52 protein-coding genes (2 of these 52 only partly in view) are annotated in these 57,671 nt (G+C 35.8%); 43 read left to right on the top strand and 9 right to left on the bottom strand.

Going from position 1 to position 57,671, the window contains the following annotated elements; genetic code table 11:
- The 42 genes from BLR54_RS02350 to BLR54_RS02145 form a co-directional block, all read left to right on the top strand.
- Positions 1-548, top strand: partial view of a DegV family protein gene (locus BLR54_RS02350; RefSeq protein WP_090416607.1) — the 3' portion only. 325 nt of this gene lie to the left of the window's left edge; only the last 548 of its 873 coding nucleotides appear in the window; its start codon lies off the left edge, out of view; its stop codon occupies positions 546-548.
- Positions 549-572: 24 nt separating this feature from the next.
- Positions 573-1,847, top strand: a complete 1,275-nt coding sequence (locus tag BLR54_RS02345; protein WP_090416606.1) for an adenylosuccinate synthase — start codon at positions 573-575, stop codon at positions 1,845-1,847.
- 67 nt (positions 1,848-1,914) lie between these two features.
- Positions 1,915-2,508, top strand: coding sequence for a DUF4340 domain-containing protein (locus tag BLR54_RS02340; protein ID WP_090416605.1), 594 nt, complete (start codon positions 1,915-1,917; stop codon positions 2,506-2,508).
- Positions 2,509-2,647: 139 nt separating this feature from the next.
- Positions 2,648-2,914, top strand: coding sequence for a 30S ribosomal protein S15 (gene rpsO, locus BLR54_RS02335; RefSeq protein ID WP_090149654.1), 267 nt, complete (start codon positions 2,648-2,650; stop codon positions 2,912-2,914).
- A gap of 180 nt (positions 2,915-3,094) precedes the next feature.
- Positions 3,095-5,176 (top strand): polyribonucleotide nucleotidyltransferase, encoded by a 2,082-nt coding sequence (locus tag BLR54_RS02330; RefSeq protein WP_090416604.1) that lies wholly within the window; start codon positions 3,095-3,097, stop codon positions 5,174-5,176.
- Positions 5,177-5,248: 72 nt separating this feature from the next.
- Positions 5,249-7,162 carry an ABC-F family ATP-binding cassette domain-containing protein gene (locus BLR54_RS02325; protein ID WP_090416603.1) on the top strand — a complete coding sequence of 638 codons (1,914 nt, stop codon included), beginning with the start codon at positions 5,249-5,251 and terminating at the stop codon, positions 7,160-7,162.
- A gap of 136 nt (positions 7,163-7,298) precedes the next feature.
- Positions 7,299-7,931 (top strand): redox-sensing transcriptional repressor Rex, encoded by a 633-nt coding sequence (locus tag BLR54_RS02320; protein WP_090416602.1) that lies wholly within the window; start codon positions 7,299-7,301, stop codon positions 7,929-7,931.
- A gap of 10 nt (positions 7,932-7,941) precedes the next feature.
- Positions 7,942-8,685, top strand: coding sequence for a hypothetical protein (locus tag BLR54_RS02315; RefSeq protein ID WP_090416601.1), 744 nt, complete (start codon positions 7,942-7,944; stop codon positions 8,683-8,685).
- A gap of 85 nt (positions 8,686-8,770) precedes the next feature.
- Positions 8,771-9,655 carry a hemolysin family protein gene (locus BLR54_RS02310; RefSeq protein ID WP_090416600.1) on the top strand — a complete coding sequence of 295 codons (885 nt, stop codon included), beginning with the start codon at positions 8,771-8,773 and terminating at the stop codon, positions 9,653-9,655.
- A 61-nt stretch (positions 9,656-9,716) separates the two neighbouring features.
- A complete protein-coding gene (locus BLR54_RS02305; RefSeq protein ID WP_090416599.1) occupies positions 9,717-10,445 on the top strand; it encodes a YebC/PmpR family DNA-binding transcriptional regulator in 729 nt (242 codons plus the stop codon).
- Between the two features lie 57 nt (positions 10,446-10,502).
- Complete coding sequence (locus tag BLR54_RS02300; RefSeq protein ID WP_090416598.1) at positions 10,503-11,951, top strand: glycogen synthase; 1,449 nt, start codon at positions 10,503-10,505, stop codon at positions 11,949-11,951.
- Between the two features lie 78 nt (positions 11,952-12,029).
- On the top strand, positions 12,030-14,780 hold the full coding sequence (locus tag BLR54_RS02295; protein WP_242871185.1) for a DNA translocase FtsK: 2,751 nt from the start codon (positions 12,030-12,032) through the stop codon (positions 14,778-14,780).
- Between the two features lie 17 nt (positions 14,781-14,797).
- A complete protein-coding gene (locus tag BLR54_RS02290; RefSeq protein ID WP_090416597.1) occupies positions 14,798-16,468 on the top strand; it encodes a formate--tetrahydrofolate ligase in 1,671 nt (556 codons plus the stop codon).
- 1 nt (position 16,469) lies between these two features.
- A complete protein-coding gene (locus tag BLR54_RS02285) occupies positions 16,470-17,639 on the top strand; it encodes a chitobiase/beta-hexosaminidase C-terminal domain-containing protein (protein WP_090416596.1) in 1,170 nt (389 codons plus the stop codon).
- Positions 17,640-17,897: 258 nt separating this feature from the next.
- A complete protein-coding gene (rlmH, locus tag BLR54_RS02280) occupies positions 17,898-18,377 on the top strand; it encodes a 23S rRNA (pseudouridine(1915)-N(3))-methyltransferase RlmH (RefSeq protein ID WP_090416595.1) in 480 nt (159 codons plus the stop codon).
- A gap of 29 nt (positions 18,378-18,406) precedes the next feature.
- Positions 18,407-19,711: a pyrimidine-nucleoside phosphorylase gene (locus BLR54_RS02275; protein ID WP_176761832.1), complete on the top strand. Its 1,305-nt coding sequence runs from the start codon at positions 18,407-18,409 to the stop codon at positions 19,709-19,711.
- A 1-nt stretch (position 19,712) separates the two neighbouring features.
- Positions 19,713-20,696 carry a PhoH family protein gene (locus BLR54_RS02270; RefSeq protein WP_090416594.1) on the top strand — a complete coding sequence of 328 codons (984 nt, stop codon included), beginning with the start codon at positions 19,713-19,715 and terminating at the stop codon, positions 20,694-20,696.
- A gap of 3 nt (positions 20,697-20,699) precedes the next feature.
- Positions 20,700-21,893, top strand: coding sequence for a hypothetical protein (locus BLR54_RS02265; protein ID WP_143008389.1), 1,194 nt, complete (start codon positions 20,700-20,702; stop codon positions 21,891-21,893).
- Entirely contained in the window at positions 21,890-22,387 is a 498-nt protein-coding gene (ybeY, locus tag BLR54_RS02260; RefSeq protein ID WP_090416592.1) for an rRNA maturation RNase YbeY, read from the top strand. The genes BLR54_RS02265 and ybeY overlap by 4 nt, the downstream gene beginning before the upstream one ends.
- Positions 22,388-22,407: 20 nt before the next feature.
- Positions 22,408-23,544, top strand: a complete 1,137-nt coding sequence (locus tag BLR54_RS02255) for a DUF3048 domain-containing protein (RefSeq protein ID WP_090416591.1) — start codon at positions 22,408-22,410, stop codon at positions 23,542-23,544.
- 45 nt (positions 23,545-23,589) lie between these two features.
- A complete protein-coding gene (locus tag BLR54_RS02250) occupies positions 23,590-25,233 on the top strand; it encodes a putative polysaccharide biosynthesis protein (protein ID WP_242871184.1) in 1,644 nt (547 codons plus the stop codon).
- Positions 25,234-25,238: 5 nt separating this feature from the next.
- Complete coding sequence (locus BLR54_RS02245; RefSeq protein WP_090416589.1) at positions 25,239-26,450, top strand: aminoacetone oxidase family FAD-binding enzyme; 1,212 nt, start codon at positions 25,239-25,241, stop codon at positions 26,448-26,450.
- The gene (locus tag BLR54_RS02240) at positions 26,451-28,034 is read left to right on the top strand and encodes an NAD(P)/FAD-dependent oxidoreductase (RefSeq protein WP_090416588.1); all 1,584 of its coding nucleotides are present in this window, start codon (positions 26,451-26,453) and stop codon (positions 28,032-28,034) included.
- Positions 28,035-28,061: 27 nt separating this feature from the next.
- Complete coding sequence (gene mutS / locus BLR54_RS02235; protein ID WP_090416587.1) at positions 28,062-30,671, top strand: DNA mismatch repair protein MutS; 2,610 nt, start codon at positions 28,062-28,064, stop codon at positions 30,669-30,671.
- The gene (gene mutL / locus BLR54_RS02230) at positions 30,671-32,596 is read left to right on the top strand and encodes a DNA mismatch repair endonuclease MutL (protein WP_090416586.1); all 1,926 of its coding nucleotides are present in this window, start codon (positions 30,671-30,673) and stop codon (positions 32,594-32,596) included. Before mutS ends, mutL begins: the two co-directional genes overlap by 1 nt.
- Positions 32,596-33,534: a tRNA (adenosine(37)-N6)-dimethylallyltransferase MiaA gene (miaA, locus tag BLR54_RS02225; protein WP_090416585.1), complete on the top strand. Its 939-nt coding sequence runs from the start codon at positions 32,596-32,598 to the stop codon at positions 33,532-33,534. Before mutL ends, miaA begins: the two co-directional genes overlap by 1 nt.
- Positions 33,535-33,595: 61 nt before the next feature.
- Positions 33,596-34,822 (top strand): methionine gamma-lyase family protein, encoded by a 1,227-nt coding sequence (locus BLR54_RS02220; protein WP_090417279.1) that lies wholly within the window; start codon positions 33,596-33,598, stop codon positions 34,820-34,822.
- 87 nt (positions 34,823-34,909) lie between these two features.
- Positions 34,910-35,923, top strand: a complete 1,014-nt coding sequence (gene mreB / locus BLR54_RS02215) for a rod shape-determining protein (RefSeq protein ID WP_090416584.1) — start codon at positions 34,910-34,912, stop codon at positions 35,921-35,923.
- Positions 35,924-35,937: 14 nt separating this feature from the next.
- Positions 35,938-36,801 carry a rod shape-determining protein MreC gene (gene mreC / locus BLR54_RS02210; RefSeq protein WP_242871182.1) on the top strand — a complete coding sequence of 288 codons (864 nt, stop codon included), beginning with the start codon at positions 35,938-35,940 and terminating at the stop codon, positions 36,799-36,801.
- Positions 36,794-37,339 carry a rod shape-determining protein MreD gene (gene mreD, locus BLR54_RS02205; protein ID WP_090416583.1) on the top strand — a complete coding sequence of 182 codons (546 nt, stop codon included), beginning with the start codon at positions 36,794-36,796 and terminating at the stop codon, positions 37,337-37,339. Before mreC ends, mreD begins: the two co-directional genes overlap by 8 nt.
- Entirely contained in the window at positions 37,326-40,175 is a 2,850-nt protein-coding gene (locus tag BLR54_RS02200) for a penicillin-binding transpeptidase domain-containing protein (protein WP_242871181.1), read from the top strand. The genes mreD and BLR54_RS02200 overlap by 14 nt, the downstream gene beginning before the upstream one ends.
- Before the next feature lie 22 nt (positions 40,176-40,197).
- The gene (locus BLR54_RS02195; protein ID WP_090416582.1) at positions 40,198-40,881 is read left to right on the top strand and encodes a septum site-determining protein MinC; all 684 of its coding nucleotides are present in this window, start codon (positions 40,198-40,200) and stop codon (positions 40,879-40,881) included.
- Positions 40,881-41,996, top strand: coding sequence for an FtsW/RodA/SpoVE family cell cycle protein (locus BLR54_RS02190; protein ID WP_090416581.1), 1,116 nt, complete (start codon positions 40,881-40,883; stop codon positions 41,994-41,996). Before BLR54_RS02195 ends, BLR54_RS02190 begins: the two co-directional genes overlap by 1 nt.
- Positions 41,997-42,392 carry a methylglyoxal synthase gene (locus tag BLR54_RS02185; protein ID WP_090149724.1) on the top strand — a complete coding sequence of 132 codons (396 nt, stop codon included), beginning with the start codon at positions 41,997-41,999 and terminating at the stop codon, positions 42,390-42,392.
- Entirely contained in the window at positions 42,376-43,356 is a 981-nt protein-coding gene (locus BLR54_RS02180) for a D-alanyl-D-alanine carboxypeptidase family protein (RefSeq protein ID WP_090416580.1), read from the top strand. The genes BLR54_RS02185 and BLR54_RS02180 overlap by 17 nt, the downstream gene beginning before the upstream one ends.
- A gap of 193 nt (positions 43,357-43,549) precedes the next feature.
- Positions 43,550-43,972: a twitching motility protein PilT gene (locus BLR54_RS02175; protein ID WP_090416579.1), complete on the top strand. Its 423-nt coding sequence runs from the start codon at positions 43,550-43,552 to the stop codon at positions 43,970-43,972.
- Between the two features lie 78 nt (positions 43,973-44,050).
- On the top strand, positions 44,051-45,442 hold the full coding sequence (locus BLR54_RS02170) for a biotin/lipoyl attachment domain-containing protein (protein ID WP_090416578.1): 1,392 nt from the start codon (positions 44,051-44,053) through the stop codon (positions 45,440-45,442).
- 18 nt (positions 45,443-45,460) lie between these two features.
- Positions 45,461-46,165, top strand: a complete 705-nt coding sequence (locus tag BLR54_RS02165; protein WP_090416577.1) for a YggS family pyridoxal phosphate-dependent enzyme — start codon at positions 45,461-45,463, stop codon at positions 46,163-46,165.
- Between the two features lie 15 nt (positions 46,166-46,180).
- Entirely contained in the window at positions 46,181-46,699 is a 519-nt protein-coding gene (locus BLR54_RS02160) for a cell division protein SepF (protein ID WP_090416576.1), read from the top strand.
- 70 nt (positions 46,700-46,769) lie between these two features.
- Positions 46,770-47,861, top strand: a complete 1,092-nt coding sequence (gene aroB, locus BLR54_RS02155; protein WP_090416575.1) for a 3-dehydroquinate synthase — start codon at positions 46,770-46,772, stop codon at positions 47,859-47,861.
- Positions 47,861-48,382, top strand: a complete 522-nt coding sequence (gene lspA, locus BLR54_RS02150) for a signal peptidase II (protein ID WP_090416574.1) — start codon at positions 47,861-47,863, stop codon at positions 48,380-48,382. Before aroB ends, lspA begins: the two co-directional genes overlap by 1 nt.
- Before the next feature lies 1 nt (position 48,383).
- Positions 48,384-49,304 (top strand): RluA family pseudouridine synthase, encoded by a 921-nt coding sequence (locus BLR54_RS02145; RefSeq protein WP_090416573.1) that lies wholly within the window; start codon positions 48,384-48,386, stop codon positions 49,302-49,304.
- A 116-nt stretch (positions 49,305-49,420) separates the two neighbouring features.
- Here the strand turns inward: BLR54_RS02145 and BLR54_RS02140 are convergent, their stop codons facing one another.
- From BLR54_RS02140 to BLR54_RS02120, 5 genes are all read right to left on the bottom strand, one after another.
- Positions 49,421-50,929, bottom strand: a complete 1,509-nt coding sequence (locus BLR54_RS02140; RefSeq protein ID WP_090416572.1) for a hypothetical protein — start codon at positions 50,927-50,929, stop codon at positions 49,421-49,423.
- Between the two features lie 123 nt (positions 50,930-51,052).
- Positions 51,053-52,117 (bottom strand): tyrosine-type recombinase/integrase, encoded by a 1,065-nt coding sequence (locus BLR54_RS02135; protein ID WP_090416571.1) that lies wholly within the window; start codon positions 52,115-52,117, stop codon positions 51,053-51,055.
- Between the two features lie 107 nt (positions 52,118-52,224).
- Complete coding sequence (locus BLR54_RS02130; protein ID WP_090416570.1) at positions 52,225-52,674, bottom strand: hypothetical protein; 450 nt, start codon at positions 52,672-52,674, stop codon at positions 52,225-52,227.
- Between the two features lie 126 nt (positions 52,675-52,800).
- Entirely contained in the window at positions 52,801-53,550 is a 750-nt protein-coding gene (locus tag BLR54_RS02125; protein ID WP_090416569.1) for a lysophospholipid acyltransferase family protein, read from the bottom strand.
- A 108-nt stretch (positions 53,551-53,658) separates the two neighbouring features.
- Positions 53,659-53,976, bottom strand: a complete 318-nt coding sequence (locus BLR54_RS02120) for a LysM peptidoglycan-binding domain-containing protein (protein WP_176761831.1) — start codon at positions 53,974-53,976, stop codon at positions 53,659-53,661.
- Positions 53,977-54,145: 169 nt separating this feature from the next.
- Between BLR54_RS02120 and lexA the strand changes: the two genes are divergently transcribed.
- Positions 54,146-54,760 (top strand): transcriptional repressor LexA, encoded by a 615-nt coding sequence (gene lexA, locus BLR54_RS02115; RefSeq protein WP_090416567.1) that lies wholly within the window; start codon positions 54,146-54,148, stop codon positions 54,758-54,760.
- 32 nt (positions 54,761-54,792) lie between these two features.
- On the opposite strand, the gene rsfS is transcribed toward lexA, so the two are convergent.
- The 4 genes in view from rsfS to obgE are tightly spaced (at most 9 nt apart) and all read right to left on the bottom strand, a layout consistent with a single transcriptional unit that may run on beyond the window.
- Positions 54,793-55,140 (bottom strand): ribosome silencing factor, encoded by a 348-nt coding sequence (rsfS, locus tag BLR54_RS02110; RefSeq protein ID WP_090416566.1) that lies wholly within the window; start codon positions 55,138-55,140, stop codon positions 54,793-54,795.
- Positions 55,141-55,143: 3 nt separating this feature from the next.
- Positions 55,144-56,337, bottom strand: coding sequence for a nicotinate-nucleotide adenylyltransferase (nadD, locus tag BLR54_RS02105; RefSeq protein WP_090416565.1), 1,194 nt, complete (start codon positions 56,335-56,337; stop codon positions 55,144-55,146).
- 9 nt (positions 56,338-56,346) lie between these two features.
- Positions 56,347-56,634 (bottom strand): ribosome assembly RNA-binding protein YhbY, encoded by a 288-nt coding sequence (gene yhbY / locus BLR54_RS02100; RefSeq protein ID WP_090416564.1) that lies wholly within the window; start codon positions 56,632-56,634, stop codon positions 56,347-56,349.
- Between the two features lie 9 nt (positions 56,635-56,643).
- Positions 56,644-57,671, bottom strand: partial view of a GTPase ObgE gene (gene obgE / locus BLR54_RS02095; RefSeq protein ID WP_090416563.1) — the 3' portion only. 259 nt of this gene lie beyond the right edge of the window; only the last 1,028 of its 1,287 coding nucleotides appear in the window; its start codon lies off the right edge, out of view; it ends in the stop codon at positions 56,644-56,646.

Raw genomic sequence — 57,671 nt, 5'->3', positions numbered from 1 at the left:
GAGTCATAGTAGTAGATAATCAGCGCATTTCAGTTACTCAGAAGCTTTCTGCTTTAGAAGCTAAAAAGCTTGCTGATGAAGGTAAGAGCGGTCAAGAAATTTGCGATGCTCTTATGTCAATTAAGTCTGCATCTACAATCTACATCACTGTAGATACACTTGAATATCTTAAGAAGGGTGGTAGACTTACACCTGCTGTTGCAGCTATAGGCTCCCTTTTAAAGATTAAACCAGTTCTTTCTATCTATGGCCAGAAGCTTGATAAATATAGCATGGCTCGTACCATGAAGGCAGCAAAGGTTACAATGATTGAAGCCTTAAAGAAGGATATGAAAGAAGTTCTCAAAACTGAAAATTTAGACGAAGTTGTAATTTCTATTGCTCACACTCAGAACCAGGAGGCAGCTGAGAAGTTTAAAGAAGAGCTGCTTCAAGAATTCCCTGGTAAAGAGATTTGGATAGATCCGTTATCATTATCAGTTTCATGCCATATTGGCCCTGGTGCTTTAGCTTGCACCGTCACAAAGAAGCTGATTGATATAGATTAATCTTAAACATTTAGGAGGATTGTTATGGTAAAAGCAGTTGTAGGCGCCAATTGGGGCGACGAAGGCAAAGGAAAAATTACTGACATGATGGCTGCAGACGCAGACATTATAGTTCGTTTCCAAGGTGGAGCAAACGCAGGTCATACAATAGTTAACAACTATGGTAAGTTCGCACTTCACACTTTACCTTCAGGTGTATTCTATAATCACACTACAAGTATTATTGGCAATGGTGTTGCTCTTAATATTCCTATTCTTATTAAAGAGATTAACTCCATCGTTGAGAAGGGAGTTCCAAAGCCAAACATTTTAGTGTCTGATCGTGCACAAATTGTTATGCCATACCATATCCTTTTTGATCAGTACGAAGAAGAGCGTTTAGGAAAAGCATCCTTTGGTTCCACAAAGAGTGGTATCGCTCCTTTCTACTCAGATAAATATGCAAAGATTGGTTATCAGGTTCAGGAACTTTTCGATGAAGAGCTTCTTAAGGAAAAGGTAGTTCGTACCTGTGACCAGAAAAATGTTCTTTTAGAGCATTTGTATCATAAGCCACTTCTTACACCAGAAGAGCTTCTTGATACATTACACGAATACAGAGATATGATTGCTCCATATGTATGCGATACTTCAGCATATCTTTGGAATGCAATTAAGGAAAATAAAACAATCCTTCTTGAAGGACAGCTTGGAACACTTAAAGATCCGGATCACGGTATCTACCCTATGGTTACATCATCTTCAACACTTGCTCCTTACGGTTGTATTGGTGCTGGTATTCCAGCTCAGGAGCTTAAGCAGGTTGTTACTGTATGTAAGGCATATTCTTCTGCAGTAGGTGCCGGCGCATTTGTTTCAGAAATCTTTGGTGATGAAGCAGATGAGCTTAGACGTCGTGGTGGAGACGGTGGCGAATTTGGTGCTACAACAGGTCGTCCACGTCGAATGGGATGGTTTGACTGCGTTGCATCAAAGTATGGCTGCAGAATGCAGGGTACAACAGATGTAGCTTTCACAGTAGTGGATGTCCTTGGATATCTTGATGAAATCCCTGTTTGTGTAGGTTATGAAATTGATGGAGAGGTTACAACAGACTTCCCAGTTACATCAAAGCTTGAGAAGGCAAAGCCTGTTCTTAAGACACTTCCAGGTTGGAAATGCGATATTCGTGGCATTAAGAAGTATGAAGACTTACCTGAGAATTGTCGCAAGTATATCGAGTTTATTGAAAAGGAAATTGGATTTCCAATTACTATGGTTTCAAACGGACCAGGTAGAGATGATATAATCTATAGATAATATTTTAAAATTGCTTTACAATATATTTGTAAAGCAATTTTTTTATTTAAAATAAAGGAGTTGAGTTATGGGGGAGACATTTAAATCAAAGGGGTTTAAGATTGCTGTATTTATTATAATTCTGGTTGTTGCCTTTGGTTTTATTATTCTTGGAACCTTGTTCGGTGACATTGGAAGCAATCTTTTTGGAGACTCAGAAGATCCGGCAAAAGTATTAGATGAAAAAAGCTTAGAAGACGACTCGGGAAATAACATAATTCTTATGCCTAAAGAGGAAATTTACACTTTTTCTATGACGGATGAAGATGATGTAGTTTTAAATTTCTCAAAAAAGGGCGAGGGTTGGGAATATACAGATAATCCTAATATTAAGATAGATGAAAAAAGAATCGATTATGTACTTAATTATCTTTCAGATGTTAAATATATTGACGTAATAGAAGGGGAAGACCCTGAGAAATATGGTCTTGTCAAAGAGTCGCCAGTTGCAATAATTACAGACTCTTCGGATTCCTCGATTTTTATTTCTTTTGGGAATGTGGATGAGAAGACAGGAGAGTTGTATTACGCGGTAAATTATGATTATTCCACAATCTATGTCAATGGTGGCAAACTTGGTAATGTTTTACATTATAAACTTGAGGATTTAATTAAACGATAGACATTTTATTTAATTATTTACAGATTTAAATCCCTGTGATATTATACTAAGGTATGATTTTACTGTAACTCAGGTTTAGGACACTCCGACCTTTTCCTTAGTTATGGCATATTAATAGTTTTTATAGGAGGTAATTAAAATGATTACAAAAGAGAAGAAGCAGCAGATTATCAATGAGTACGCTAGAACAGCTGGTGACACAGGTTCTCCAGAGGTTCAGATTGCAGTTCTTACAGCTCGTATTTCAGAGCTTACAGAGCATCTTAAGGCTAACCCAGGTGATCATCATTCACGTCGTGGTATGATGAAGATGGTTGGTAAGAGAAGAAACCTTCTTGCATACCTTAAGAACACTGATATTGAGAGATATCGTTCAATTATTGAGCGTCTTGGCTTAAGAAAGTAATCTATAAGAGCGGAGTGTATTCTCCGCTCATTTTTCTATGATTTAGTTTTCGAGCCCAATCCGAAGCCACTGAATTTGTTAGCGAAGGACTCATAATGAGTCGAGGTTTTAGAAGTTCGCTTCATTTTCAGTAGTTTCGGGTTAGAGCTTAATATAATTTAAGTTTATAAGGAGAAAACCATGAAGACATTTACAATGGATTTAGCTGGTAGAACACTTCGTGTAGATATCGGCAGAGTTGCAGCACAGGCTAATGGTGCAGCATTTATTCAGTATGGTGATACAACAGTTCTTTCAACTGCTACAGCATCTGATAAGCCACGTGATGGAATCGATTTCTTCCCACTTTCAGTAGAGTTCGAAGAGAAGACATATGCAGTAGGTAAGATTCCTGGTGGTTTCAATAAGAGAGAGGGAAAGGCATCTGAGAACGCAGTTCTTACATCGCGTGTAATTGATAGACCAATGCGTCCACTTTTCCCAAAGGATTATCGTAACGACGTTACACTCAACAATATGGTTATGGCTGTTGATCCACAGTGCCGTCCAGAGCTTGTTGCTATGCTTGGTGCTGCAATTTCAACATGTATTTCTGATATTCCATTTGATGGCCCATGTGCTATGACACAGATGGGTATGGTTAATGGTGAGTTAATCGTTAACCCTTCACAGGAGCAGTGGGATAAGGGAGACCTTAAGCTTACTGTTGCATCAACTCGTGAAAAGGTTATCATGATTGAGGCCGGCGCAAACATCATCCCTGAGGATAAGATGATTGAGGCTATTTACAAGTGCCACGATGTTAACCAGACAATTATCGCTTTCATTGACGAGATGGTTAAGGAATGCGGTAAACCAAAGCATGAGTACACATCTTGTGCTATTCCAGAAGAGCTTTTTGCAAAGATGAAGGAAATCGTTCCTCCAGCAGAGATGGAAGAAGCTGTATTTACAGATGAGAAGCAGGTTCGCGAGGAGAACATCCGCAACATCACTGCACGTCTTGAGGAAGCATTTGCAGAGAATGAAGAATGGCTTGCAGTTCTTGGCGAAGCTATTTATCAGTATGAGAAGAAGACAGTTCGTAAGATGATTCTTAAGGATCACAAGCGTCCAGATGGTCGTCAGCTCGACCAGATCAGACCACTTGCAGCTGAGGTTGATATTATTCCTCGTGTACACGGTTCTTCAATGTTTACACGTGGTCAAACACAGATTTGTGATGTTGTAACACTTGCACCTCTTTCAGAGGCTCAGAAGATTGATGGTCTTGATGCATTTGTTACAGAGAAGAGATATATGCACCACTACAACTTCCCTGCATATTCAGTAGGTGAGACAAAGCCATCTCGTGGGCCAGGACGTCGTGAGATTGGTCATGGTGCACTTGCAGAGAGAGCACTTCTTCCTGTACTTCCAACACCTGAAGAGTTCCCATATGCAATCCGTGCCGTTTCTGAGACATTTGAGTCAAACGGATCTACATCAATGGCTTCAACATGTGCATCTTGTATGTCACTTATGGCTGCTGGTGTTCCGCTTAAGGCTATGGTTGCTGGTATTTCTTGTGGTCTTGTTACAGGCGATACAGATGACGATTTCGTACTTCTTACAGATATTCAGGGTCTTGAAGATTTCTTTGGTGACATGGACTTCAAGGTTACTGGTACTAAGGAAGGAATCACAGCTATCCAGATGGATATTAAGATTCACGGTCTTACACGTCCAATCGTTGAGGGTGCTATCGCTCGTTGTCGTGAAGCTAGATTCTTCATCATGGACAACTGCATGAGCAAGGCAATTGCTGAGCCACGTCCACAGGTTGGTGAGTTTGCTCCAAAGATTATCCAGCTTTCTATTGATCCAGAAAAGATTGGTGATGTTGTAGGACAGCGTGGTAAGACAATCAACGAAATCATTGCTAGATGCGATGTTAAGATTGATATTACTGATGAGGGTAATGTTTCTATCTGTGGCACAGACGCTGCTAAGATGGATGAGGCAAAGAGAATGATTGAAATCATTACTACTGATTTTGAGAAGGATCAGATCCTCACAGGTAAGGTCGTAAGCATCAAGGAATTCGGTGCATTTATCGAGTTCGCTCCTGGTAAGGAAGGAATGGTTCACATTTCTAAGATTGCTAAGGAAAGAATCGACAGAGTCGAGGATGTTCTTACACTTGGAGATACTGTTAAGGTTGTTTGCCTTGGCAAGGACAAGATGGGACGCATTAGCTTCTCAATCAAGGATGTTCAGTAGAACAAACTGAAATATTAACTAGATTTTTAATGCGCCTGGCGTTTTGTCAGGCGCATTTTTTAAGGAAAGACTATGTTATTAAACGTTTCTCATATTTATAAATCCTTTGGCGAGGATAGTATAATTAAAGATGCTACATTTACAGTAGATGAAGGCTCTAAGGTTGCTATTGTTGGCAATAACGGAACTGGCAAGTCTACACTTCTTAAGATAATAATTGGTGAATTACCTGCTGATGATGGAGAAGTCACCTTAAAGAAGGATGCTACAATGGGATATTTGGCTCAGTATCAAGAAGATGCATTTGGTAGTAATATCCTTGATACAGTTCTTGGTGCCAGAGAAGATTTGCTTTCCATGGAAAAGAAGCTTTCTGAAATGGAAATGCAAATGAGCTCCCTTGATCCTTCTGAAATGACAAGTTTTATGGATAATTACCATAAGCTTCAGCATCAATTTGATTTGCAGGGCGGCTATACATTTCGTTCAGAAGCTGTAGGTATTCTTAAAGGATTGGGTTTTGAGCAGGAAGATTTCGAAAAAAGCATGAAGGAGCTTTCTGGAGGTCAAAAAACAAGAGTTAGTCTTGGTAGACTTTTGGCTTCAACTCCTGATTTACTTCTTTTGGATGAGCCTATTAACCACTTGGATTTAAAGTCAATCATGTGGCTTGAAGGATATCTTTCTTCTTATAAGGGGGCGGTTGTAATTGTTGCTCATGATAGATATTTCCTTGATAAAATAGCAGATCATGTTGTGGATTTATCCTATGGAAGAACTAGCGTGTATACTGGTAATTATTCTGCATTTGTAACGCAGAAGGAAATTGCACAGATTTCCTATACCAATGCTTATGAAAAGCAGCAGAAGGAAATCGAGCATCAGAAAGCAGTAATTGAAAAACTACAATCATATAATAGAGAAAAATCTATAAAGAGAGCCGAAAGCCGAAAAAAGCTTCTTGATAAGATGGAAGTTATGGATGCTCCTGACAAGGAGGCTCCAAAAATGCGTCTTACTCTTGAAATAGAAAAGGAAAGCGGTAAGGATGTACTGGATTTCTCCCATGTAACCAAATCGTATGAAGATAAAAATATTTTCACGGATTTATCCTTTAAGGTTCATAAGGGGGATAGAATAGCCATTCTAGGTGATAATGGTACAGGTAAAACAACCATCCTTAAATGCATCAATGGTCTTACTGACTTCGAAACTGGTGAAATTAAATTCGGTGCAAATGTAACTGTTGGTTATTATGATCAGGAACAGCAGGGACTCACCGAAACCAACACTGTTTTTAGTGAGCTGCATGATGCCTATCCATTTCTTACAGAAACAAAGGTAAGAAATACATTAGCAGCTTTTATGTTTACTGAGGATGATGTTTTTAAACGTATTAGCGATTTATCCGGTGGCGAAAGAGGAAGAGTTTCTTTGGCTAAGCTTATGCTTTCAAAATCTAATTTGCTTATTTTGGATGAGCCTACAAACCACTTAGATATGGATTCAAAGCAGATGCTTGAAGAGGCTTTGAATGAGTATGATGGAACCTTACTTTATGTAAGTCATGACAGATATTTTGTTAATAAAACTGCTAACACTATCCTTGAATTATCAGATGGTGGGCTTACGAAGTATCTTGGAAATTACGATGATTACATTGCTAAAAAAGAGCAGCTTTATGGGCTAGGTGATATTTCAAATTCATCTACAAATACATCAGCCGAAACAGCTGCAAAGCTTGATTTTAAAGAACAGAAGCGAATCGAAGCAGAAAAAAGAAAGCTTCAAAATCGCATAGATAAAATCGAAGCTGAAATTGAAAAACTTGAAGCAAAAAAGGCTGCTATTGATGAGGAGTTTGTAAAGCCAGAAAACATGACAAACTCAGCTAAGTTAAACGAGCTTACGGCTGAACAAAACAAAATAAATGATAGACTAGAAGAGCTATATCAGGAATGGGAAGAGGTTAGTAGCTCTCTTTAGTTTAAGACTTCTAATTAGGCTATAACGAAATTGTTAATTTGTTGACAAAGTTATAGCCTAAATCTATAATTATTTTAGTTGGATTTTTTGTGGGCTTTTTAACAGCTTATAAGAACCGTAAATTTAGGAGGCGTACATTTTGGACAAACAAATTTCGCAGGCAGTAATTAGAAGACTTCCTAGATATTATAGATACTTAGGAGAGCTTCTTGATGATGGAGTTGAACGCATTTCTTCTAATGATTTAAGCAAAAGAATGCATGTTACTGCATCCCAAATTAGACAGGATTTAAATAATTTTGGTGGCTTTGGTCAGCAGGGTTATGGATATAATGTGGCATATCTTCACGATGAAATTGGCAATATCCTTGGAGTAAATGAAACTCACAATGTTATTGTTATTGGCGCTGGTAACTTAGGTCAAGCTATTGCTGGATACGTTAAATTTGAACGAGTTGGTTTCAAGATCATTGGTTTGTTTGATACCAATCCTGAGCTTAAAGGCAAGATGGTTAGAGATCTTCCGATTCAAATGCTTGACGAACTGCCAGATTTCGTTAAAAATAATGATGTAGAGATTGCAGCACTTACCTTGCCAAAGGCTAACGCAAAATCTACAGCCTTAAAGCTTGTTTCTTTAGGGGTTCATGCTATTTGGAATTTTGCTCATGTTGATTTGGATGATATTCCAGATGTAGTTATCGAAAATGTACATCTTTCAGATAGTTTGATGCAGTTGTCATATAATATTACTCAGCATAAAAAGTAGGTGGTATTTTATGTCAGATCATGATTTTCAAAGTGCTATTTCTAAAATAAAAATACCTATGCTTATTTTAGATCAAAAATGGCACCGACTTTTTGCTTTAGGTGGAAAGCCTGATGATGTTAAAGAGCTTGAAGCAAAGGAAAATGAGCTCCTCAAAAGAGAAGCTGAGCTAAAAAAAGAGCTCAAAGATCTTAAAAAAGTTAAAGAAAATCTTATGGCCTCTGTTATGTCCAATATGGAGGGCACATCTGATCTTGTGTCAAAAAAGCTTGATGATGACAAACGTTTGTTGGAAGAATGTAAGGAGCGTATTGCGGCAGCAGAGGACGAGCAAAAGGATTTACCTGCTCAAACAAGCGAAGTTAATAAAGAGCTTATGATGGCCACCATGGACTATTGTTATGATAAGCTTCGTACAAACTCCAATGAAGCTGAGGAAATTACTAATTGGATTAAAGATGTTAGAATCCAGTTAAAAAAGAATGTTATTAGAAAGCATAATAGAGAAATTAACAATAAAGAGATTTATTCTTATATGCACGATGTTTTTGGCATGGAAGTATTAAATCTTTTTGATATGCAAAATGGTGATTTTTATATTGGAATTGCTGATGATAGAGCTGAAGCTCCAGAAGGTTCCAATGGTGAAAATGGTGCTGATTTGTCTAACATAGAATTAGAAGATGTTGATTTGGATGCAGTTTCCAAGGAATCTAAAGGATCCGACGACAATAATGACTCTAATGAGGACTAAGTATTTTATAATACTTAGTCTTTTTTTGTTACATATGGTAAAATAATGTTGTTAATAATAATTTTCATTTGGAAAGGAGCTATTAATGGACGACGGGTCGAATCCCTATATTTTAATTATTCTTCTTTGCTGTATTGCTATCGTTGAGCTTATTGCAATCATTATTCTTTACAGAAAGTCTAAACAGGAGAATGTTACCGAGGAAGACGTAATTTCTCTTGTAAATGAAGGTCATGAAGATGGTAATATATTGGCGTCTGAGGCTGCAATGATTCAAAATATTTTTGAATTTTCAGATACAGATGTTAAAGATATTATGACTCACAGGAAGAATATCGTTGCAATTGATGGCAATATGACTCTTAGAGAGGCTATATCCTTTATTAATGAGAACAATATGAGTCGTTATCCTGTTTATCTAGAGGATTTGGATAATATTATCGGTATCATACACATTAAGGATATTCTTACTTACTATGATAAGGATATTGATAATTTAAGGATTTTAGACTTACAGGATCTTATGTCTGTGGCTGAGTTTGTTCCCGAAACCCATGGGATAAATACTCTTTTTGCCAAAATGCAATCAAAGAAGCGCCATATGGTAATCGTAATGGATGAGTATGGACAGGTTTCTGGTATATTATCTCTAGAGGATATTTTAGAGGAGATTGTAGGAAATATAGAGGATGAACATGATGAAGAGGAAGCCTCAATAGAGGTTAGAACGGAAGATACCTTCATTATGGATGGAAGCACCACTTTGGAAGAGGTGGAGGAAATCCTTAATATGAAGCTGTCTGAGGATTATGAAACCTTAAACGGCTATTTAATATCCTTACTTGGAAAAATTCCTGAGGATGGGTCTGCTTTCAAACTGGAAGACGACAATTTTATATTTTATGTAAAAAATGTCTCAGAAAAGGTTATTGGTGAAGTATTTGTTCGTAGGAAAAGCCACGTTGAATAAGAACTTCGTTTTTGATATAATTTTTTGAGATTTAGATTGAAGAAAAGAGGTAAATAATTATATGTCAGGACATTCAAAATTTGCTAATATTAAGCACAAAAAAGAGAAGAATGATGCTGCAAAGGGAAAGATTTTTACAATAATTGGTCGAGAGATTGCTGTAGCAGTTAAGGAAGGCGGTCCAGACCCTAATAATAATTCAAAGCTTCGTGATGTAATTGCAAAGGCAAAGGCAAACAACGTGCCTAACGCTACAATCGAAAGTGGTATTAAGAAGGCTGCTGGTAATGCTGACGCTGTTAACTACGAGTCAGTTACATACGAAGGATATGGTCCTAACGGTACTGCAATTATCGTAGATTGTCTTACAGATAATCGTAACCGTACAGCTGCCAATGTTCGTAACGCATTTACAAAGGGTGGCGGAAGCATCGGTACACCTGGTTGTGTATCATTTATGTTTGATAACCGTGGACAGATTATTGTATCTAAAGAAGAGTGCTCTATGGATGCAGATGATTTGATGATGGTTGCTCTTGATGCAGGTGCTGAAGATTTCTCTGAGGAAGAGGATTGCTTCGAAATCTACACAACACCAGAGGATTTCTCTGCAGTAAGAGAAGCTCTTGAGGCTGAGAACATTCCTATGGCAGATGCTGAGGTTACAATGATTCCTCAGACTTATGTAGAGCTTTCAGATGAGCAGGATCTCTACAAGATCAACAAGATTCTTGATCTTCTTGATGAAGATGATGACGTTCAAAACGTTTACCATAACTGGGACGAGTAATTGATTTGTCCCGTTCAGCGGAAGGGTTATAAAAAATTTTAAGGGGAAGATAATACAATGAACAAAATTTTATTCGCTTCAAGCGAGTGTGTACCATTTGTAAAAACTGGAGGTTTGGCTGACGTAGTTGGTGCATTACCAAAGGAATTTTGTAAGGACTATTTTGATGTTAGAGTGGTTTTGCCATATTACACATTCATTCCTGAAAAGTATAAAAAGGATTTCAAATACCTTACTAGCTTTCAGATGAATATGGGGCCACTTGTGGGCACAAAATATGTTGGTGTTTTTGAGTATGAATTAGATGGTGTTACTTTTTACTTTATAGACAATCATGACTATTTTGATTGTTTTTATCCTTATTCAGAGGATAGATGGGACTTAGAAAAGTTTATTTTCTTTGACAAGGCTGTTCTTTCAATGTTACCACTTATTGGTTTTCAGCCAAATCTTATTCACTGCCATGATTGGCAGACAGGTTTCATTCCTGTATATCTTAAGACTGATTTTCAGGGAGACCAGTTCTTCTGGGGCATGAAGTCTGTTATGACTATCCATAACCTTAAGTTCCAGGGTATGTGGGACACAAAGACAGTTTCAGGTATTTCTGGTTTGCCAGTAGATTTATTCACTCCTGACAAGCTTGAATACAAGAAATGTGGAAATATGCTTAAGGGCGGCTTAGTTTATGCTGACTACATTACAACAGTTTCATCTAACTACTGTGATGAGATTCAGACTCCATATTACGGTGAGGGCTTAGACGGTTTACTTCGAGCTCGTCATTATGATATGCAGGGTATTGTTAACGGTATAGATAATGCTGTATACAATCCAGCTACCGATTCGAAAATCTATAAGAATTTCGACATTTCTAACTTTAGAAAGAACAAAAAGATTAACAAGACTAAATTACAGCAGGAGCTTGGTTTAGAAGTTGATCCTAAGAAGTATATGATTGGTCTTATATCAAGACTTACTGATCAAAAAGGTCTTGATTTGATTAATTATTGTATTGAAGGTATCGTAGACGATTTTACACAGCTTGTAGTTATTGGTACTGGTGAATCTAAATACGAAAACATGTTTAGACATTATGCATGGAAGTATCCTGAGAAGATTTCTGCAAACATTAGTTATGATGATGCCATGGCTCACAGACTTTATGCGGCAGCAGATGCCTTCTTAATGCCTTCAAGATTCGAACCATGTGGTTTAACACAGCTTATTTCATTTAGATATGGTACTGTGCCTATCGTTCGTGAAACAGGTGGTCTTAAGGACACTGTAGAGGCTTATAATGAGTATATTAAGACTGGAGATGGTTTCTCTTTTGCAAACTACAATGGAGATGAGCTTCTCAATACAGTCAATTACAGTAAGTATATCTATTTTGAGAAAAAAGCTCAGTGGAATAAGATGATTGAGCGTGGCATGAACAAGAACTATTCTTGGGCTGTACAAAAAGAAAAATACGAAAATATTTATAACTATTTGATAGGTTAATAAATATAATGCTAGAAAAGAGAATAGTTAATTCTATTCTCTTTTTGATGATAATTATTGTGTAATGAGGTTTTAAATTTGGCAACAAAAGGGAAGAATAATTCTAGAAAAAACTCAAATAGCAGGTCAAATACCCGCAGTAAAAGTACCAAAACTTCCACTAAAGCTAAATCAACTAGAAGTAAAAAACAAGAGGTAGAATTTGAAGATCCATTTTTTGAGGATTCTTCTAAGGAAATTGTGCTTTGGGCATCAATTGCTGCATGTATTCTTTTATGCATAAGCAATTTTGGTATTGGTGGAATGGCTGGTAATGCTGTGGCAGATTTTCTTTTTGGCGTATTTGGTATAATCCAATATATTCTGCCATTTATGGTTGCTTTTTCAGCGTTTTTTATAATTTCAAATTATGGAAATAAGGTTGCAGTTGCAAAAATTGTGGCCGGTTTTGTTTTGCTTATTTTCCTTACAACTTTTGTAGAGTTGTTTATTAATGGTCAAAATATATTGCTTCCAATAGATGCATTTTCATATGCAAAGGAACATCACATTGGTGGTGGCTTAGTTGGAGGCGCAATAGTATTTGGTATATATGATAGCTTTGGTTTATTTGGTGCGTATCTAATCGATGTTATAGTTATGATTGTTTGTACCATTATTATTATCGAAAGATTTGCTTTTGATAGAGTACAACAATCCTCAAGACGTCATGCTGACAGAGCAAACGCTAGAAGAAGAATGCGTAGAGAACGTCAGTTAATGGAACGTGAAGCCAATAAGGTTAGATATAATCCTGAGAGACAGGCTATTATTGATAAAATTCAACAGGATAAAGAATTAGAGTATCATCAGCTTCAGCAAACTGATGGTAATCGCCGAGACAGAAAGCATTCTGGTGTTACTTCAAACACAACACTGGTTCCAGATTATGCAGAATCTATGGAACCAAGTGATGATATTAATGAGATTAGATTTAATTTATCTGGTGAAGAGAAATCTATGGAAGTTACAAAAACTAGTCGCCATAGACTTAGATCATCAGATAAAAAGTCTCGTAGTTCACATAGCTTTGAAACTCCTTCTGAGGAACTTCCAAAGATTGACATTTCGGAAGTTATAGAAGAGCAGGCTGATCATCAGATGGTATTTAAGACACCTGTTATTAACACTCCATCTGCACCAGCAGCTATGGAACCAGAGGTGGCAGCTCCTGTTACAAGCGCACCTATTCCTGAAGAACCTAGCCCATCGGCTTCGCCTAAGAAGGCTAGAGCATCTGTTTCTACTGCTGATGAAATAGAGGCGTCTTCAGCATCTATGCAGGCTTCTATTGATGCAGATAGTAAAAAGCCAAAGAAACCATATAAGTATCCACCACTTAATTTATTAAAGGATGCTAAAAATACTGGTGCTGATTCTAAAGAATATCTAACGGAAAAGGCAAATACTCTCCAGCGTACGCTTGGAAATTTTGGTGTAAAGGCAAATGTTACAGAGGTTACACTTGGTCCTTCTGTTACTCGTTTTGAGATAGCAATTGCTGAAGGCACAAGAGTAAATAAGGTTGTAAATCTTCAAAATGATTTACAGCTTAATATGGCTGTTACTGATCTTCGTATAGAGGCTCCAATCCCTGGTAAATCTGCCATAGGAATTGAAATTCCTAATAAGGTTAAATCTATGGTAAGCTTCAAGGAACTTGTTTCCTCTAAGGAGTTTAAGGGCGCAAAGTCAAAAATTTCCTTCTGCGTAGGTAAGGATATCTCTGGAACCGTAATGGTTGGAAATATAGAAAAGATGCCTCACTTGCTTATTGCAGGTGCTACTGGTTCAGGAAAGTCCGTATGCGTTAATACAATGATCATGAGTATCCTTTATCACGCTTCACCAGACGATGTGAAAATGATAATGGTTGATCCTAAGATTGTAGAGCTTTCCGTTTACAATGGTATTCCGCATCTTCTTCTTCCTGTTGTAACAGATCCAAAGAAGGCAGCAGGAGCCTTACATTGGGCTGTTAAGGAAATGGATGATAGATATGCTCTTATGCAGCAAGCTAATGTTCGAAACCTAGAAGGCTTCAATGAAAAAGTTGAAAATAACTTATTGCCTGAGGATTTCCCTGAAGGTAAGCGTGAAAAGATGCCTCAGATTGTAATTATCCTTGATGAGGTTGCTGACCTTATGATGGTTGCAAAGCAGGATGTGGAGGATTCCATTGTTCGTCTTGCACAGAAAGCTAGAGCAGCGGGAATTCATCTTGTAATTGCAACACAGAAACCAACTGTTGATGTTATTACAAGTCTTATTAAGGCAAATGTTCCTTCACGTATTGCCTTTAAGGTTTCAAATGGTACAGATTCTCGTGTAATTATTGATGAGAACGGTGCTGAAAACCTACTTGGAAATGGAGACATGCTTTATGCTCCACAATATTTGTCTAACCCTGTTCGAGTCCAGGGCGCATTTGTTAGCGATGACGAAGTAAGCGCTGTTGTTGAGTTCCTTAAGAACAACAATGACGCGGTTGATTATAATTCGGAAATTGAAACACATATTGAAAACTCTGAGAACGTCTCTGGGTCTATAAGCTCAGGGGAGCCTGATAATTCAAGGGATCCGCTGTTTGAGGATGCAGGACGTCTTGTCATAGAAAATCAAAAGGGGTCTATTGGTTATCTGCAAAGAAATTTCAGAATCGGCTTTAATAGAGCCGCCCGTATTATGGATCAGCTGGCAGAAGCTGGTGTTGTAGGTCCAGAAATGGGAACAAAGCCAAGAGAAATTCGCATGGCAATTTCAGAGTTTGAAGAACTAATTAATGCATAAGTAAGGGAGTTAGTCAAATGAAGTCAGACATTCAAATCGCACAAGAAGCAAAGATGGTACATATTAAGGAGGTAGCTAGTTCCTTAAACATTACCGAAGATGATTTAGAGCTTTATGGTAAGTACAAGGCAAAGCTTTCTGATGAGCTTTTAAGTAAAATCGAAAGCAATAAGAATGGCAAGCTTGTTCTTGTTACTGCTATTAATCCAACTCCAGCGGGAGAAGGAAAGACTACCACCTCTGTTGGATTAGGACAGGCTATGGGTGTTTTAGGAAAGAAGGCTTGTCTTGCTCTTAGAGAGCCATCTTTAGGTCCTTGTTTTGGTATCAAAGGTGGTGCCGCAGGTGGCGGATACGCACAGGTTGTTCCAATGGAAGATTTAAATCTTCATTTCACTGGTGATTTTCATGCCATTACTTCAGCTAATAATCTTTTAGCTGCAATGCTTGATAATCATATTCAACAGGGTAATTCACTTGGAATTGACCCACGTCAGGTTGTGTGGAAGAGATGTCTTGATATGAATGACAGAGCTCTTAGAAATATTGTAGTAGGTCTTGGTTCAAAGATGGATGGAATGGTTAGAGAAGATCATTTCGTTATTACCGTGGCCTCAGAAATTATGGCTATTCTTTGTCTTGCAGACGATATGCATGATTTAAAGAAGCGTTTAGGAAGAATTATTGTTGCATATTCTTTCGATGGAAAGCCTGTTACAGCAGATGATTTACAGGCAACTGGTGCTATGGCAGCACTTCTGAAGGATGCTTTAAAGCCAAATCTTATTCAGACTTTAGAACACACACCTGCTATTGTACATGGTGGTCCATTTGCTAATATTGCACACGGATGTAACTCAGTTCGTGCAACAAAGGCTTCTATGAAGCTGGCAGATATCACTATTACAGAGGCTGGTTTCGGCGCAGATCTTGGAGCCGAGAAGTTCTTTGATATTAAGTGTAGAATGGCTGGATTATCACCAGATGCAGTAGTGCTTGTTGCTACTGTTCGTGCTCTTAAATATAATGGTGGTGTTCCTAAAGCAGAACTTACAAATGAGAATTTAGATGCTTTAAAGAAGGGTATTGTTAACCTTGAAAAGCATATTGAAAATCTTCAGAAGTACGGCGTACCTGTTGTTGTAACTCTTAATTCTTTTGTTACTGATACAGAAGCTGAAACTGAGTTTGTTAGAAATTTCTGTGAGGAAAGAGGTTGTGAGTTCGCTCTTTCTGAAGTATGGGAAAAAGGTGGAGAAGGTGGCGTAGCCCTTGCTGAGAAGGTACTTTCTGTTCTCGAAAATAAGGAGAGTAACTTTAAACCACTTTATGAGGATAGCCTTTCTCTTAAAGATAAGATTAAAACTGTTGCCACTGAAATATATGGTGCAGCTGATGTTTCTTATTCTGCAGCTGCAGAAAAGGAATTAAAGAGAATAGAAGAGCTTGGAATGGGCAACTTCCCTGTTTGTATGGCTAAAACCCAGTATTCTCTTTCTGATGATGCTGCAAAGCTTGGTAGACCAGAAGGATTTACCTTAAATGTTCGTGAAGTATACGCATCTGCTGGTGCGGGATTTGTTGTTGCTGTTACAGGAAGTATCATGACTATGCCTGGTCTTCCAAAACAGCCAGCAGCTAACAATATTGATGTTACTGATGATGGAGTAATAACAGGATTATTCTAGGATGATTTGTAAAAAATGTGGAGCTGAAATTGAATCTGGACTTATTTACTGCCCATCCTGTGGGGAGTCTATTCAGCTTGTGCCAAATTATGATGTTTTAGAAGAAGAGCTGTTATCTCGAGTTGTAGAAGATAAAGATAAATCAAAGGATGATCGTTTTGCTACTGGAGTTTATAAACCGGTAGCAAAACCTCCTGTTGTTAAACCTAAAACTGATAACAAAACCACAAGTGGTTCCACTAATGCAATTATTCGAAATAAGGATTTCCTTAAGAAGATTATAGCTTTTTTAGTTATTGTTTTCTTTGGAGTTATCGTTATTATTCCGTTCCTTGGAAGTCATTCCTACGATAGCTTAATGAACAAAGCCATCGAGGCGGAATCAAATAAACAGTACGCAAAAGCTCTTGGTTATTTTGAGGAGGCTTACAATTCTGATAAAGATTCCTTTGAAGCGATTTACGGCGTAGGCCGCATGTATTACAAAGTAAAGGAATATGACAAGGCTATTGAATACTTGTCATTAGCTTTAGACTACGAGTCAGATAATAAAGCTATTTATACATATCTGGTTGATGCCTATTCTGAGTTAGGAGATATGGAAGGTATTTATGAGCTAATGCAAATGGCTCCTAATGATGATATTTCTTCGATTTTCTCTGAGTATATTACTAGCCCTCCTGAGTTTAGTCTTAAGGGTGGAGAGTACGAAGGTGAAGTAGAATTAGAATTAACTGTCTCAGATAATAAGAAATATCAGATTTTCTATACTTTAGATGGTAAAAATCCTACCACCTCTGGTAAGCTTTATTCTAAATCTATTAAGCTTGCTGAAGGTGAGACTGTGGTAAAGGCTGTAACCTTAAATGATAAGGGCGAGTACTCAGAAGTAGTTTCAGAAACCTATAATATAAAGGCGGCTAAGGTGGCTGAGCCTGTTGTGAGTCCAGCTCCTGGAACATATACAGAGCAGGTTCAGATTTCTATAGAAGTGCCAGAGGGATGTAAAGCATATTATACATGGGATGGAACAAATCCTAAGAATTTTGGTACAGAATATACTGGTCCATTTTCAATAATCAAGGGATCAAGCGTTTTATCTATTGTGATTGTAGACGACAAGGGAAATTCAAGTTCAATATTCCATGGTGATTATATTTATAATCCATAATATTGTTCACAGAAATTTCACAGATATCACTCTTTTTGAACATAATTTATTAGTAAGATAAATGCATCTCATTAAGAGATACATTTTTCATAACATTATTCTCCCTTTGAAAGACACGTCACCGCAGGCGTGTCTTTTTATTTTTTGAAAAAATCCTTTATTTTAGGCTCTTGTTAATGATAAATAATATCTTGTGCTTTATGATTCTTTAGACTATATATGTTGTGTAATCATATGAAATAGTCTAAAATAAATACCATGAATATTAATCTACTTTGCGTAGGAAAAATAAAAGAAAAATTCTATAGAGAAGCAATAGATGAGTATACAAAAAGACTATCAAAATATTGCAGTGTAAAGATAATTGAGGTGGCTGATGAAAAGACTTCTGAGAATGCTTCAGACACTGAAATCCAGATAGTTAAAGATAAAGAGGGAGAGCGTATTCTAAAAGCTATTGGCGAAAGAGATTTTGTTATTGCTCTTGCTATTCTTGGCAAACAAATGGATTCCGTTGCTTTTTCAAACTACATAGAAGATTTAGGAATTAGAGGCAAAAGTACAATTAGTTTTGTAATTGGAGGTTCCTTAGGGCTTTCTGATATGGTTCTGAAAAGAGCCGATTATCAGATTTCTTTTTCTAAGATGACCTTTCCTCACCAGCTTATGAGAGTTGTTCTTTTAGAGCAAATCTATAGGGCTATGCGAATAATGAAAAACGAACCTTATCACAAGTAAGGCAATTATATGAAAAGGGGTTTTTTACCATGAGAATGTACGATTTAATTGAAAAGAAAAAACTTGGAGAAGAGCTTTCTACAGAAGAAATTTATCATATAATCAATGGTTATACTAATGGCGATATTCCTGATTATCAGATTTCAGCTCTTTTAATGGCAATTTACTTTAACGGCATGAACGTTAGAGAACGCTATGATCTTACTATGGCTATGAGAGATTCAGGTGATATCCTTGATTTATCATCTATAGATGGCGTTAAAATTGATAAGCATTCTACTGGCGGTGTTGGAGATAAAGTAACACTTGTTTTGGGACCTATTATTGCATCTATCGGTGTACCTGTTGCTAAAATGAGTGGTAGAGGCCTTGGTCACACTGGTGGAACAATTGATAAGCTTGAGGCTTTTCCTGGTTTTAATGTTTCTCTTTCAGAAGAGCAGTTTATTAACCAGGTTAACTCTATCAAAATCGCCGTTACAGGTCAGTCTAAGAATTTAGCACCTGCAGATAAGAAGTTATATGCGCTTCGTGATGTAACTGCTACTGTAGATGAAATCTCTCTTATTACTGGCTCTATTATGTCTAAAAAGCTTGCTGCCGGCACTGACGCCATTGTACTTGATGTTACTGTTGGCGATGGTGCTTTTATGAAGAATAAAGAATCAGCTTTAGAGCTTGCTAAATCTATGGTTGATATCGGTAAGCGCGCTGATAAAAAAATCGCTGCAGTCCTTACAGATATGGATGAACCTTTAGGATATGCAATTGGTAATGATTTAGAGGTCATTGAGGCGATTAATGCATTGAACGGTCAGGGTCCAGAGGATTTAATGACTGTTGTCTATGAGCTTGGCTCACAGATGATTGTTTTCTCTGGCATTGAGACTGATAAGGCTAAGGCAAAGGCATTAATGAAAGAAGCTGTTGCAAGTGGTAAAGCCTTTGATAAGTTTGTAGAATTTATCGAAGCTCAAGGTGGAGACGCTTCTTATGCAAAGGATTTATCAAAGTTTGTTCCAGCAAAGCATGTTGTACCTGTTGTTGCCGAAGCAGATGGCTATGTTCATGCTATCAAGGCAGAAGCTATTGGTCTTGCATCTATGTCTTTAGGCGGAGGTAGAGAAACCTTCGAAGATGTTATAGATATGGCTGTTGGCATTATTTTAAATAAGAAAGTGGGAGATGAAATCAAAAAGGGTGAACCTATTTGCTATATTCACGCAAATGATGAGTCTAAGATTCCTCATGCTATGGATATGATTAAGAATGCTACTATCATTAGTCCAGATAAGTGTGAGCATCCAGAATTGATTATCGATATTGTTGAGTAGTATGAGTGATTTTTCTTTAAATATCAGTATTCCATCAGACCACATAGATAATATATTTGGACAGTTTGATAAGAATATTAAGACCATCGAACAGGGGATGTCTGTATCATTTATTTTAAGAAATGATGAGATAAAACTTGTAGGTGAAAAAAGTCATGCTGAGCATGCAAAGGTGGTTGTGGATGAGCTTTTAGCTTTATCAAAAAAAGGGAATACAATTACAACACAGGATGTAAATTATGTTATGTCAATAGAAAAAGAAAAAATTGAAAGTCATGATGTATCAGAAGCCAGAGGCGAGATAATCTGTCATACAACTACTGGTAAGCCTGTTGCACCTAAGACTTTAGGTCAAAAGAAATATGTAGATGCCATCACTAACAACATGATAGTGTTTGGTGTAGGTCCAGCTGGTACTGGAAAAACATATCTTGCCATGGCAAAGGCTATAACAGCTTTTAAAAACGAAGAGGTTTCAAGAATCATTCTTACTCGTCCAGCTATTGAAGCAGGAGAGAAGCTTGGATTTTTGCCAGGTGATTTACAGAGTAAGGTGGATCCTTATCTTAGACCTTTATACGATGCACTTTATCAAATAATGGGTGCTGAAGCTTTTCAAAGGAATATGGAAAAGGGGCTTATAGAAGTAGCTCCTCTTGCTTACATGAGAGGTCGTACTTTAGATAATTCCTTTATTATTCTTGATGAAGCCCAAAACACAACTCCAGCTCAAATGAAGATGTTTCTTACAAGAATAGGTTTTGGTTCTAAGGCTGTTATCACTGGAGATCAAACTCAAAAGGATTTACCAAATGGCGTTAAATCAGGTTTAGACGATGCCATGAAGGTCCTTAAAAACATTGATGATATTAAAATCTGTACCCTTGATTCTAAGGATGTTGTTAGACACCCATTAGTTCAAAAGATTGTTAATGCATACGAAACACATGAGAAAAAGCTAGAAAATAAAAAAAGGTCAAAATAACTCATGAAGCATACTAATAGATTTTCATCCATAAGAATAGGTTATACTATCGGGATGGCATTTATTTTTATAATTGCTAACACTTTATTGTGCTTGTTGAATTCGGTTTTAGTAGATAAGTTTATATGTGTGGCGGCAATTAATGCCTGTTTCTTTTGCCTGTTTATATTGCTATTGATTCGTAAACGGTTGGAGGGGGCACTTCCCGAATACAATTTTATTACCTATGGCAAAATAACATTTATAATTTTGATAGCATGGGCATTTACAATTATCTGCGCAATGGTGGCGCCAGATTTTTTCGCACCATTTATAGTGTTGCCGATTTTGGCTAGCACAGTGTTTGATGATACTATTTCTAATGTTATCAGCTTATACATGGTTATAATCACAGCCATATGTATGGACTACAACACATATATTGTTATTTGTTATGCGTTGATGGTTGCCTTTGGAAATGTGTTATCACATTTTATTGAAAAGAAAGAAGGGGTTGAAAGGTTATATACCTTAGTATTGATATTTTCAGTAACAACCCTGTTATCCATTATTTTTTATTATTTCAACTATTTAGAGCTGTCCTTATCTATTTTTGTTTTCGCTTTAGCAGAAGGTTTTATAGCAAGCTTATTATCTGTGATTGTTATACCTTTATTTACAAAATATGTGGAGGAAGCGCAGCTAAATATTTACGATGAATTTTTAGTTCCTGATTACAGCTTGGTACAGGAAATCAGAAAGTTTTCCTATATTGAATATCAGCACGCCAGCAGGGTATCTGTTTTTTCTAGAAAGTGTGCAGAGGCTATAAATGCCAATGCTCCCTTGGCAGCTTGCGGTGGCTTTTATTACAGACTTGGTAAAATCGAAGGGGAACCAATGATTGACAATGCTCTTAAAATTGCCAATGATAATTGTTTTCCATCTGATGTTACCCAAATCCTTGCAGAGTACGGTGGAATAATCTATCTACCTAGTACTAAAGAATCAGCTATCGTCCACATGGTAGATTCAGTAGTAACCAAGGTTGAACTATTTGATAAAGACCAAATGAGTAGTTCTTGGAATCAAAATATGGTTATTTATCAAACTATTAATGAGCTATCTCAGAAAGGCTTTTATGATAATTCTGGTCTTACTATGAACCAGTTTTTAGCCATTAGAGAAATATTAGCCAACGAGGATATATTAGCATGACAGTTTTTATAGAAAGCGAATGCGAATTTAGTTTTGATTTTGATTATGAGAAAGTAGCTAATGATGTTATTAACACTGCTATGGATTTATTAAAATTTCCTTTTGAAGCAGAGGTTAGCATCACTATTACTGATAATGATGGGATTCAAAGCATCAATAAAGAGTTTAGAAATATTGATGCACCTACGGATGTATTATCATTTCCAATGATTGAATACGAGGCTCCTGGTGTTTTTGATGCTATTGAATCAAATGATGATTTATTTAATCCTGAGACAGGAGAAGTAATTCTTGGAGACATTGTTTTATCTGTTCCTCGCATTATCTCACAGGCTGAGGAATATGGACATTCTGTACTTCGAGAGTATGCTTTTCTTATAGCCCATAGTATGTTACATTTATTTGGGTTTGATCACATGACAGAAGCTGAGGCATCTATCATGGAAGAAAAACAAAGGGAAATATTAGGTCTTCTAAATATTTCTCGAGATTAAGGAAAAGGAGACACTGGTTTATGAAAAAAAGAGTAGTATCACTTATGCTTATTCTTTCAATGGCCCTTTCGCTTGGTGCTTGTGGTAAGAAGGACCAGGCGGATATTGGAGACGCTGCTTCTGAGATTGCTGATAATCAGGAAGATATTTCAGCTGAGGCAGTAGACAACACAAAAGCATTCTTTGATCAGGTATCAGAGGATGGAAAAGTTAGAAGTTATTTATCAGGTGAATGGGTTGATCCTACCTATGGAAGACAGCGTCCAGTTGCTGTAATGATCGAAAATACAAAGGCATGTTTACCACAGTATGGTATTGGTAATGCAGGTGTAATTTATGAGTGTGTTGTTGAAGGTGGTATCACACGTATGATGGCTATCTTTGATGACTATACAGGTCTTGATCAGATTGGTAATGTACGTAGTGCTCGTCCTTACTATGTATACTTTGCTAGTGAGTACGATGCAGTTTATATGCATGCAGGTGGTAACCCAGCAGCTTTCGAGCTTATTGATGGTGGTCTTGTACAGAACCTTAATGCACTTCAGCTTGAAGGAAAGAAGGGCAGTGCAGGTACTTACAGAACAGGAAAATCTGAGCATACTCTTTATACAAACTCAACAGGTATTGATATTGCCCTTGAGAAGACAAAGTATGATATGACACTACCTGAAAACTATGAGCCACACTTTAAGTTTGCAGCAAACGGTAATAACCTTGAGAATGGTACAGATTGCCAGGCAATTCAGATGTACTATTACACTAACAAGCCTTATTGGGTATACAATGAGGATGATGGATTATACTACAGATATGAGTTTAATCAGAAGCAGGTTGATGCTCTTTCAGGACAGCAGCTTACAGCTAAGAACATCATTATCGAGGATGTAGAGTGGTGGACATATGAAGGTTCTCAGTATCTTGGATACCTTCTTTCATACAACACTGGTACTGGTAAGTACATTTCAAATGGTAAGATGATTGATATTAAGTGGTCTAAGGACTCAGATTCATCTATTACACATTACTATGATGCAGCAACAGGCGAAGAAATTCAGCTCAATGTTGGTACAACATGGATTCAGGCTTGTCAGCGTGAATACACTGGTGAGAACGTATATTACGCTAATAAATCAGACTTTAGTAAGGCAAAATAATCATCTATGACTAGAAGGAACAAACATAGCGATACTAAATTTCTAATGCAGGGTTCGATTCTTGCATTGGCCTCAATCATAAGTCGTATTGTGGGACTCATTTATAGAGTCCCACTGACGGCTACTATAGGAAAAACAGGAAATGATTACTATGGTACCGCTTATGAGATTTACAACATAATATTGCTTATTTCTTCATACAGTATTCCTCTTGCAGTTTCAAAGCTTGTATCTGCAAGAATGGCTAAAGGGCACGTCAAGGACGCAAACAAGGTTTTGCACGGCGCCCTTCTTTTTGCGTTTATAACAGGAGGTGCTGCTTCTTTAGTTGTTTTCTTTGGTGCTGAGTTTTTTACAGGCACCCTTCTTAAGACACCACTTTCAGCAATTGCGCTTAAGGTCTTAGCTCCAACTCTTTTAGTGGTAGCTATACTTGGAGTATTTAGAGGCTTTTTCCAGGGTCTTGGTACAATGATTCCTAGTGCAATCTCTCAAATTGGAGAACAGATTGTTAATGCAATTGTTTCTGTTGTGGCAGCGCATATTCTTTTTAGCTATGGAAAAAAGGTTGGCGGAGTATTAGGAAATGTAAAGGGCTATAGTGCAGCATATGGTGCTGCTGGTGGAACTCTTGGTACATCCACAGGTGCCGCTTTTGCATTAATTTTTGTTTTGTTTATCTATTTTGCATTCAGAAAAGTCTTCGTTAAGATGATGAAGAAGGATAAGCATAAACATTTTGAAGGATATAATCAGATTTTATCTGCTTTAGTTTTGACAATTGTACCGGTGCTTCTCAGCACAACGGTTTATAATATTAGTTCTATTATTGATCAGGGAATTTTCAAAAATATAGCTTTGTTACAGGGCCATAAGGCTTCTGAAATAAGTGAATTTTGGGGAGTATTTACTGGTCAGTATAAGGTTTTGATTAACGTACCTTTGGCTATTGCATCTGCTATGGCGGCATCAACTGTTCCTAGCCTAACAGCTGCTTTTAATTCAGGGGATAAAGAGCTTGTAAAAAAACAAATAAATATGGCTAACAGATTTGTTATGGTTATAGCTTTCCCTTGTTGTGTAGGCCTAATGGTACTAGCGTCACCTGTTATGCAGCTTTTGTTTAATGACGATGAAAAGTCGTCAGCATTAATGCTTATGATTGGTGGCTGCTCTATTATTTTCTATTCTCTTTCAACTTTATCAAATGGTATTTTACAGGGAATAGATAAAATGACTATTCCAGTAAAAAATGCTTGTGTAGCCTTGGTTGCTCATGTGGCATTATTGTTTGTGTTAATGGAGCTTTTCGATTTACACATTTATGCGGTTATTATTGCTAATGCATTTTACGCTTTGCTTATGTGCTTCTTAAATCAATCTGCAGTTTTAAAGTTTTCTGGCGCACGGATTGACATTAAAAAAGTATTCTTAGCTCCTTTAGAAGCAAGTGCATTAATGGGTGTTATGGTTTATTTGGTTTACCATATGCTATACGGCTTGTTTGCGATTAATTGTTCAAAAGGATTTGCCAATTTCATTGGTTGTATCGTAGCTATTATTTGTGGAGTTATTGTTTACTTTGTTGCAATGTTCTTATTCAAAGGAATAGATGAAGAAACATTAATGAAGTTCCCTGGAGGAACAAAACTTTGTGATATCGCATATTCGTTACATTTATTGAGGTAATTCTTATGGAACAGGATAGTAAGATATATGATGTTTGCATAGTAGGCGCTGGCTTTTCTGGACTTGTTCTTGCAATTAAACTTGCAAGGGCAGGTCTTTTGGTCTGTTTAACAGACCTTAATCGTGTGGTAGGAAGACGCATACTTTCAACAGGAAATGGAAGATGCAATTATACCAACAGACGTATGGGTGCAGAATACTACTATAGCAACAATGCATTAGATTTCATTCCAGATAAACATGATGATTTACGAGTTTTTCTAAGAGAGCTTGGAGTTTTGGAAAGAGAGCTTGATGGTTATTATTATCCAATTACTAATCAGGCAAAAACTGTTAGGGATGCTTTAGAAAATGAAATTACTGCTCTGAATATAGATGTATTTTTAGACTGTCGAGTTACTGACATTACACAAAACGACATCTTTACGGTTACCACTCATAGAGGTACTATTCAGGCTAAGAAGGTGTGTATAGCATCAGGTGGTTTATCAGCAGCAACTCTTGGTTCTTCAAAAATCGGCTATAAAATGGCCTCTAAGTTTAAATTAAAGGTGACAAAGCTAGCACCTGCTCTTGTTGGAACCACCAGTAAAGACATTTGTCTTAAAGAGCTAGCAGGAGTTAGAGCCCTTGGAACTGTAACCTATAAAAATCATACTTGTGAGGGTGAAATACAGTTTAATAAAGATGGTGTATCTGGTTATCCAGTTATGTGCATCAGTCGTTTTATCGGTTTAGATGAGCTTGATAAAAATCTAGGAGCTTTGTCTATGGATTTTGTTTCCTTTATGTCTGAGACACAGCTAAAGGATGAACTTAAGGCACGATTTGAACGAAATGATAAAGCAGATATTACAACCTCTCTCAATGGTATAGCCAATGAAAAGGTTGTTCAATTAGTAATTTCTTATTCTCGTATTTATCCAGACACTTTAGTTAGCAAATTGGATGATGAGGATATTGAAAACCTTGTATACAACTTTAAGCATTTTTCTATAAATATTACTGGAACTAAAGGCTTTGATAATTCTCAGGTAACTGCCGGAGGAGTTGATTTAGAAGGGATTGATCTTCAAAACATGGAAGCAAAGTCTACAAAAGGATTATATTTTATAGGTGAAGTTTTAGATGTGGATGGTATTTGCGGCGGATACAATTTAACTTGGGCTTACACATCAGCTGATATTGCCGCTAATGCAATAATTAAAGAGGTTTAAATGATAAAAGTTGACCAAATTAAATTAGAAATTGAATCAGAGGAAAGCTTATTACAGAAAGCTATTGCAAAGAAGCTAAAGATTAATACTTCTGATATTAGGGAGTATTCCATTCTTAAGCGTTCTGTTGATGCTCGAAAAAAGCCTAATTTATTCTTTGTATACTCTGTAGTTGTTAAATTGGATCCAGCCTTAGAAGCAAAGGTTCTTAAAAAGCTATCTAAGGATAATAATATTAATAGCTACACCCAAAAGGAATATAAACTTCCAACGCTTAATAAATCTACATCACGACCTGTGGTTATAGGTTGTGGTCCTGCAGGTTTATTTGCTGCTTATATTTTAGCTATCAACAATATGAATCCTATTGTTTTTGAGCGTGGGAAAAAGGTAGAGGAACGTACTGCGGATATTCTTAAGTTTTGGGAGACAGGGGTTTTAGATACCGCCTCTAATGTTCAATTTGGTGAGGGTGGTGCAGGAACTTTTTCTGACGGAAAACTTAACACGCTTGTAAATGATAAGCAGGGAAGAAATACCTTTGTGCTTGAAACCTTTGTTAAGTTTGGTGCTCCATCATCTATTCTTTACGATAATAAGCCTCACATTGGTACAGACATTCTTAAAAATGTAGTGGCAGCCATGCGAGATGAGATTATCAGGCTTGGTGGTGAATTCCATTTTAATTGTCAGGTTACTGATTTTATAATTGAAGATAACAAGATAACTGGTGTTGTTGCAGGTGGTAAAGAATATTCTTGCAATACAGTTGTATTATCAATAGGACACAGTGCTAGAGATACTTTCAAAACCCTTTATGAAAAGGGCTTTACAATGGAGGCTAAAGATTTTGCTGTAGGCTTTAGAATTGAACATCCTCAGGAAATGATTTCTGAGACTATGTATGGTCCTGCCTATAAGGCATTAGAACCAGCTCCATACAAGCTTGCAACTAATCTTAATAATGGCAGAGGTGTATATTCTTTCTGTATGTGTCCTGGTGGTTATGTTGTTAACGCATCCTCTGAAGAGAATCGTCTTGTTGTAAATGGCATGAGCTATTCAAAACGAGACAGTAAAAATGCTAATTCAGCTATTGTTGTTTCGGTTGGCGCTACTGAATTTGATAAGGCAAATCCACTTGCTGGTATTGAGTATCAAAGAGGTATAGAACAGAAAGCATTTTCTCTTTGCAACGGTAAAATACCTCAGCAATTATATGAGGATTTTAAGAATCACCGATTATCAAATTCTTATGGTGATTTTGATACACAGACAAAGGGCAATACAGCTTTTGGTATGCTTTCAGATATTTATTCAAAAGATATTAATGCTTCAATTATTGAGGCTATGGAAAGCTTTGGACATAAAATAAAAGGTTTTGACAGAGCTGATGCAATTCTTTCTGGAATAGAGAGTCGTACCTCATCACCAGTTAGAATTAATAGAAATGAGCTGTTTCAATCTAATATTTTAGGTTTATATCCATGTGGAGAAGGTGCCGGATATGCGGGAGGCATCACTTCTGCAGCAATGGATGGATTAAAGGTTGCTGAAGCAGTTATTAATAACTTAAACAATTAATTTAATTTAAAAAGGTAGGATAATGTTGTGGCAGAATACACTCCAATGATGCAGGAGTATCTAAAAACAAAAGAAGAATATAAGGATTGTATTTTATTTTACAGATTAGGTGATTTTTATGAGATGTTCTTTGAGGATGCAAAGACAGCTTCTAAAGAACTTGAGCTTACCTTAACTGGAAAATCCTGTGGAGCAGAAGAGAGAGCGCCTATGTGTGGTGTTCCTTTTCATGCTGCAGATAGTTATATAAATCGACTTGTTTCCAGAGGTTATAAAGTAGCTATATGTGAACAGGTTGAAGATCCAAAGGAAGCAAAAGGTCTCGTTAAACGAGAGGTTATAAGAGTAGTTACCCCTGGTACAAATATAGACCAAATGGCCTTAGATGAAGGCAGTAACAATTATATTATGTCCCTCTTTTACAACAGGGGTGTTTTTGGTGTTAGTGCTTGTGATATTTCTACTGCAGATTTTTATTTAACAGAAGTTGATGGAGTTCGTAAGCTTATTGACGAAGTATTTCGCTTTAATCCTGCAGAAATTATTTATTCTAAGTCTATATTTGAATCTGGAATTGATTTAAACGAGTTATCAAACAAACTGGAATGTGTAGCATCAAAGCTTGATGATTCATACTTTGATGATGTGCTTTGTACAAGAGAAATCCTTACTCATTTCCACGCTCACTCCTTAGAGGGCTTGGGCCTTATGGATTTTGCCATAGGAAAGGTTGCTGCAGGATCTTTATTAACTTATCTTAAAGAAACACAAAAAACTGAGCTGGCCCACTTAACACATCTTACACCTTATACAGATGGAAAGTTCATGCTTTTAGACAGTTCTACTCGTCGTAATCTTGAGCTTACTGAGACAATGCGTGACAAGCAAAAGCGTGGTTCTCTTCTTTGGGTTTTGGATAAAACAAAGACAGCTATGGGCGCAAGACAGCTTAAGGCCTTTATAGAACAGCCTCTTATTTCTGTTGATGAGATTATTAGAAGACAGGATGCTATTGAAGAAATTAACAGTTCCTTAATCGATAGAGAAGAGCTTCGAGAATATCTTTCTTCTGTATATGATTTAGAAAGACTTATTACAAAGATTACATATCAATCAGCAAATCCAAGAGATTTGATTGCTTTCAAACAATCTATTGGAATGCTTGCACCAATTAAAACCTTGCTTAAGGGATTTCACTCACATCTTATTGAATCTTTAGATGCAAATATTGATGATATGAAGGATTTGTATCTATTAATTGATTCGGCTATTGATGATGAGCCACCAATTTCATCCAGAGATGGAGATATTATTAAAAAGGGTTATAACGAAGAAGTTGATAGACTTCGACTTGCTAAAATAGATGGTAAACAATGGTTGGCCGACTTAGAAGCCAAGGAACGTGAAAAAACAGGTATTAAGAACTTAAAAATTAAGTTTAATAAAGTATTTGGTTTCTATCTTGAGGTTACTAATTCCTACAAAGATTTAGTGCCTGACTATTACGTTAGAAAACAGACTCTTACAAATGCTGAAAGATATTACACTCCTGAGTTAAAGGAGCTTGAGGATAGTATTTTAGGAGCGGAAGATAGACTTAACACCATTGAATATGAGTTCTTCAAAACTGTTAGAGATACAATAGCAGCTAGTGTAGATAGAATTCAAATCACTGCAAAATCCATTGCCATGCTGGATGCTATAATTTCTCTAGGTGTTGTTGCAGAAAAGAATCATTATGTTCGACCAATCATAAACAATCGTGGTGTGATTGAGATTAAAGAGGGCAGACATCCAGTTGTTGAGCAAATGATTGAAGCTAATCAGTTTATTTCAAACGACTGTCAGCTTGATGTTAATCAAAATACAATCGCCATTATTACAGGTCCTAACATGGCAGGTAAGTCTACTTACATGAGACAGGTGGCATTGATTGTTCTGATGGCTCAAATTGGAAGTTTTGTTCCTGCTACAGAAGCATGTATCGGTGTGGTTGATCGAATCTTCACAAGAGTAGGTGCTTCCGATGATTTATCAACTGGTCAGTCTACTTTTATGGTGGAAATGAATGAGGTTGCCAATATCCTTCATAATGCTACCAACAAATCACTCTTAATCTTAGACGAGATAGGAAGAGGAACTTCTACCTACGATGGCTTATCTATCGCGTGGGCTGTGGTTGAACATATTGCCTATAATATTGGTGCAAAATCCTTGTTTGCCACTCATTATCATGAGCTTACAGAGCTTGAAGGTCAGATAAAGGGCGTTCACAACTATTGCATAGCAGTTCAGGAATTAGGAGAGGACATTATCTTTCTTAGAAAAATTATTCCTGGAGGGGCTGATCAAAGTTATGGTATTCAGGTTGCAAGACTTGCAGGTCTTCCAGAAGAGGTATTAACAAGAGCACGTACAATTGTTAATTCCTTAAATGAAAATGATATAGCAGCTGTTTCAGATAGAATTGCTATTAGAGAACAGATAGAAGAAAAGCTTAAAGAAATAGAAGGCGTTACTATTTCTGAAAATGAAGCAGAGATTATTGCTGGTCTTAAGAATTTAGATGTTACAAAAATCACTCCTTTAGAGGCAATGAATATTTTGTTTGAGTTTCACAACAAGGTGGCAGAATAATGAATAAAATAAATGTACTTAGTCAGGAAACAATCGATAAGATTGCGGCAGGCGAGGTAGTTGAGCGTCCTGCTTCAGTTGCAAAAGAGCTTATAGAAAATAGTATTGATGCAGGTGCTACCGCTATTTCCGTAGAAATTAAGGGTGGCGGTATCGAATATCTTCGAATCACTGATAATGGCTCTGGCATTGATAAAGACCAAATTCAAATTGCTTTTTTAAGACACTCAACCTCTAAGATTGAAAAGGCAGAAGATTTAAATTGTATCAGATCCCTTGGCTTTAGAGGTGAAGCACTATCTAGTATTTCTGCTGTTTCAAAGGTAGAGCTTATCACTAAAACTGAGGATTCTTTGCTAGGTGCTAGCTACATTATTGAAGGAGCAAAAGAGATTTCTTTGACTGATATTGGTGCACCAAATGGCACAACCTTCATTGTACGACAATTGTTTTATAATACACCTGCTAGAAAGAAATTCTTAAAATCTGAAAGTACTGAGGGCAGCTATGTATTTGATGTGGTTGAACATTTGGCTTTATCTCATCCAGAGATTTCATTTAAGTTCCTTCTTAACGGTAAGGAAAAGCTTATGACCTCTGGAAATGGCTCTCTTTCCGATACTATTTACCAAATTTACGGTCGTACTATTGCAAGTAACGTTTTAGATATTGATTATAAGGACGAAAGGGTGTCTATTAATGGCTTTATAGGACAGTCTGTAATTGCAAGAGGAAATAGAGCCTTTGAGCACTTTTTCGTCAATGAAAGATATATTAAAAGTAATACACTCTCAAAGGCTTGCGAGGAAGGCTATTATGGCTTCTTGATGGGTCATCAGTATCCATTCTTCGTTATAAATATTAAATTTGATGAAGGGGCTGTTGATGTTAATGTTCATCCTACAAAGCAGGAGGTTCGATTTGAGGATGAGAGTAACATTTGTGAACTTCTCACTAAAGTACTTAATCAACGTCTTAGAAAACGAGAGGATATTTTAGAGGCTAAGGTTGAGGAAGAAAAAATACAACCTAGCTCTAAGGTATTTCAGCAGTTTTCTCAGGCTCTAACAAAAACTACAGAGGTTGTTCCTCCTTCAAGTAACAGTTTTCAGAGTGCTCAAGATTTTATTGGCCAACAGCATAGCGACTCTATTCCAGTTAGTGAGCCTACCACTGATAGTAAGCCTGTAAAGATGCCAGAACCTTTTGAAAAGGATAGATTAGAAAAAATTAAACAATCTATTACTGCTCAAATTCATAGTGATACTCCATACGAAAAGAAGTTTGCTGAAAAAAATAGAGGTGGAGAGAAGTATGAACAAATTAGTTTCTTAGATAAAGAGGCTATTAAAGAGCATAAAATTATAGGCCAGGTTTTTGATACCTATTGGATTGTTGAATACGACAAAAATATGTATATCATCGACCAGCATGCAGCTCACGAAAAAGTGCTGTTTGAAAAAACTATGGCTAGACTTAAGACCCAGGAAATGACTTCTCAGATGATTAGTCCCCCTGTTATTGTGTCTTTAACTCCACAGGACATTCTGCTTTACCAGCAATACAAAGATGCTTTTGAAAGTCTAGGATATCGCATAGAAGAATTTGGTGGAAACGAGCTTGCTATTAATGGCGTTCCTGGTAATCTATTAAATCTTAATCCAAAGGACTTTTTCTTAGAGGTTCTTGCTGATTGTCAATCTTATAAAGCAAGTGATTCCTTTGATATGATTGTAGAAAAGGTTGCATCCATGTCATGTAAGGCTGCAGTTAAGGGTAATAACAAGCTATCCTTACCAGAAATCAAAACTCTCATTGATGATTTATTAAAGCTTGAAAATCCTTATCATTGCCCTCATGGAAGACCAACTATGATATCTTTTTCCGAGTATGAATTAGGAAAGAAATTTAAAAGGATTATTTAATGAAAAACTTAGTTATTCTTACCGGTCCAACTGCTGTTGGTAAAACTTCATTATCCATAAATCTTGCAAAAGCAATTAATGGTGAGATAATCTCTGCTGATTGCATGCAAGTTTATAAACGCATGGATATTGGAACTGCAAAGATAATGCCTGAGGAAATGGAAGGTGTAAAACATCACTTGATTGATGTTATTGAACCTACCGAGGATTTTCATGTAGTTCGTTTTAAGGAAATGGTTTTAGAGGCCATGGAGGATATTTACTCTAGAGGCAAAATACCTATTATTTGTGGTGGCACCGGTTTTTATATACAGGCGATTCTCTATGATATTCAATTTACGGAGTCTGAGGTAGATCAGAAGTACCGTGATTCGTTAGAGGAATATGCAAATAAAAATGGCAATGAAGCTCTTCATAAAATGCTATTTGAAGTAGATGAGGAATCTGCAAATTCAATTCCGGCTGCTAATAGAAAGCGCGTAATAAGAGCTTTAGAATACTATAAACAAACAGGGGAAAAGTTTTCTGTTCACAATAAAAGAGAAAGAGAACGAACTAGCCCATATAATTTTGCTTATTTTGTGCTAAATGATGATAGAAAAATATTATATAATCGCATAGACAAGCGTGTAGACATTATGAAAGAAGCTGGTCTTGTTGATGAAGTTAAAACGCTTTTACAAGATGGCTGTAAGCCAGGAATGACCTCTATGGATGGCATTGGTTATAAAGAGATTATTGCTTATTTAGAGGGTCGAATGGATCTTGATGCAGCTTTAGAATTAATAAAAAAGAATTCTAGAAACTATGCTAAAAGACAGCTTACCTGGTTTAGAAGAGAGAGGGAAGTTGTTTGGCTGGACAAAACAGTACTCACTACAGAAGAAAGTCTTCTTTCTACAATACTTGAGACCTTAAAACAGAAAGGAATTATATAAGGTGTTAGATATTTATAAAGATTTTGGAATTTCACAGGAAGTTTGTGACTTCGGCTCAAAGATGATTAAAAATCTTGAAGAGCGCTTTAAAGAAATAGACGAAGTGGCTGAATACAATCAGCTCAAGGTTTTAAAGGCTATGCAAAAGCATAAGGTTGCTGCAGAGTGCTTTAATACCTCCACAGGTTATGGTTATGATGATGTAGGTCGTGACACCTTAGAAAAGGTATACGCATCAGTTTTTGAAACAGAGGATGCACTTGTTAGACCACAGATTACTTGTGGTACACACGCTTTAGCGCTTGCGTTAATGAGTAACTTACGTCCTGGGGATGAATTATTATCACCAGTTGGAAAGCCTTATGACACTCTTGAAGAGGTTATTGGAATTAGACCTTCAAATGGTTCTTTGGCTGAATACGGAATTACCTATTCACAGGTTGATTTGTTAGAGGATGGAAGCTTTGATTTTGATGGAATAGCAAAAGCAATTAACGAAAGAACAAAGCTTGTTACTATTCAGCGATCAAAGGGATATGCAAATCGTCCTACACTTTCTGTAGAGCAAATAGGAGAGCTTATTTCCTTTATTAAAAATATAAAGCCAGACATTATATGCATGGTTGATAATTGCTACGGAGAATTCGTAGAAAAAATTGAGCCTACTCAGGTTGGTGCTGATATGTGTGTTGGATCTTTAATTAAGAATCCAGGTGGTGGTTTGGCTCCAATAGGAGGCTATATTGTTGGAACAAAAGCCTGTGTGGAAAATGCAGCACATAGATTAACATCTCCTGGTCTTGGAAAAGAAGTAGGTGCTTCACTTGGTATAATGCAATCCTTCTATCAGGGATTTTTCCTTGCACCAACTGTCGTTGCAGGTGCTTTAAAAGGCGCAATCTTTGCTGCTAATGTTTTTGAGAACTTAGGATTTCTTTGTATCCCAAATTCAACAGAGCCTAGATACGATATTATCCAAGCGGTTTCTTTCTTAAAACCAGAAGGATTAATTGCTTTCTGTGAAGGTATTCAAGCAGCGGCTCCTGTAGATTCATATGTTTCTCCAGAACCTTGGGATATGCCAGGTTATGATAGTCAGGTAATTATGGCGGCTGGTGCTTTTGTACAGGGATCCTCAATTGAGCTTTCTGCTGATGGTCCACTTAGAGAGCCTTATACAGCATTTTTCCAGGGTGGGTTAACTTGGAATCATGCCAAGCTTGGTATCCTTAAAGGCTTACAGAAACTTGTGGATGCTCGCCTTGTGAACATATCTCAACTGTGCTAAAATATCACCTAAAAGGCACTATTTAAAATGTGTAATTTTGCTATATTTTAGCTGGTTTTAAAATAATTTTCAGGTTGGAGGATAGTTATGCCAAATTCTTTTGGAATTGATATAGGAACTCAGAATTTAAAAATATTCAGCGGAGCAACTAGTTCAATCACAAACATTAAAAACACAATTGCAATTGTAAACAAGAATCAAATGTATTCTTACGGTGATGCTGCATATTCAATGTATGAAAAGGCTCCTGACACAATTCAGGTTTCATTTCCTATTGTCTCAGGTGTAATTGCTGATTTTGACAATATGCAGACAATGCTTTTTGAAGTTCTTGAAAAGGAATTAAAAGGCAAGATTAAAGGTTCTGATATTGTTGTTGCAGTTCCAACAGATATCACAGAAGTAGAAAAGAAGGCGTTCTCTGATTTATTTAGTAAGTCAAAGAACAAGCCACATTCAATCAGGGTATGTGAAAAGCCTATCGCAAGTGCTATTGGCATGGGACTTGATGTATCTGAACCTACTGGTGTTATGGTTGTTGATTTAGGTGCAGATACAACTGAGATTTCTGTTATTTCTTTAGGTGGTTTAGTATTATCTGAATTACTTCCTTTTGGTGGAAATCAGATAGATGAATCTATTGTTACTTACCTTAAGAGAAACTTTAATTTGGTTATTGGCCAAAAGACTGCAAAGCAGCTTAAAGAGGAAATTGGTTCTGCAATCGAGGGCAGAGGAGAGAAGCTTACTGTTGTAGGTAGAGATGTTGTTAGTGGTCTTCCTATCGAGATGGAAATTGAAAGTGATGTAATTTACAACGCTATCAAGGCTGATCTTGAAAGCTTCTGTACAAACGTTAAGCTTATTCTTGAAAAAGTTCCACCAGAGCTTGCAAAGGATATTGTTCATTCTGGAATTTATCTTACAGGTGGAACATCTCAGTTATTTAGACTTACAGATTTATTCTCAGAGGTTACAAACATCAAGGTTAATTGCTTTGATGAACCACAGGAGTCATGTGTAAGAGGTCTTGGTTCAGTACTTTCTGACACTAAGTTCAAACAGTATGGCTACAGTATGAAAACTAGAATTTTTAAATAATTAATCGAGGTATTATGAGACAGAGAAAATCAAATGGTGGTATACCAAGTAAATATCTGCTCACGATTTTATCAATCATATGCATTATGCTATTGTTTTTTAGCTATTCTACTGGTTTTACTGGTGGCCCATTAGAAACAATAGCTAATCATATTTTTATTCCAATGCAAAAAGGAATCGATTATATTGGCAGCACTATAGCGATTTCTTCATCTGACACAAAAACTAAAAAACAGCTTGTGGCTGAAAACGAAGCTCTTCAGACAGAAGTTGAAGAATTGAATGATAAAATCAAAAGTATGGAGCTTAAGCTAGGAGAGCTAGATGAGCTTCAAAAACTCTACGAGTTAGACCAAAACTATTACGACTATGACACTACGGGTGCACGTATTATCGGAAAAGGTACTTCAAACTGGTTCAACACCTTTACCATCGATAAAGGCTCAAAGGATGGCATAAAGGTTAATATGAATGTTATCGCCGATGGTGGTTTGGTAGGAATAGTCTCTTCTGTAGGTGATAGCTATGCGGTTGTTAGAGCTATTATTGATGATACATCAAATGTTAGTGCCACAATTTCATCTACTGAAGATAATTGTATTGTTTCTGGTAGTCTTGAAAACATGACTGCTAGCAATTTAATTAATTATTCTAACCTTAGTGATAGTGATGATAAGGTTGCTATCGGTGATATTGTTGTTACATCAAATATTTCTGATAAATATTTACCTGGTCTTATGATTGGATATATTTCATCTGTTAATCTTGATGAAAACGACTTATCAAAGTCAGGTACAATTACACCTGTTGTAGATTTTAAACATTTATCTGATGTTCTTGTTATAAAGCAGTTAAAGGAGTCTTACAAGAGTGAGTGATTTTAAACAGTATTTAAAACGAATATTGATAATCGCACTTGTAATTTATGTATGTTTCTTACTGCAGACAAGTGTTTTTTCAAGATATAGACTTGCGGGTGTTACGCCTAATGTGCTCCTTTGCGTTGTTGCTACCTATGGCTTTATGAAGGGGAGAAGACATGGTATTTTAGTTGGATTTTTCACCGGCTTGTTACTTGATATTTTTTCAGGTTCTCTTTTTGGATGCTATGCTCTTATTTACATGTATATAGGTCTTCTTAATGGTCTTTTTAAGAAGCAGTTTTTTGGTGACGATTTAAGACTTCCTATGATTCTTATTGGCACTAGCGACCTTATTTATGGTGTCGCTTCCTTTGTAGCTCGTATGGGCTATAAATCTCAGTACAATTTTTCCTTTTATTTATTGAATATAATTTTACCTGAGGTTGTTTATACATTACTTGTTTCTATTTTCGTCTATTATTTCATTTTATACATAAATAATTGGCTAGAAAAATTGGAAAAGAAAGGTTCTGATCGAATTGGAAACTATTAAGGACATACTTAGAAATGCATTATCTTCACGTATTCGTGTTGTTTCAGTAGTGATGGGCATTTTCGCTGCTGTCCTTATTTCACGCCTATTTTATCTACAAATTATTAATGGTTCTGAGTATCAGGACAACTACAACTTAAAGCTGGAGAAAACCGAGACAATTCCTGCTACTAGAGGAAATATCTATGATCGAAAAGGTAATCTTTTAGCTTATAACGAACTTGTTTACGCTGTTACTATTCAAGATACTGGAACCTATTCTTCTAAGAAGGAGAGAAGTAGCTCTCTTAATTCAGAAATCGCACGAATCATTCAAAAGCTAGAGGAAAATGGTGATTCTATCGATAATAATTTCCCTATTATTATTGATTCGTCTGGCGAATATCAGTTTATGTATTCTGGAAATTCATTGCAAAGATTTCGAGCTGATGTTTTCGGAAAATCAAGCATAGATGATTTGGAATACAGTGAAAAGCTTGGTTTTGATCAGGCTACTGCCACAGCAGACCAAATCATTGATTATTTATCTAGCGATAAAGTTTATAACATTTCAGATGAATACGATAAAAAGCTTCGCTATAAGATTTTGGTAGTTCGTTATAATATGGGCCAAAACTCCTATCAAAAATACATTTCTACAGTAATTGCATCTGATATTTCTGAGAAATCTGTTGCCTTTATCGAAGAGAATGTTAACGAGCTTACTGGTGTTGCCATAGAACAAAAATCTTTACGTAGATATACAGACAGCGAATATTTTGCTCATATAATTGGTTATACTGGCCAGATTTCTACCTCAGAGTACAAAGAGCTTTCTAAGAAAGACGATACTGTTGAGGCTACAGACGTTATTGGTAAATCTGGTATTGAAAAATATATGAACGATTATCTTTCTGGAACGAAAGGTCATGAGACCCTTTATGTAGATAGTGTGGGTAACACTATTGCAGAAGGAGATTATCTTGCTGCCGTATCTGGAAATGATGTTTATCTTTCTATTGACTACGATCTTCAAAAGGCTACCTATACACTTCTGGAACAGGAGATAGCAGGTATTCTTTATTCAAAGATTGCAAACATCAAAGAATATCACGCTTCCGAACATGCTTCAGCGTCAGATGTAGTTGTGCCTATATATGATGTTTACTATTCTTTAATTAAAAATGGCATTATTGATACTAATGCCTTCGCAGATGAAAATGCTACTGCTACTGAAAAGGCTGTTTTATCTGCCTTCAAGGGCAAGCAAAAAACAGTATTAGCTACTCTTAAGAGCCAGCTTAAGGCTAATAACGAGGTGGTATATAGCGATTTACCAAATGAGTATCAAGCATATTCTACATATCTTGTTACCAAGCTAAAAAGCATAGGTATTTTTGATGCAAGTGCTATTGATAATAGTTCAGAGGTTCAGACAGCTTGGACTTCAGAACAAATGGCTGTTAACAAATATTTGATATATGCCATCGAACAAAACTGGATTGATATTACCAAATATGAAAATGAAGCTAAGTATGCTGATACAGAAGAGCTTTACAACGATCTTATAGATTATTTAATTGATTATTTGTCTACCGACAAAGGTTTCCAGAATTTAATCTATAAGTATCTGTTACTTGATGATGGTATTTCTGGATCACAGCTTTGTATTATTCTTTACGATCAGGGAGTGCTTGAGGCAGATGAGGAGACTTATCAAATGCTTACAAGTGGTCGTATGTCTTCATACGAGTTTATGCTTTCAAAAATTAAAAATCTTGAACTTACACCTGGCCAGCTTGCCTTGGATCCTTGCTCGGGATCTTCTGCAATCATCGACACTAGAACTGGTGAAGTTTTAGCTATGGTTACATATCCTGGTTATGATAATAATAAACTGGCAAATTCGGTAGATGCTGATTACTATTCATATTTGACTAATAATGCAGCAAATCCTTTATATAACTATGCTACACAGCAGAGAACTGCTCCAGGTTCTACCTTCAAGATTATTAGTTCAACTGCAGGTTTGGCAGAAAATGTTATTGATACCGGCACAGAGATTGTGGATTTGGGTCAGTACAACAAGGTTTCAAATAAACCAAAATGTTGGATATATCCTAGCAACCATGGTAGTATCAATGTTTCTGAGGCTATAAGAGATTCTTGTAACTATTTCTTCTATGAAGTTGGGTGGAGACTTTCTGGTGGTGATGGAAACTATGATGAGGTTAAGGGTATTGAAAAAATCCAAAAATACGCAAGCCTTTATGGTCTTGATGAGACAACAGGTATTGAAGTAGAAGAGAATACTCCTCATATTGCCACAGAATATCCTGTCATGGCAGCAATTGGTCAGTCTGATAACAACTTTACAACTATCGGTTTAGCGCGCTATGCAACAGCCGTAGCAAACAGAGGAACCGTTTATAATCTTACCTTATTAGACAGTGTTAAAGATTCAGAAGGAAATGTTTTAGAAAGCTATGGCCCTTCTGTTAGAAATCAAATTGACGTACTTAACAGTAGCCAATGGGATGCCATCCATTATGGTATGAGAATGGTAGTTGAGTCCCTTTCTTCTTACGACAACTTCTCTGTTCCAGTTGCTGGTAAAACAGGTACAGCTCAGCAGGTAAAGAGCAGACCTAACCACGCGTTATTTATTGGTTTTGCACCTTATAATAAACCAGAAATTGCAATTGCAACACGTATCGCTTACGGTTACACCTCGCATAATGCAGCTGCAGTTTCAAAGGATATTCTTTCATACTACTTTGGTGTTTCTTCCACCGAAGAATTGCTTAGTGGTGAAGCTAGTACTGTATCAGATGCTGGAAATGAAATTACAGATTAATTAACAAAAGGGAGGCTTTATTTTGGGAAATGATCCTGTAGTTTTAAAGAGTAATAAATATGGTCTTTCATTACAGTTAGATCCTACAATTCCATTTGAGGAATTAGTTAGAGCTATTTGTGAAAAGTTCGCCAAGTCCGCTGATTTTTTTGGAGAGACTTCCATGGTTCTTGAAACCTTTGGACGTGAACTTTCAACAGAAGAGGGCCTTGTTATTATTCAGGCAATAGAATTGAATTCTAAAATTAAAATTATTCTTCTCAATGAGAACAATGAGTATAAAGATATTCGTATGCTTGGAGAGATAGATAGGTTTTATACCGATGAAATCTTTGAAAATGCGAAAATAATCAGAGGAAGTGTCACTAAACATGATGTGATTACTTCTGATTCCAGTCTTATTATTCTTGGAGATGTTAAATCTAAAGCTACCGTTAGAGCTAAAGGTAATATAATTGTTATGGGTAGTTTAAATGGCACCTGTCATGCAGGTTACCCTGACAATTCAGGCTGCTATATTGTTGCTGGCGAGTTAGATTCTGAAAATATTCAAATTGGAACAAAGTCAGGTCAGGTAAAGTTCCAAGAGAAATGGTCTCTTAGAGTTCGTCGTTCAAAAAGTGAGCCAGTTGGTATTTCTGTATGGAACCATGAGCTTTTAGCAGAGCCTTTAAGCAGTGGCTTATTAAAGAGGATTAAGAATTAATGTTTCACAATTATAAATTTAAGAATCTAGATATTAAGTTAATACTTGCAGTTATTGCACTTACAATAGTGGGCATATTTGTTATTGGTTCAGCAAACGAATCCAATCAACAAAAGCAGATTATTGGAATGATTCTTGGGGTTATTGTAATGTCTGGTATGACTCTTATAGATTATGATTTTATTCTTCATTTTCATTGGGTTTATTACGGACTAGTAATAGCTTTGCTTTTAGCTGTTTTGATTTTTGGTGATGATGCTGGTGGTGCTACCCGTTGGATTGAGGTGGGCGTTCGTTTCCAGCCTTCGGAATTAGGTAAAATATTGCTTATTTTATTCTTCGCATGGTTTCTTATGTTGCATGAAGAAGATATAAATAAGCCAAAAGTACTAGCTTTAACAATGGTTTTATCTGCAATTCCGTTAATTTTAATAGAAAAAGAGCCAGATTTATCGACTACTATAGTCACAATGATGATTATTTGTGTTATGATGTTTGTAGTGGGACTTAGTTATAAGTTTGTTGGAATAGTTCTTGGTGTAACAATTCCATCTATTCTAATCCTATTGGCTCTTATTTCAAGAGAGGGACAGACTATTTTAAAGGAATATCAGGGTATACGTATTCTTGCATGGCTTAAGCCAGACAAGTATCCTCAGAATTCCTATCAACAACAGAATTCTATTATGGCAATAGGTTCTGGCCAGTTGCTAGGAAAAGGACTAGGAAATGATGCTTTTGATTCAGTTAAGAATGGTAATTACATTTCTGAACCTCATACTGACTTTATCTTTGCAGTAGCAGGAGAGGAGCTTGGATTTGTAGGTTCCGCTTTAGTTATATTACTTATATTTTTTATCACAATTGAAATTTTAATGATTGCAAAGAAAGCGAAGGATGTTTCTGGAAAGCTTATTTGTGTAGGTATGGCCACACTTATTGGTTTCCAAAGTTTCGTTAATATTTGCGTAGTTACAGGATTGATGCCAAATACCGGTTTGCCACTTCCTTTCGTAAGCTATGGCTTAACATCTTTAGTTACAGTTTATTTTGGTATTGGTATAGTTTTGAATGTTGGTCTTCAATCAAAAAATAATAACGGGAGGCTTTTTTAAATGAACATTGGATTGGTAGCTCATGATTCCAAAAAGAAGCTTATGCAGAATTTCTGTATAGCTTATCGTGGAATCCTTAGCAAAAACGAGATTTTTGCCACAGGAACTACTGGCAGACTAGTAGAGGAGGTTACAAATCTCTCTGTGCACAAATACTTAGCTGGTCACCTTGGTGGAACTCAGCAGTTAGGAGCACAGATTGAGCAGAATGAAATCGATTTAGTTATCTTCTTGAGAGATCCACTTACTGTTAAATCTCACGAACCAGATGTAAATAGTATTGTAAGGATTTGTGACGCCCACAATATTCCTTTAGCTACAAATTTAGCGACCGCTGAATTACTTATAAAGTCTTTAGATAGAGGAGATCTTGAGTGGCGTGAAATGTATAAATAAATATATCTCCCTGTTTTTAGTGATTACTATAGCTTTATCCTTGATTTCCTGCGGAAAAGCAGACGAGGATATAACAAGCTATAAGTTATATGATACTTCTGACGCATATGGTATCACCCATAATGGCGCAAGTTCAGATGTAGAGCTATTTGCAAAGGATTTATGTGTAACTGGCAATGAAGACTTAGGTACTTCATCGGTTGATTCTCAGGTTGCATCTGGAGCTGCAGCTTTTAACATTACAGAACAGACCTGTGTATATGCGCAGTCTGTACACGAAAAGCTTTATCCAGCATCCACCACAAAAATTCTTACTGCATATATCGCATGTTTGAAAGGTAATCTTGATGATTACTATACTGTTAGTGAGAATGCTGTAGATCAAGCTAGCGATTCTTCTGTTATTAATTTAAAGGCTGGAGACGTTATTTCCTTAAGAGATTTATTGTATGGTTTAATGCTTAGATCTGGAAATGATGCAGCTGTAGCAATTGCAGAGGGTATCTGTGGAGACGTAGAGACTTTTGCTAACCTTATGAATGAGACTGCTATAAATTTAGGAGCCACCAATTCTCATTTTGTTACACCTAATGGACTTCATGATGAAAACCATTACACCACTGTATATGATATGTATTTGATTTTAAATGCAGCTATACAGAATCCTGATTTCTATACAATATTTACAGCTACCTCATATACTGCAAATTATACTAGCGGTGGTACTTCAAAAACCGTAGATTGGAGAACTACCAATCAATATCTTTCAGGTAATGTACACAAGCCTAACGGTTTTTCTATTTTAGGCGGTAAGACTGGTACTACAGGCGCTGCGGGATACTGTTTAGTTCTACTATCAGAAAATGAAGACCATGATAAAATTATCTCAATTGTTTTTAATGCAGATTGTAGATCTAATCTATACTTGTTAATGAATGAAATGCTCAGCAATTATTGTATTTAAATATTTTTTAGATAATATTATAATACCTCCGAGATTTTCAGTTAATTGTAAAAAATAATGACAATTTTTAAATAAATGTCGTTTTGGTTATTTAGCTTTTAGTCTTATTATGTTAGAATATACTTAACAAAAAGATAAGCATTGGAGGGGGACAATAGCCAATGCTAAATACATAAAAGGGAGGTATACAAACATGGTGGAGATAATATCAGGCGAGAAGGGCAAAGGCAAGACAAAGTACTTATTAGACAAGGTAAATACCGATATTAAAAAGGTTGATGGATCTGTTGTATACATTGATAAGAATACAAAGCACATGTATGAATTAGATTCAAAAATTCGTTTAATCAATATGGGTGATTATCCTATTGAGACTACTGATGAGTTCTTAGGTTTCTTAAGTGGTGTTTTATCACAGAACGCCGACATTCAAGAGGTTTTCTTAGACAGTTTCCTTACAGTATCATATATTGATGATAATGATGAGTTCGCTGCAGCTCTTAATAAGCTTGATAAAGTTTGTAACATGTTTGATGTTAAATTCGTTTTATCTGTTAGCAAGAATGAAAAGGATTTGCCTGAAGATGCAAAGGGTAAAATCATTATTTCCTTATAGATTGTATTAATTAATATGAATTATATGGGGGCACGGATTCGTGCCCTTTTAATTTGGTAAAAGAGTAAATTTCAACTTATGAGAAAGAGAAAAGAAAAGCAAAGCAAAATAATTAAATATCCGAGACAATACCATTTCTCCATAGGTTTTATCATTATTGGTGTAATGTTTATATATATGCTCTATCATTTATTGACCTATATTACAGCTGCTAATATCACTGTATACGAGGTTTCTCAGGGCTCAATATCTTCAAATCTTGAGTATAACGCCCTTGCTATCAGAGAAGAACAGATTGTTAACGCTGATACAAATGGTGACTTATTATATTTAGCTGAAAACTTCACCAAAGTAGGTGCAAAATCAAGGGTATATGCCTTAGATACCTCAGGAGAAATCCTATCATCCTTAAAAGAGTCAACTGGTAATGCTGAAGTGAACCTTAGTGCTGATGATTATGAAAAGCTTCAGTCTGCAATATCTAGCTATACCTACGATTTTAACAATACAAGTTACAACAAGCTATACTCCTTTAAAACAGAGCTCGAATCCCAAATTCAGCAGCTATACACAGTTTCTGCAATGGAGTCCATGGGCGATACTCTTCAAAACGCTATCAATTCCGGAACCTTTACCATATACAATAGCCCTACACCAGGTTTAATAGTTTATTCTGTAGATGGATTAGAAAACCTTACAGTAGATTCCTTTATATCTGATTCATTTGATATGTCAGCATATTCTACTGAAAACCTTAAATCACAGGAATCTGTAGTAGCAGGTCAACCGGTTTATAAAATTATCACCTCAGATCATTGGAATCTTGTTTGTGAGGTAGATAAAGATTTATATGATTCCTTACAGGAAGAAAGCTATCTTAAAATTCGTTTCCTTGAGGATGAAGTAGAAACTTGGACAAATCTATCCTTTACAGAAAAGGCAGGAAAATATTATTTAATTTTATCCTTGGATGATTCTATGGACAGATATGCTGATAGCAGATATGTTCATATAAAGATTATTAAGAATAATATTTCAGGTTTAAAAATTCCAAATTCATCTATTGTTAAGAAGCAGTTCTTTACTATTCCTAAAGCATATATGATGCAAGGAAACAATGATGATTCTGCTGGCTTCCTTCTTCAAAATGGAGATAAGGGAGAGTACATAAATCCTGTTATCTATTATGAGACAGATGATTTTTATTATATCGATAATAATGATGTTAAAAGAGGAGATGTACTCATTAAGCCAAACTCAAAAGACCAATACGTGGTAGGTAGTGATTTGGCTACACTAGAAGGTGTTTACAATGTAAACAAAGGCTATGCTGTCTTTAAACAAATAGAAATACTCTACCAGAATAATGATTATTCAATAATTAAAACAGGAACTAATTATGGTATATCTATGTATGACCATATTGTTTTACAAGGTGATGAAGTAGAGGAAAATACAATCATAAATTAACAAAACGAGGTGAATGATATGAGAGAGCAGGAATTAAAGGATAATTTAATTAGCGTAGAAGAGCGAGTTGCAGCTGCTTGTAAAAGAGCTGGTAGAAATCGTGATGAGGTTACTCTTATTGCAGTCAGTAAAACAAAGCCAGTTTCTGATTTACAAGTAATTTATGATCAGGGAATGCGAAGCTTTGGCGAAAACAAGGTGCAAGAGCTTACAGAAAAGATTCCTGAAATGCCTAATGATATTGATTGGCATTTAATCGGTCATTTACAGAGAAATAAGGTTAAATATATTGTTGATAAGGTTAAGCTTATACATTCAGTTGATAGCTACCGTTTAGCAGAGGAAATAAATATACAAGCAAAGAAGCATGGTGTTATAGTGCCAATCCTTATAGAGGTAAATGCAGCTAATGAAACAACAAAGTTTGGTGTTAAATTAGAGGAAGCAAAACAATTATGTCAGGAGATTTCACATTTAGATGCAGTTCACATAATGGGATTAATGACTATTGCACCAAATGTTGTGGTTCCTGAAGAAAATCGCGGGATTTTTCACAAAATAAAGGATTTATCGGTTGACATCGCTAACGAAAACATCGATAATGTAGATATGAGAATTTTATCTATGGGAATGACAAATGATTTTGAAGTTGCCATAGAAGAAGGTGCAACTCATGTTAGAGTGGGTACAGCCATCTTCGGTGAGAGAAATTACAACCTATAAAAAGGAGTTTTTGTTATGTTTGAGAGAATGCTTGATGCAATGCATCTTGGTGATGATTACGATGAATATGAAGACGAAGAGCTTTATGATGAGGAAGAGGAAAAATCTTTCTTTAACAAGTTCGGAAAAAAAGATAGAGAAGAGGAGGAAAAGCGTCCAGTTCTAAATAAGCCTTCTGAAAAGGAGACTAGATCGTTTAAACCTGCGCAAAAAGTTACACCAATGAGAAATAAATCGAAAGGAGCTGTTATGGAGGTTTGTGTTATTAAACCATCTTCATTCGAAGATGCTCGTGAAATTTCCGAGACACTTTTAGCTGAACGTACAGTTCTTCTGAATATGAAAGGTTTAGACCTTGGAGTTGCACAACGTATCATAGATTTCACTTGTGGAACCTGCTACGCTATAGATGGTAATTTACAAAGAATTGAAGATTATATCTTCATTATTACTCCAGCAGGAGTTGAGCTTTCTGGTGATTTAGCAGGAATCGTAGATGCCTTTGACTTCACTGGAATTCAAACAGGCTTTTAATTTGTTTTGATACTTGCACCAGATATGAAAATATCTGGTGTTTTTTTATAAGGACTAAGGGAGAATACTAATGGCTAAAGACTTGATGATTAATTATGAAAATGCTCCATGTTACCAGATTCATTTTAGAACAGATTTTTCAGATCTTTTGAATTGCTTTAAATCTGATATTAATTCTAAATATGATAATATCTGTATTGTTACTGATTCAAATGTTGCATCCTTATTTTTGAAAGAGGTAATTGATATTTTCAAAACTACAGAAAGTAATGTTACTTCTTTTAGTTTTACTGCGGGAGAGGAAAACAAGAATCTCGACACAGTAAATATGTTATATGAACATTTAATTCTTAAGAAATTTACTAGAAATTCTCTATTAGTAGCTCTCGGCGGAGGCGTTGTAGGAGATTTAACTGGATTCGCAGCTGCCACATTTTTAAGAGGAATTGATTTTATTCAAATACCTACAACTTTATTATCTCAAGTAGATAGTTCTGTTGGCGGTAAAACAGGTGTTGATTTTAACAAGTATAAAAATATGGTTGGTGCTTTTTATATGCCTAAAATGGTATATATGAATCTTGGTGCACTAAACCACTTGGATGACGATAATTTTGCTTGTGGTATGGGTGAAGTTATAAAAAGCGCCTTGATAGCTGACAAGGATTTATATGTATGGCTTAAGGAAAATGTAAATAAGCTTAATGAAAGAAATCCTGAAGCCCTAGAACACACTGTATACAGCTGTTGCAAAATAAAAGGGCATGTTGTTGAAGTTGATCCTAAGGAAAAAGGTATTAGAGCATATTTAAATTATGGTCACACATTAGGTCATGCAATTGAAAAACTTGCAAATTTCACCTTAGGCCATGGACAATGTGTTGCGCTTGGAATGGTTTGTGCAGGATATTTATCCGCAAAACTTGGAAATATAACTTGGGAAGAACAGGATGAAATTAATTCATGCATAAAGCAATATAATCTTCCTACAACCATTTCTAACCTTAAGGCCTCGGACATATTAGAAGCATCTAAATCAGATAAGAAAATGGTTAACAATAAAATTAAATTTACTATTTTAAAGGCTATAGGCGAAGCTGATTCTTATTTGGATTTTTCCGATGAAGAATTATTAGAAGCCATAGAACAGGTATTAGTTTAATGTTTTATAAGTTTAATAAGGGTATTTCATTAATATATAGTTTTATTCTGGTTGTGCTATTGATTTTACTGGATCAATGGACAAAAGTATTAGCGGTAAAGCATCTTATGAATAAAGAAGATATGATTTTAATTCCTAAGGTGTTACAGCTACATTATCTTGAAAATACTGGTGCAGCTTTCTCAATTCTTGAAGGAAAACAAACTTTATTTGCTTTTGCTACACCAATCCTATTAATAATTATGGTATATATTATTATAAGGATGCCACAAGCAAAGAAATATGTTTTCTTAGACTATGTAATTCTTTTTCTTATAGCAGGCGCTATTGGAAACTATATTGATAGAGTGGCAAACAATTATGTTGTTGATTTTATTTATTTTTCTTTAATCAATTTTCCTGTTTTCAATGTTGCTGACTGTTACGTAACTGTGGCAATTTTTGTTTTACTTATATTGATTTTATTCTATTATAAGGATGAAGATTTAGAGGAGATTAAGCGTCGCTTATTATTTAAATAATATGGATGAATTTACAATAATAATTGAAGAACCATCTGATGAAGGCGTTAGAATTGACAAATTCTTAGCCTTAAATAATCCTGAAAAATCCAGAAGCTACTATCAAAAAGCTATTGATAGTGGCTTTATTTTGGTGAATGGAAAAACTGTTAAATCTAAATATCAAACCAGGCTTGGAGATGAAATTGTTGTTAGCGTGGAGCCTGTTAAAGAAATTGACATTGTACCTGAAGATATTCCGATAGAAATACTATATGAGGATGATGACGTAATTGTAGTTAATAAGCCAAAAGGTATGGTGGTTCATCCTGCTCCTGGCCATTATTCAGGTACCTTAGTTAATGCGTTGATGTTTCACTGTAAAGACTCTTTATCAGGCATTAATGGGGAAATTAGGCCTGGTATCGTACATAGGATAGATATGAATACTACAGGATCCTTATTGGTCTGTAAAAATGATAAGGCACATAATCATATAGCTGCTCAAATAAAAGAACATTCTGTAAATCGTATATATAAAGGGATTGTAATTGGTAATTTCAAGGAAGAGGAAGGAACAGTGAATGCTCCTATAGGCCGAAATCCTAAAGATAGAAAGAAGATGGCAGTGGTAAGCAATGGAAGAGAGGCTATTACCCATTATCAGGTTGTAGAGCAATTTAAAGGCTATTCCTATGTTCAGTTTAAACTTGAAACTGGACGTACTCATCAAATTCGTGTTCATATGGCTTCCATTGGACATCCACTTTTAGGAGATGATGTTTATGGAAAGCCAGTAAAGAACTTAGATGGCCAGACACTACATGCTCAGACTCTTGGTTTTATTCAACCAACAACAGGTCAGTACATAGAGGCAGTTGCACCTTTGCCAGTATATTTCGAAGAATTACTTAAAAAATATAGAAAAATGACTTTAGAATGAAAAAGGTCTTCTAGATTTATATTCTAGAAGACCTTTTATATTTATTGAATATCTATTATGTAAGATTAGTAATCTGAATGAATTTTCTATTTCAACTTAAAATCTATGGTTAAGAGCTACATATGGAGTAATTCTTTAATTGATTTTGACATTTGGCTGTACCAGCTTTCAGGACTGATTCCAAATTGTTCGTTTTTCTCATCTGTAATATTAACTTCATTGCAGGTTATATTGGTGTCGACAATTTGGTGTATATAGAGAGATTCAACAACTCTATTGCATACAAAATCGCTGATAGGCCAATTTGTATCTTCTTCAAATCTAGGAATTTCAAGAACAATCTCTGTTTGACCATTTTGTTCTGCAGTTTTAACCTGATCAATAAAATCATTCATTACAGCTTCACACTTATCATATGAAATATTTGAATAGTTGTAATGCTGAAGAAGTGTTCCTGGATTAATAAATAATAATAATATTGTGCCCGCTAAGATTAATGGCAATTTATTATATTTCTTATTGGCTTTTATAAGCTCATTTAAACACAAGATCATTCCCATAAACAAATAGAATAATGAGCATATAGAGACTTCTGTTCGCATTGCATAATTAGGATTAACTGAAGCGCTTAACAATACAATGTAAATAACAGTAAAGCCAATATAAAACACAAAGCTTTTACCTGTTTCATTCAGCTTTTTATTATAGAGCTTATAACAGGTTATAAAGACAACTAAATCTAATATAGTTATAAATACGTTCTTAGCGATTAAGCTGAGTAAAGTAACAATTAAAGATATAGGCAAATTGAATAGAATGCTTTTATGCATACCATCAGCACGTCCACCAGTTGTTTCAAGAATATTTGTAAGGAACCACCAGGCGATAATTACTAGTTTTAACCAATTATTTATGCAAAAATCCTTAAAAACAAAAGATTTGTTTTTAATATCTTTTAAGAGGTTTAATAATAGGTTTGTTCCAACGTATGTAGCAAGAACTACAGATGAAAACAAATTTGAAAAAATAGCAAAATACAAACAAATAAAGATAATAATCTTGTGTAATAAATTACTATTTTTAAACCAATCATCAATGCTTCCATAAGACATAAAATGCATAACTAAAGTTGCATTAAGTATGGCTGACAAAGTGTAATAATAAAAGCAGGTTAAATCTATGGCGCCAATCATAAAGAAGTTATTGCTTCCCATAAAAATATGAGAAATAAAGTGAAGCAAAATAAATAGACATCCATATGCAATACTTTTATTTAAAGAAGCAATTTTACGCTTATAAAATAGATAAGAAAACTGAACAAAATATATGGTAAATAATATACTTCCAAATAAACCATGTGCCAGTGTTAAGGAACGACAATAGTTGTTTAGTATTGGATTTATAACAAAAGCTGCAAATGCTGATACAGAAGGCATGGCAACTTCTGGAAATATTCTTGTAGGATTCCAAGAATGTAACAATGGAATTGGTAAACGTATAGCATAAATATATAGCCAGTCGTCAGCATCATAAACAACTAAAGGATTAATAACTGTAAAAAACAGTAACATCCCTACAAAAACAAATAACCCATATAAATAGAATTGCCAATTTTTCTTTATCATATATATTATCTCCTAAAAAAATTTCCAATCTATTATGCCATGTATATTCGTAAAATATATAATAATCTTTTGTGTATTAAGTTAGATTTGTTGTGCTTATTTTATAATATGTAATTATAATAACTAATTATCGTTTCTGCGGAAATCTACAGCATTTCTGGCCATTTTCTTATGCTCATCCTCAATTGCAGCATAGTAATCAATGGTTGTATTGATATTTTCATGGCCTAAAACGTCCGCTACCAGCCTTATATCCCCTGTTTCACGATAGAGAGCAGTACCATAAGTACTACGAAGCTTATGTGGCGTAATTTTCTTATTTGGCACTACAATTTTAGCATATTTTTTAACTAAATTTTCAATAGCATCAACGCTAAGACGTTTACCCTGGAGGGAATAGAAGAGTGCTGCTTCGTGACCATCTACAGGTAGGATGTAGGTTCGTTCACCATTAATATAGTCTTTTAAAGTAGTAGAAACATCATCGTTGAAGTAGATGATATCTTGACCTCCACCCTTGCGTACGATTGTTAAAGAATTAACATTAAAATCGATATCGTTTAAATCAAGACCATTACATTCACTGACACGAATACCAGTGTTAAGCATTAAGGTGAGTATTGCTAAATCACGACCTCGAGTTTTTTGGTTGTATTTACGTTGACGTTCAGAGGCAAAGGCTTCACCGTTTTCAATGGCATCTAAAATAGACTGAACCTCATAGTTATTCATCCGAACAATATTTTTGTCTTTTTTTAGCTTTGGCAAATCCACAAGCTGTGTTGGATCCTTAGAAACGAATTCTCTTGCAAGTAAATACTTGTACATGCTACGAAGAGGCGATAATTTACGTGCAATGGCACGTTTGCTGTTTTCATGTTGCTCACCTTCGGTATTTAATTCTAAGTAGCGTTTGTATTCCTCAATATCATCAGCTGTAATTTGATCTAGAACCTTGTAATCAATTTTTTTAAGCTCTGAACCTGCAATTGTAGGGTTAGAGGCTGCTAAAAATCGAAAAAAAGTAAGCAAGTCATAGCTATAGGAAATTAAAGTGCTTGTCTGTGTAGTTTGTTCCTTGGAATAGATGTAATCTAATGCAGGCTTTGGAAGCTGAGCTTGAAGCTCGCGTAATTTAACCTTTTGATTCTTTGATTTGTCCTTATAGAAGTCTGAGTCTTTACCCATAACAAAAACCTCCCAAATAATGATATATCTATTATATAGTATTTATTTACTATTATCTATCGGAAAAACAGATATTTATCCGATAGATATATGCGGAAGCAATAAAACTATTGCCCCATCAAAACTGTACAGTTTAAGCCAGCTTTTGATACATAGATATAACCATTGCCTCTTTTGTATTTTGTAGAATTCTCATCTTCAGCTATTGGCTTACCATACATTTCGCCAAGTTTAATATTAACGTTTGCATAGACAATATCTGTGCTCTGTGATGATTCTAATTCAAAATAACCATTAGAAAGCTTTTCCTCGTAGAAAATATAAGAGACATTCGCATCATATCCTAAGAATGAATCCCAATAAACAAGACGGGAATCACCCTCAAGTGTAATCATTGCACCTTCGTTCTTTTCAATTAAATATAATGGATCACCCCAATTTCCAACACGGAAATCATTTCCATTAAAAAGGGTATCCTCTTTCTTGCAACCTACAAGAAAAAGCATTGACATTAAAGAAACTAAAGATATTACAGTAATTATTTTTTTACATCTCATTGAAAGTATAATTCTCCTAACTCGTTTTTGTTACATAATTTAATATTTTTCATAACTCAATGGATGTGTGTAAAACATACTGTAATAATTTAACATTTTGAACCTTTTAGGTCAATTAGTTTTTAGCTAAATAATTTGAGCAGAATCTTCGATTTTATTATCACTTATGCCATATTCTTCCATAGTTGTGATAATAGAGTTTCTAACTATTGTTGCTACATCTGTAGTTTTCATATCTTTGTAAGTATCGTAATAAATTGGTTTACCAAATATTACTTTTGTAGTAATTGGACCTCTCTTTAAACTATTAAAAGCTAAATATGAGTCTATAAGAGTAACAGGAATAATTGGAACCTGGGCTCTCATAGCGCATTTAAAGCTACCAGGCTTAAAACGCTTAACAATATTGCCATTATGATTATATCCACCCTCAGAAAACAGAATAAAACGCTTTCCCTGTTTTACTTCCTCAGTAATATTATCCATTAACTTCATATTCTGGCGAACATCATCAAGTTTAAGCCTTTTTGCTCCTAATAAATCAACAATTTCTCTCACAAGAAAACCATAGGACTTTGCCTTATCCATAACAAAGGTGCAGGGCTCTTTATGAGCGTACATAATACCAAGTGCATCGTATTTCCCCTGATGATTAGGATACATTATGTAACCGCCCTCTTTAGGAAGATTTTCTGCTCCATAAACCTCGGTGGTTATTCGAGCACTCTTTTTAATATGACGAATTAGCTTTAGCGCATAAGCATAACGAACCTTCTCTGGATATCTATCCTTATGCTTGCTCATTTTACGCATTGTACTAACAAGCTTTGGTGCTCTTTTTAAATTAGATACAATTGCAATTACAAATCTTAACATATATTTCCTTTATATTAAATGAAGATATACAAAATATTGATACTTTCTGAATCATATAACTATATATATGTATATTAACATAGTGAAGGAAAATATGAAATAAGCCTTTTACTGCTGAGCAACTGTATACTCAATAACTATATAATTGCCTGCTGTAATATCATCTGAAGATAAATGATTAAGCTTTTTAATGTTGTCAATGAATGCTGATTTATCTGATCGTTCTGGTGTCATGAAAGCGTCAGCTATGGTCCATAAAGTGTCTCCTGGCTGTACCTCATAGCTTGTATAATAGGTATTAACCTCTTTACTATTGTCTGCTTCTGCTCTATTACTAAAGAATACAAAGGCTGATATAACAGTTAAGCAAACAAACATAATAACAAGTGCCTGACTATGTAACTTACCCTTTGATTTCATTCTCATAATAACCGCCTCCAAATATTCGTTCGAAAACATCTGTTCTGAATAGAATATATTACACGAACAATCGTTTGTCAACATTTTTTCGAACAAAAATTCGGAAAATTTGTTTGCAAAAGTATGTTCCTTGTGTTACAGTAATTTTAGAAAAAATGAAAGGAGAATATTCCTTATGGCATACGGAAAAATATCTGCTAAACAGCGTGAAATTCTTGAAGTAATTAAAGCTGAAATACTAAATAAAGGATATCCACCTACTGTTAGAGAGCTTTGTGATGCATGTAATCTTAAATCTACATCTTCTATCCACTCTCATCTTGAAACACTTGAAAAAAATGGTTATATAAAGCGAGACCCATCTAAGCCTCGTGCAATCGAAATCGTTGATGACAGCTTCAATGTTGTTCGTCGAGAGGTTGTTAATGTTCCTGTAGTCGGAAATGTTGCTGCTGGTCAGCCACTTCTTGCTATACAAAACATTTCAGAGTACTTCCCTATCCCAGCTGAGCACATGCCTAATCAACAGTCCTTTATGTTAAAGGTTAAAGGGGAATCAATGATTAATGCTGGTATTCTTGATGGAGATACAATTATTGTTATGCAGCAAGATACTGCCAGAAATGGTGATATGGTTGTAGCTCTTGTAGATGATAGCGCTACTGTAAAGACATTCTATAAAGAGGATGGACATATTCGTCTTCAACCAGAAAACGACACTATGGATCCAATCATCGTAGACAATTGTATTATCTTAGGAAAAGTATTCGGAGTCTTCCGTTTCTTCTAAAAAAGGACGACCTTTCGGTCGTCCTTTCATTTTTAAAGATCCTTTGCATCAATAAGAATTCCGTCCTGCCAGATTCTTTCAAGATCATAGAAAAGTCTATCTTCTTCATCAAAAAGATGTACAATAACATCCTCATAATCCATAAGCACCCAAGTACTTTGGCGATTTCCTTCGATTGACTTTGCGTGAATTCCCTGCTCAAAAAGAACTCTATCAACTTCATCCTGCATTGCATTAAGCTGATTTATATTTGATGCAGAAGCAACGATGAAATAATCTGCCATAACGCTAATATTTGAAATATCAATTGCTTTAACATCAATGGCCTTTTTATCTTCAAGTGCCTTGCAAACAATCTTTGCCATTTCTCTTGCTTCCATCTTTTACCTCTTTTCTTTCATATAGTTAACATAATAATTGTAGGTATCTATTGTGGTTGGATCAACCATATCAGGATTTTCACTTAAGTAAGCTACTGAATCCTCTAGAATCATATAGACGCATTTGTCTAAGTCTGTATAGGCCATATACCTTATAATATCAAGTCTAGGCTGCTTGTTTCGACCAGGTTCGATATAATCTGCCACATAAATGATTTTATCTAATAGATTCATATTAGGGCATCCTGTGGTATGTACAGCTATTGCATGTGCAATTTGCTCATCAAAAACCTGATATTTCTCTTTACAATATAAGGCCCCAACCTTACCATGCAGCAAATGTGGATATTCCTTTTCAATTTCAGTAACAGGAATATTGTTTTTTGCGCATTCCTCTAGTCTTTTTTCATCTGAAATACATTTAGCACAATCGTGAAGCATGCCTGCAACCATTGCTGTATAAGCAGGATAATTCCAGTTTATAGCTAAATCATAAGCTGTACTAGCCACTCCCAAGGTATGGTTGTATCGACCAGGTTTAAGCTCTTTTTTCATCTCTTCAGATAAATTTATTACATCCTGATAGGTGTAGTTATATTGGTTATATAGATTATGTTCAATTATATAATCAATTACCTGTGAACCTAAAGCTTCTCTAACTGATAAATCCTTATAAAAGCCTGCTCTAACAGTAGATGAAGCAATTCCATTTGCAACATAGTTTATAAGAAGAAAATCGCCTTCATATAAGCTTTTACATTCCTCAATAACACTTGTTATCTCTTCTATCTCATCTCCTAACCTTGGTGCTACAAGTATAGAAGAATACTTTGAGATAATATCCGGATTAACCCATGTATTAAAGTTTAAGAGGCTATCACTGCCCATGATAAAAAAGATTTCATCATTAGGATGCTCTTCCTTTAACTCTTTAATAGTAATATAAGAATAGCTTTTTCCTGCTCTATATATCTCTCTATCATCAATATAGAAATCTTTTTCACTTGAAATTGCCAAGGAAAGCATTTCAAGTCTACAAGAATCAGCAACTGCTTCAGCGGTGTTCTTATGAGGAGGAGTTCCTGCTATAAGAAAGAATACCTTATCAAGGGCATACTGACTCTTTGCAGCCTTAGCAATCTCAAGGTGTGTATTATGAATTGGATTAAAGGTGCCTCCATATATACCAATTCTCATGATATCTCCTTACTGAGGAAGCTTAATTGTAGGCTTCTTCGCTGGTCTGTAAAGTATAATTTTTCTGCCGATAACTCTGACTACCTCAGAATGTGTACGCTCTGAAAGAACCTGAGCGATTTCCTTAGGATCATCAAAACAATTCTTTAAAACATTTATTTTAATAAGCTCTCTTGCTTCTAAAGCCTCATCAACTGCGTTTGTATACTCAGGTGTAAGGCTGGCTTTTCCAATTTGCAAAATTGGGCTAAGATCAGCTGCAAGAGATGATAAATAAGCTCTTTGCTTGTTAGTCATTTTTGCCTCCTATTTATAATAATCGAATACTAAACCGTACATTCTAACGGTGTCGCCCTCTTGAATGCCTTTTGCTTCAAGTTCCTTGAGAATACCCTGTTCTCTAAGGAAATTCTGGAAGAATAAGAAGCCCTTCTCAGATTCAAGATTTGTGTATCCAAGCATTTTTTCGATACGAGGACCTTCTACTACAAAGTCACCCTCATCGTTAATTTCAACTGTGTATGGCTCCTCACTAAATGCTCTGATAGTAGGGTCAAATTCCTGCTCATAAACGATTGGAGCATCATCGCAAGTGCCAAGAAGTCTAACAACTTCGTATAAAAGCTCCTTAAGGCCCTTTCCGCTAACCGCAGAAATTGGGTATACATTAATGCCCTTTGGCTCAAATTCAGCCTTTAAAGCCTTGATAACATCGTTAGACTCATCACCGATAACATCCATTTTGTTTGCAGCGATAACCTGAGGCTTTTTAAGAAGTTCAGGGTCATAGGCTTCAAGCTCTGCAGAAATAGTTTTGATATCTTCCACAGGGTCACGTCCCTCAACTGAAGCACCATCAACCATATGAATAATAACCTTTGTACGTTCAATATGGCGAAGGAACTCATGACCAAGTCCGATTCCCTCTGAAGCACCCTCAATAAGACCTGGAATATCAGCTATAACGAATCCATTTATATCATCAACATCTACAACACCAAGGTTTGGCGAAAGTGTTGTAAAATGATAATTTCCAATTTTAGGTTGAGCGTTTGTAACTCTAGAGAGGAATGTTGATTTACCAACGTTTGGATAACCAACAAGGCCTACATCAGCAATAACCTTAAGCTCAAGAATAACTTCAAGCTCAATTGCATCTACACCTGGCTTAGCATACTTTGGTGCCTGCATGGTAGATGTAGCAAAATGCTGATTACCTAAGCCTCCCTTGCCACCTGGAAGAACTACCTGACGTTTGTTATCACCACTCATATCAGCAATAACCTTGCCACTTTCGGCGTCCTTAATTACAGTTCCTTCTGGAACCTTAAGAA

Source organism: Pseudobutyrivibrio sp. YE44 (assembly GCF_900104335.1).
Lineage (GTDB): Bacteria > Bacillota > Clostridia > Lachnospirales > Lachnospiraceae > Pseudobutyrivibrio.
This window is presented reverse-complemented; position numbering and strand designations above follow the sequence as displayed.

Excerpts from the sequence above, each read along its gene's own strand:
- BLR54_RS02345 (WP_090416606.1), top strand. The coding sequence starts at position 573 with ATGGTAAAAGCAGTTGTAGGCGCCAATTGGGGCGACGAAGGCAAAGGA.
- BLR54_RS02340 (WP_090416605.1), top strand. The coding sequence starts at position 1,915 with ATGGGGGAGACATTTAAATCAAAGGGGTTTAAGATTGCTGTATTTATT.
- rpsO (WP_090149654.1), top strand. The coding sequence starts at position 2,648 with ATGATTACAAAAGAGAAGAAGCAGCAGATTATCAATGAGTACGCTAGA.
- BLR54_RS02330 (WP_090416604.1), top strand. The coding sequence starts at position 3,095 with ATGAAGACATTTACAATGGATTTAGCTGGTAGAACACTTCGTGTAGAT.
- BLR54_RS02325 (WP_090416603.1), top strand. The coding sequence starts at position 5,249 with ATGTTATTAAACGTTTCTCATATTTATAAATCCTTTGGCGAGGATAGT.
- BLR54_RS02315 (WP_090416601.1), top strand. The coding sequence starts at position 7,942 with ATGTCAGATCATGATTTTCAAAGTGCTATTTCTAAAATAAAAATACCT.
- BLR54_RS02310 (WP_090416600.1), top strand. The coding sequence starts at position 8,771 with ATGGACGACGGGTCGAATCCCTATATTTTAATTATTCTTCTTTGCTGT.
- BLR54_RS02305 (WP_090416599.1), top strand. The coding sequence starts at position 9,717 with ATGTCAGGACATTCAAAATTTGCTAATATTAAGCACAAAAAAGAGAAG.
- BLR54_RS02300 (WP_090416598.1), top strand. The coding sequence starts at position 10,503 with ATGAACAAAATTTTATTCGCTTCAAGCGAGTGTGTACCATTTGTAAAA.
- BLR54_RS02290 (WP_090416597.1), top strand. The coding sequence starts at position 14,798 with ATGAAGTCAGACATTCAAATCGCACAAGAAGCAAAGATGGTACATATT.
- BLR54_RS02285 (WP_090416596.1), top strand. The coding sequence starts at position 16,470 with ATGATTTGTAAAAAATGTGGAGCTGAAATTGAATCTGGACTTATTTAC.
- rlmH (WP_090416595.1), top strand. The coding sequence starts at position 17,898 with ATGAATATTAATCTACTTTGCGTAGGAAAAATAAAAGAAAAATTCTAT.
- BLR54_RS02275 (WP_176761832.1), top strand. The coding sequence starts at position 18,407 with ATGAGAATGTACGATTTAATTGAAAAGAAAAAACTTGGAGAAGAGCTT.
- BLR54_RS02270 (WP_090416594.1), top strand. The coding sequence starts at position 19,713 with ATGAGTGATTTTTCTTTAAATATCAGTATTCCATCAGACCACATAGAT.
- BLR54_RS02265 (WP_143008389.1), top strand. The coding sequence starts at position 20,700 with ATGAAGCATACTAATAGATTTTCATCCATAAGAATAGGTTATACTATC.
- ybeY (WP_090416592.1), top strand. The coding sequence starts at position 21,890 with ATGACAGTTTTTATAGAAAGCGAATGCGAATTTAGTTTTGATTTTGAT.
- BLR54_RS02255 (WP_090416591.1), top strand. The coding sequence starts at position 22,408 with ATGAAAAAAAGAGTAGTATCACTTATGCTTATTCTTTCAATGGCCCTT.
- BLR54_RS02250 (WP_242871184.1), top strand. The coding sequence starts at position 23,590 with ATGCAGGGTTCGATTCTTGCATTGGCCTCAATCATAAGTCGTATTGTG.
- BLR54_RS02245 (WP_090416589.1), top strand. The coding sequence starts at position 25,239 with ATGGAACAGGATAGTAAGATATATGATGTTTGCATAGTAGGCGCTGGC.
- BLR54_RS02240 (WP_090416588.1), top strand. The coding sequence starts at position 26,451 with ATGATAAAAGTTGACCAAATTAAATTAGAAATTGAATCAGAGGAAAGC.
- mutL (WP_090416586.1), top strand. The coding sequence starts at position 30,671 with ATGAATAAAATAAATGTACTTAGTCAGGAAACAATCGATAAGATTGCG.
- miaA (WP_090416585.1), top strand. The coding sequence starts at position 32,596 with ATGAAAAACTTAGTTATTCTTACCGGTCCAACTGCTGTTGGTAAAACT.
- BLR54_RS02220 (WP_090417279.1), top strand. The coding sequence starts at position 33,596 with ATGATTAAAAATCTTGAAGAGCGCTTTAAAGAAATAGACGAAGTGGCT.
- mreB (WP_090416584.1), top strand. The coding sequence starts at position 34,910 with ATGCCAAATTCTTTTGGAATTGATATAGGAACTCAGAATTTAAAAATA.
- mreC (WP_242871182.1), top strand. The coding sequence starts at position 35,938 with ATGAGACAGAGAAAATCAAATGGTGGTATACCAAGTAAATATCTGCTC.
- BLR54_RS02190 (WP_090416581.1), top strand. The coding sequence starts at position 40,881 with ATGTTTCACAATTATAAATTTAAGAATCTAGATATTAAGTTAATACTT.
- BLR54_RS02185 (WP_090149724.1), top strand. The coding sequence starts at position 41,997 with ATGAACATTGGATTGGTAGCTCATGATTCCAAAAAGAAGCTTATGCAG.
- BLR54_RS02175 (WP_090416579.1), top strand. The coding sequence starts at position 43,550 with ATGGTGGAGATAATATCAGGCGAGAAGGGCAAAGGCAAGACAAAGTAC.
- BLR54_RS02170 (WP_090416578.1), top strand. The coding sequence starts at position 44,051 with ATGAGAAAGAGAAAAGAAAAGCAAAGCAAAATAATTAAATATCCGAGA.
- BLR54_RS02165 (WP_090416577.1), top strand. The coding sequence starts at position 45,461 with ATGAGAGAGCAGGAATTAAAGGATAATTTAATTAGCGTAGAAGAGCGA.
- BLR54_RS02160 (WP_090416576.1), top strand. The coding sequence starts at position 46,181 with ATGTTTGAGAGAATGCTTGATGCAATGCATCTTGGTGATGATTACGAT.
- aroB (WP_090416575.1), top strand. The coding sequence starts at position 46,770 with ATGGCTAAAGACTTGATGATTAATTATGAAAATGCTCCATGTTACCAG.
- lspA (WP_090416574.1), top strand. The coding sequence starts at position 47,861 with ATGTTTTATAAGTTTAATAAGGGTATTTCATTAATATATAGTTTTATT.
- BLR54_RS02145 (WP_090416573.1), top strand. The coding sequence starts at position 48,384 with ATGGATGAATTTACAATAATAATTGAAGAACCATCTGATGAAGGCGTT.
- BLR54_RS02140 (WP_090416572.1), bottom strand. The coding sequence starts at position 50,929 with ATGATAAAGAAAAATTGGCAATTCTATTTATATGGGTTATTTGTTTTT.
- BLR54_RS02135 (WP_090416571.1), bottom strand. The coding sequence starts at position 52,117 with ATGGGTAAAGACTCAGACTTCTATAAGGACAAATCAAAGAATCAAAAG.
- BLR54_RS02130 (WP_090416570.1), bottom strand. The coding sequence starts at position 52,674 with ATGAGATGTAAAAAAATAATTACTGTAATATCTTTAGTTTCTTTAATG.
- BLR54_RS02125 (WP_090416569.1), bottom strand. The coding sequence starts at position 53,550 with ATGTTAAGATTTGTAATTGCAATTGTATCTAATTTAAAAAGAGCACCA.
- BLR54_RS02120 (WP_176761831.1), bottom strand. The coding sequence starts at position 53,976 with ATGAGAATGAAATCAAAGGGTAAGTTACATAGTCAGGCACTTGTTATT.
- lexA (WP_090416567.1), top strand. The coding sequence starts at position 54,146 with ATGGCATACGGAAAAATATCTGCTAAACAGCGTGAAATTCTTGAAGTA.
- rsfS (WP_090416566.1), bottom strand. The coding sequence starts at position 55,140 with ATGGAAGCAAGAGAAATGGCAAAGATTGTTTGCAAGGCACTTGAAGAT.
- nadD (WP_090416565.1), bottom strand. The coding sequence starts at position 56,337 with ATGAGAATTGGTATATATGGAGGCACCTTTAATCCAATTCATAATACA.
- yhbY (WP_090416564.1), bottom strand. The coding sequence starts at position 56,634 with ATGACTAACAAGCAAAGAGCTTATTTATCATCTCTTGCAGCTGATCTT.